General features: G+C 61.0%; 63 protein-coding genes and 1 other RNA gene (2 of these 64 cut by a window edge). 34 read left to right on the top strand and 30 right to left on the bottom strand.

The genetic code is table 11. The features are described from left to right. The 7 genes from AC1RTP_RS21930 to bufB form a co-directional block, all read left to right on the top strand. Window positions 1–336, top strand: partial view of a hypothetical protein gene (locus AC1RTP_RS21930; protein ID WP_498610429.1) — the 3' portion only. The gene continues 138 nt to the left of window position 1, outside the view; the window shows 336 of its 474 coding nt (coding positions 139–474); its start codon lies beyond the left edge, outside the window; the stop codon is at window positions 334–336. Window positions 337–345: 9 nt separating this feature from the next. Beyond that, window positions 346–1,992: an AAA family ATPase gene (locus tag AC1RTP_RS21925; protein WP_498610427.1), complete on the top strand. Its 1,647-nt coding sequence runs from the start codon at window positions 346–348 to the stop codon at window positions 1,990–1,992. A gap of 1 nt (window position 1,993) precedes the next feature. Continuing rightward, window positions 1,994–2,770 (top strand): general secretion pathway protein GspB, encoded by a 777-nt coding sequence (locus AC1RTP_RS21920; RefSeq protein WP_498610426.1) that lies wholly within the window; start codon window positions 1,994–1,996, stop codon window positions 2,768–2,770. Then, window positions 2,767–3,288, top strand: coding sequence for a molybdopterin-guanine dinucleotide biosynthesis protein B (mobB, locus tag AC1RTP_RS21915; protein WP_498610425.1), 522 nt, complete (start codon window positions 2,767–2,769; stop codon window positions 3,286–3,288). Before AC1RTP_RS21920 ends, mobB begins: the two co-directional genes overlap by 4 nt. Window positions 3,289–3,340: 52 nt before the next feature. Further along, complete coding sequence (locus AC1RTP_RS21910) at window positions 3,341–3,541, top strand: YjfB family protein (RefSeq protein WP_498610424.1); 201 nt, start codon at window positions 3,341–3,343, stop codon at window positions 3,539–3,541. A 76-nt stretch (window positions 3,542–3,617) separates the two neighbouring features. Further along, on the top strand, window positions 3,618–3,872 hold the full coding sequence (locus AC1RTP_RS21905; RefSeq protein ID WP_498610422.1) for a BufA1 family periplasmic bufferin-type metallophore: 255 nt from the start codon (window positions 3,618–3,620) through the stop codon (window positions 3,870–3,872). Between the two features lie 3 nt (window positions 3,873–3,875). Next, window positions 3,876–5,474, top strand: a complete 1,599-nt coding sequence (bufB, locus tag AC1RTP_RS21900; RefSeq protein ID WP_498610420.1) for an MNIO family bufferin maturase — start codon at window positions 3,876–3,878, stop codon at window positions 5,472–5,474. On the opposite strand, the gene AC1RTP_RS21895 is transcribed toward bufB, so the two are convergent. Genes AC1RTP_RS21895 through fumC form a run of 3 tightly spaced genes read right to left on the bottom strand, consistent with a single transcriptional unit; the run spans window position 5,454 to window position 7,444 of the window. Beyond that, complete coding sequence (locus AC1RTP_RS21895; RefSeq protein WP_498610418.1) at window positions 5,454–5,735, bottom strand: DUF883 family protein; 282 nt, start codon at window positions 5,733–5,735, stop codon at window positions 5,454–5,456. The genes bufB and AC1RTP_RS21895 overlap by 21 nt on opposite strands. Window positions 5,736–5,761: 26 nt before the next feature. Further along, entirely contained in the window at window positions 5,762–5,992 is a 231-nt protein-coding gene (locus AC1RTP_RS21890; RefSeq protein WP_498610416.1) for an RNA-binding S4 domain-containing protein, read from the bottom strand. Between the two features lie 54 nt (window positions 5,993–6,046). Beyond that, on the bottom strand, window positions 6,047–7,444 hold the full coding sequence (gene fumC / locus AC1RTP_RS21885; RefSeq protein ID WP_498610415.1) for a class II fumarate hydratase: 1,398 nt from the start codon (window positions 7,442–7,444) through the stop codon (window positions 6,047–6,049). A gap of 100 nt (window positions 7,445–7,544) precedes the next feature. Here fumC and AC1RTP_RS21880 point away from each other — a divergent pair, with 100 nt between their 5' ends. Continuing rightward, on the top strand, window positions 7,545–8,792 hold the full coding sequence (locus AC1RTP_RS21880; RefSeq protein WP_498610413.1) for a FimV/HubP-related protein: 1,248 nt from the start codon (window positions 7,545–7,547) through the stop codon (window positions 8,790–8,792). Between the two features lie 404 nt (window positions 8,793–9,196). Here AC1RTP_RS21880 and AC1RTP_RS21875 read toward each other — a convergent pair whose 3' ends face one another. After that, a complete protein-coding gene (locus AC1RTP_RS21875) occupies window positions 9,197–9,463 on the bottom strand; it encodes a flagellar protein FliT (protein ID WP_498610412.1) in 267 nt (88 codons plus the stop codon). Between the two features lie 165 nt (window positions 9,464–9,628). Further along, on the bottom strand, window positions 9,629–10,444 hold the full coding sequence (locus tag AC1RTP_RS21870) for an HDOD domain-containing protein (RefSeq protein ID WP_498610410.1): 816 nt from the start codon (window positions 10,442–10,444) through the stop codon (window positions 9,629–9,631). A gap of 232 nt (window positions 10,445–10,676) precedes the next feature. Here AC1RTP_RS21870 and AC1RTP_RS21865 point away from each other — a divergent pair, with 232 nt between their 5' ends. From AC1RTP_RS21865 to AC1RTP_RS21855, 3 genes are all read left to right on the top strand, one after another. Beyond that, window positions 10,677–12,728, top strand: coding sequence for a M13 family metallopeptidase (locus AC1RTP_RS21865; RefSeq protein WP_498610409.1), 2,052 nt, complete (start codon window positions 10,677–10,679; stop codon window positions 12,726–12,728). Between the two features lie 9 nt (window positions 12,729–12,737). Continuing rightward, complete coding sequence (locus AC1RTP_RS21860) at window positions 12,738–13,352, top strand: class I SAM-dependent methyltransferase (protein WP_498610408.1); 615 nt, start codon at window positions 12,738–12,740, stop codon at window positions 13,350–13,352. A 79-nt stretch (window positions 13,353–13,431) separates the two neighbouring features. After that, window positions 13,432–13,638, top strand: coding sequence for a CsbD family protein (locus AC1RTP_RS21855; RefSeq protein WP_498610406.1), 207 nt, complete (start codon window positions 13,432–13,434; stop codon window positions 13,636–13,638). A gap of 74 nt (window positions 13,639–13,712) precedes the next feature. Here AC1RTP_RS21855 and AC1RTP_RS21850 read toward each other — a convergent pair whose 3' ends face one another. Both AC1RTP_RS21850 and AC1RTP_RS21845 read right to left on the bottom strand, forming a co-directional pair. Continuing rightward, complete coding sequence (locus AC1RTP_RS21850; protein ID WP_498610404.1) at window positions 13,713–14,375, bottom strand: glutathione S-transferase family protein; 663 nt, start codon at window positions 14,373–14,375, stop codon at window positions 13,713–13,715. A 115-nt stretch (window positions 14,376–14,490) separates the two neighbouring features. Beyond that, window positions 14,491–16,710, bottom strand: coding sequence for a S9 family peptidase (locus AC1RTP_RS21845; protein ID WP_498610402.1), 2,220 nt, complete (start codon window positions 16,708–16,710; stop codon window positions 14,491–14,493). Window positions 16,711–16,849: 139 nt separating this feature from the next. Between AC1RTP_RS21845 and AC1RTP_RS21840 the strand changes: the two genes are divergently transcribed. Beyond that, on the top strand, window positions 16,850–18,439 hold the full coding sequence (locus tag AC1RTP_RS21840; RefSeq protein ID WP_498610400.1) for a hypothetical protein: 1,590 nt from the start codon (window positions 16,850–16,852) through the stop codon (window positions 18,437–18,439). On the opposite strand, the gene AC1RTP_RS21835 is transcribed toward AC1RTP_RS21840, so the two are convergent. Continuing rightward, window positions 18,393–19,748, bottom strand: a complete 1,356-nt coding sequence (locus AC1RTP_RS21835; RefSeq protein WP_498610398.1) for an MATE family efflux transporter — start codon at window positions 19,746–19,748, stop codon at window positions 18,393–18,395. The two genes, AC1RTP_RS21840 and AC1RTP_RS21835, sit on opposite strands and share 47 nt — an antisense overlap. 98 nt (window positions 19,749–19,846) lie before the next feature. On the opposite strand from AC1RTP_RS21835, the gene AC1RTP_RS21830 reads away from it, so the two are divergent. Further along, complete coding sequence (locus AC1RTP_RS21830; protein ID WP_498610396.1) at window positions 19,847–20,557, top strand: beta/gamma crystallin-related protein; 711 nt, start codon at window positions 19,847–19,849, stop codon at window positions 20,555–20,557. A gap of 47 nt (window positions 20,558–20,604) precedes the next feature. On the opposite strand, the gene AC1RTP_RS21825 is transcribed toward AC1RTP_RS21830, so the two are convergent. Further along, window positions 20,605–20,844, bottom strand: a complete 240-nt coding sequence (locus AC1RTP_RS21825) for a hypothetical protein (RefSeq protein ID WP_498610453.1) — start codon at window positions 20,842–20,844, stop codon at window positions 20,605–20,607. 143 nt (window positions 20,845–20,987) lie between these two features. Here AC1RTP_RS21825 and AC1RTP_RS21820 point away from each other — a divergent pair, with 143 nt between their 5' ends. The 3 genes from AC1RTP_RS21820 to AC1RTP_RS21810 all read left to right on the top strand — a co-directional run bounded on the left by AC1RTP_RS21820 (window position 20,988) and on the right by AC1RTP_RS21810 (window position 22,775). Continuing rightward, window positions 20,988–21,527 (top strand): hypothetical protein, encoded by a 540-nt coding sequence (locus tag AC1RTP_RS21820; RefSeq protein WP_498610394.1) that lies wholly within the window; start codon window positions 20,988–20,990, stop codon window positions 21,525–21,527. A 63-nt stretch (window positions 21,528–21,590) separates the two neighbouring features. Next, complete coding sequence (locus tag AC1RTP_RS21815; protein ID WP_498610393.1) at window positions 21,591–22,460, top strand: DnaJ C-terminal domain-containing protein; 870 nt, start codon at window positions 21,591–21,593, stop codon at window positions 22,458–22,460. Between the two features lie 3 nt (window positions 22,461–22,463). Beyond that, window positions 22,464–22,775 carry a chaperone modulator CbpM gene (locus AC1RTP_RS21810; protein WP_498610391.1) on the top strand — a complete coding sequence of 104 codons (312 nt, stop codon included), beginning with the start codon at window positions 22,464–22,466 and terminating at the stop codon, window positions 22,773–22,775. On the opposite strand, the gene AC1RTP_RS21805 is transcribed toward AC1RTP_RS21810, so the two are convergent. Together AC1RTP_RS21805 and AC1RTP_RS21800 are read right to left on the bottom strand one after the other, a co-directional pair. Next, on the bottom strand, window positions 22,772–23,032 hold the full coding sequence (locus AC1RTP_RS21805; RefSeq protein ID WP_498610389.1) for a hypothetical protein: 261 nt from the start codon (window positions 23,030–23,032) through the stop codon (window positions 22,772–22,774). The two genes, AC1RTP_RS21810 and AC1RTP_RS21805, sit on opposite strands and share 4 nt — an antisense overlap. A gap of 93 nt (window positions 23,033–23,125) precedes the next feature. After that, on the bottom strand, window positions 23,126–24,043 hold the full coding sequence (locus AC1RTP_RS21800) for a LysR family transcriptional regulator (protein ID WP_498610387.1): 918 nt from the start codon (window positions 24,041–24,043) through the stop codon (window positions 23,126–23,128). Between the two features lie 103 nt (window positions 24,044–24,146). Between AC1RTP_RS21800 and AC1RTP_RS21795 the strand changes: the two genes are divergently transcribed. The 3 genes from AC1RTP_RS21795 to pncB all read left to right on the top strand — a co-directional run bounded on the left by AC1RTP_RS21795 (window position 24,147) and on the right by pncB (window position 26,864). Beyond that, window positions 24,147–24,761 carry an FMN-dependent NADH-azoreductase gene (locus AC1RTP_RS21795; RefSeq protein ID WP_498610385.1) on the top strand — a complete coding sequence of 205 codons (615 nt, stop codon included), beginning with the start codon at window positions 24,147–24,149 and terminating at the stop codon, window positions 24,759–24,761. A gap of 81 nt (window positions 24,762–24,842) precedes the next feature. Further along, a complete protein-coding gene (locus AC1RTP_RS21790; protein WP_498610383.1) occupies window positions 24,843–25,670 on the top strand; it encodes a cysteine hydrolase family protein in 828 nt (275 codons plus the stop codon). 3 nt (window positions 25,671–25,673) lie between these two features. Then, the gene (gene pncB / locus AC1RTP_RS21785; RefSeq protein WP_498610381.1) at window positions 25,674–26,864 is read left to right on the top strand and encodes a nicotinate phosphoribosyltransferase; all 1,191 of its coding nucleotides are present in this window, start codon (window positions 25,674–25,676) and stop codon (window positions 26,862–26,864) included. On the opposite strand, the gene AC1RTP_RS21780 is transcribed toward pncB, so the two are convergent. Both AC1RTP_RS21780 and AC1RTP_RS21775 read right to left on the bottom strand, forming a co-directional pair. Further along, window positions 26,852–27,814: a GlxA family transcriptional regulator gene (locus tag AC1RTP_RS21780; RefSeq protein WP_498610379.1), complete on the bottom strand. Its 963-nt coding sequence runs from the start codon at window positions 27,812–27,814 to the stop codon at window positions 26,852–26,854. The two genes, pncB and AC1RTP_RS21780, sit on opposite strands and share 13 nt — an antisense overlap. Before the next feature lie 2 nt (window positions 27,815–27,816). Continuing rightward, complete coding sequence (locus AC1RTP_RS21775) at window positions 27,817–28,788, bottom strand: SLAC1 anion channel family protein (protein ID WP_498610378.1); 972 nt, start codon at window positions 28,786–28,788, stop codon at window positions 27,817–27,819. A 172-nt stretch (window positions 28,789–28,960) separates the two neighbouring features. Between AC1RTP_RS21775 and AC1RTP_RS21770 the strand changes: the two genes are divergently transcribed. Then, window positions 28,961–29,278: a DMT family transporter gene (locus tag AC1RTP_RS21770; protein ID WP_498610376.1), complete on the top strand. Its 318-nt coding sequence runs from the start codon at window positions 28,961–28,963 to the stop codon at window positions 29,276–29,278. Here AC1RTP_RS21770 and AC1RTP_RS21765 read toward each other — a convergent pair. The 5 genes from AC1RTP_RS21765 to AC1RTP_RS21745 all read right to left on the bottom strand — a co-directional run bounded on the left by AC1RTP_RS21765 (window position 29,275) and on the right by AC1RTP_RS21745 (window position 32,878). Continuing rightward, complete coding sequence (locus AC1RTP_RS21765) at window positions 29,275–29,574, bottom strand: hypothetical protein (RefSeq protein WP_498610374.1); 300 nt, start codon at window positions 29,572–29,574, stop codon at window positions 29,275–29,277. The two genes, AC1RTP_RS21770 and AC1RTP_RS21765, sit on opposite strands and share 4 nt — an antisense overlap. Before the next feature lie 56 nt (window positions 29,575–29,630). Next, window positions 29,631–30,062, bottom strand: a complete 432-nt coding sequence (locus tag AC1RTP_RS21760) for a nuclear transport factor 2 family protein (RefSeq protein WP_498610372.1) — start codon at window positions 30,060–30,062, stop codon at window positions 29,631–29,633. Continuing rightward, window positions 30,062–30,361 (bottom strand): antibiotic biosynthesis monooxygenase family protein, encoded by a 300-nt coding sequence (locus tag AC1RTP_RS21755; protein ID WP_498610370.1) that lies wholly within the window; start codon window positions 30,359–30,361, stop codon window positions 30,062–30,064. The genes AC1RTP_RS21760 and AC1RTP_RS21755 overlap by 1 nt, the downstream gene beginning before the upstream one ends. A gap of 39 nt (window positions 30,362–30,400) precedes the next feature. Next, window positions 30,401–32,497: a TonB-dependent receptor gene (locus tag AC1RTP_RS21750; RefSeq protein WP_498610368.1), complete on the bottom strand. Its 2,097-nt coding sequence runs from the start codon at window positions 32,495–32,497 to the stop codon at window positions 30,401–30,403. A gap of 102 nt (window positions 32,498–32,599) precedes the next feature. Then, entirely contained in the window at window positions 32,600–32,878 is a 279-nt protein-coding gene (locus AC1RTP_RS21745) for a hypothetical protein (RefSeq protein WP_498610366.1), read from the bottom strand. Between the two features lie 144 nt (window positions 32,879–33,022). On the opposite strand from AC1RTP_RS21745, the gene AC1RTP_RS21740 reads away from it, so the two are divergent. After that, window positions 33,023–33,280, top strand: coding sequence for a HigA family addiction module antitoxin (locus AC1RTP_RS21740; RefSeq protein WP_498610364.1), 258 nt, complete (start codon window positions 33,023–33,025; stop codon window positions 33,278–33,280). Here the strand turns inward: AC1RTP_RS21740 and AC1RTP_RS21735 are convergent. Further along, complete coding sequence (locus AC1RTP_RS21735; RefSeq protein WP_498610363.1) at window positions 33,260–33,505, bottom strand: hypothetical protein; 246 nt, start codon at window positions 33,503–33,505, stop codon at window positions 33,260–33,262. The two genes, AC1RTP_RS21740 and AC1RTP_RS21735, sit on opposite strands and share 21 nt — an antisense overlap. A gap of 231 nt (window positions 33,506–33,736) precedes the next feature. Between AC1RTP_RS21735 and AC1RTP_RS21730 the strand changes: the two genes are divergently transcribed. Genes AC1RTP_RS21730 through AC1RTP_RS21720 form a run of 3 tightly spaced genes read left to right on the top strand, consistent with a single transcriptional unit; the run spans window position 33,737 to window position 35,711 of the window. Continuing rightward, window positions 33,737–34,297 (top strand): toprim domain-containing protein, encoded by a 561-nt coding sequence (locus AC1RTP_RS21730; protein WP_498610361.1) that lies wholly within the window; start codon window positions 33,737–33,739, stop codon window positions 34,295–34,297. 14 nt (window positions 34,298–34,311) lie between these two features. Beyond that, a complete protein-coding gene (locus AC1RTP_RS21725) occupies window positions 34,312–34,887 on the top strand; it encodes an exonuclease (protein ID WP_498610360.1) in 576 nt (191 codons plus the stop codon). 2 nt (window positions 34,888–34,889) lie between these two features. Next, window positions 34,890–35,711, top strand: coding sequence for a radical SAM protein (locus tag AC1RTP_RS21720; RefSeq protein WP_498610358.1), 822 nt, complete (start codon window positions 34,890–34,892; stop codon window positions 35,709–35,711). Window positions 35,712–35,717: 6 nt separating this feature from the next. Here AC1RTP_RS21720 and AC1RTP_RS21715 read toward each other — a convergent pair whose 3' ends face one another. The 6 genes from AC1RTP_RS21715 to AC1RTP_RS21690 all read right to left on the bottom strand — a co-directional run bounded on the left by AC1RTP_RS21715 (window position 35,718) and on the right by AC1RTP_RS21690 (window position 39,676). Then, on the bottom strand, window positions 35,718–36,095 hold the full coding sequence (locus AC1RTP_RS21715; RefSeq protein WP_498610356.1) for a hypothetical protein: 378 nt from the start codon (window positions 36,093–36,095) through the stop codon (window positions 35,718–35,720). A gap of 323 nt (window positions 36,096–36,418) precedes the next feature. Next, window positions 36,419–37,132, bottom strand: a complete 714-nt coding sequence (arsH, locus tag AC1RTP_RS21710) for an arsenical resistance protein ArsH (RefSeq protein ID WP_498610354.1) — start codon at window positions 37,130–37,132, stop codon at window positions 36,419–36,421. Then, window positions 37,129–37,848 (bottom strand): aquaporin, encoded by a 720-nt coding sequence (locus AC1RTP_RS21705; RefSeq protein WP_498610352.1) that lies wholly within the window; start codon window positions 37,846–37,848, stop codon window positions 37,129–37,131. Before AC1RTP_RS21705 ends, arsH begins: the two co-directional genes overlap by 4 nt. Next, window positions 37,845–38,324 carry an arsenate reductase ArsC gene (locus AC1RTP_RS21700; RefSeq protein WP_498610350.1) on the bottom strand — a complete coding sequence of 160 codons (480 nt, stop codon included), beginning with the start codon at window positions 38,322–38,324 and terminating at the stop codon, window positions 37,845–37,847. The genes AC1RTP_RS21705 and AC1RTP_RS21700 overlap by 4 nt, the downstream gene beginning before the upstream one ends. Beyond that, the gene (locus AC1RTP_RS21695; RefSeq protein ID WP_498610348.1) at window positions 38,321–38,647 is read right to left on the bottom strand and encodes an ArsR/SmtB family transcription factor; all 327 of its coding nucleotides are present in this window, start codon (window positions 38,645–38,647) and stop codon (window positions 38,321–38,323) included. The genes AC1RTP_RS21700 and AC1RTP_RS21695 overlap by 4 nt, the downstream gene beginning before the upstream one ends. 99 nt (window positions 38,648–38,746) lie before the next feature. Then, window positions 38,747–39,676 carry a M20/M25/M40 family metallo-hydrolase gene (locus tag AC1RTP_RS21690; protein WP_498610346.1) on the bottom strand — a complete coding sequence of 310 codons (930 nt, stop codon included), beginning with the start codon at window positions 39,674–39,676 and terminating at the stop codon, window positions 38,747–38,749. A gap of 287 nt (window positions 39,677–39,963) precedes the next feature. Between AC1RTP_RS21690 and AC1RTP_RS21685 the strand changes: the two genes are divergently transcribed. Together AC1RTP_RS21685 and AC1RTP_RS21680 are read left to right on the top strand one after the other, a co-directional pair. After that, the gene (locus AC1RTP_RS21685; RefSeq protein WP_498610344.1) at window positions 39,964–40,320 is read left to right on the top strand and encodes a hypothetical protein; all 357 of its coding nucleotides are present in this window, start codon (window positions 39,964–39,966) and stop codon (window positions 40,318–40,320) included. An 83-nt stretch (window positions 40,321–40,403) separates the two neighbouring features. Then, window positions 40,404–40,643 (top strand): hypothetical protein, encoded by a 240-nt coding sequence (locus tag AC1RTP_RS21680; RefSeq protein WP_498610342.1) that lies wholly within the window; start codon window positions 40,404–40,406, stop codon window positions 40,641–40,643. A gap of 245 nt (window positions 40,644–40,888) precedes the next feature. On the opposite strand, the gene ssrA is transcribed toward AC1RTP_RS21680, so the two are convergent. The 5 genes from ssrA to ompA all read right to left on the bottom strand — a co-directional run bounded on the left by ssrA (window position 40,889) and on the right by ompA (window position 44,621). After that, window positions 40,889–41,251, bottom strand: a transfer-messenger RNA (tmRNA) gene (gene ssrA / locus AC1RTP_RS21675). 41 nt (window positions 41,252–41,292) lie between these two features. Beyond that, window positions 41,293–42,267, bottom strand: coding sequence for a hypothetical protein (locus AC1RTP_RS21670; RefSeq protein WP_498610341.1), 975 nt, complete (start codon window positions 42,265–42,267; stop codon window positions 41,293–41,295). A 73-nt stretch (window positions 42,268–42,340) separates the two neighbouring features. Next, window positions 42,341–43,033 (bottom strand): HAD family hydrolase, encoded by a 693-nt coding sequence (locus AC1RTP_RS21665; RefSeq protein ID WP_498610339.1) that lies wholly within the window; start codon window positions 43,031–43,033, stop codon window positions 42,341–42,343. Window positions 43,034–43,044: 11 nt separating this feature from the next. Beyond that, window positions 43,045–43,740: a bifunctional 2-polyprenyl-6-hydroxyphenol methylase/3-demethylubiquinol 3-O-methyltransferase UbiG gene (gene ubiG / locus AC1RTP_RS21660; RefSeq protein WP_498610338.1), complete on the bottom strand. Its 696-nt coding sequence runs from the start codon at window positions 43,738–43,740 to the stop codon at window positions 43,045–43,047. Window positions 43,741–43,898: 158 nt separating this feature from the next. After that, window positions 43,899–44,621 (bottom strand): outer membrane protein OmpA, encoded by a 723-nt coding sequence (gene ompA / locus AC1RTP_RS21655; protein ID WP_498610336.1) that lies wholly within the window; start codon window positions 44,619–44,621, stop codon window positions 43,899–43,901. Window positions 44,622–44,883: 262 nt separating this feature from the next. Here ompA and gyrA point away from each other — a divergent pair, with 262 nt between their 5' ends. The 8 genes from gyrA to AC1RTP_RS21615 all read left to right on the top strand — a co-directional run. After that, complete coding sequence (gene gyrA / locus AC1RTP_RS21650; RefSeq protein WP_498610334.1) at window positions 44,884–47,517, top strand: DNA gyrase subunit A; 2,634 nt, start codon at window positions 44,884–44,886, stop codon at window positions 47,515–47,517. Between the two features lie 85 nt (window positions 47,518–47,602). Continuing rightward, entirely contained in the window at window positions 47,603–48,136 is a 534-nt protein-coding gene (locus AC1RTP_RS21645) for a DUF2059 domain-containing protein (RefSeq protein ID WP_498610332.1), read from the top strand. Between the two features lie 9 nt (window positions 48,137–48,145). Next, entirely contained in the window at window positions 48,146–48,652 is a 507-nt protein-coding gene (locus tag AC1RTP_RS21640) for a DUF2059 domain-containing protein (protein WP_498610330.1), read from the top strand. Between the two features lie 13 nt (window positions 48,653–48,665). Then, window positions 48,666–49,211, top strand: a complete 546-nt coding sequence (locus AC1RTP_RS21635; protein WP_498610328.1) for a DUF2059 domain-containing protein — start codon at window positions 48,666–48,668, stop codon at window positions 49,209–49,211. Window positions 49,212–49,231: 20 nt separating this feature from the next. Further along, complete coding sequence (gene serC / locus AC1RTP_RS21630) at window positions 49,232–50,314, top strand: 3-phosphoserine/phosphohydroxythreonine transaminase (RefSeq protein WP_498610326.1); 1,083 nt, start codon at window positions 49,232–49,234, stop codon at window positions 50,312–50,314. A gap of 77 nt (window positions 50,315–50,391) precedes the next feature. Next, window positions 50,392–51,465 carry a prephenate dehydratase gene (gene pheA, locus AC1RTP_RS21625; protein ID WP_498610324.1) on the top strand — a complete coding sequence of 358 codons (1,074 nt, stop codon included), beginning with the start codon at window positions 50,392–50,394 and terminating at the stop codon, window positions 51,463–51,465. Window positions 51,466–51,485: 20 nt separating this feature from the next. Then, window positions 51,486–52,604 carry a histidinol-phosphate transaminase gene (hisC, locus tag AC1RTP_RS21620; RefSeq protein WP_498610322.1) on the top strand — a complete coding sequence of 373 codons (1,119 nt, stop codon included), beginning with the start codon at window positions 51,486–51,488 and terminating at the stop codon, window positions 52,602–52,604. After that, window positions 52,597–52,817: the start of a prephenate dehydrogenase gene (locus tag AC1RTP_RS21615; protein WP_498610320.1), read on the top strand. 778 nt of this gene lie beyond the right edge of the window; only the first 221 of its 999 coding nucleotides appear in the window; it begins with the start codon at window positions 52,597–52,599; its stop codon lies beyond the right edge, outside the window. The genes hisC and AC1RTP_RS21615 overlap by 8 nt, the downstream gene beginning before the upstream one ends.

The following is a 52,817-nucleotide window of genomic DNA, read 5'->3' as shown; positions in this document are numbered from 1 at the left end:
GACTACCTGAGCCAGTATTTCGGCCGCCCATATAAGAAGGAGGGCGGGGCGTACTGGTTCCGCACCAATGACGCCATCTTATGGGGCTTCCCCGTGCTGGAGGTGATCATCAGCGACGAAAGCTATCCTTACAGCTTTGTCGGCGCCGTCACCGATACCACACCGGAGGAGCTGGAAAAGGCCATCCTTCGCCAGGACGGCCTGGCCTATGCGAAAATCGACACTTCGCGCTATCCGGTGCGGGAGGCCAAACCAGGCAGCCGCATTGTCTATTTCAACACGCGCTCCAAGATATACTGCGCCAAATTCAAGCCATTGCCGCCCGCGCTGCGCTAAGCGCCGACCATGTACACGCAATACTTCAACCTCAAACAGCAGCCGTTTTCGATTGCCCCCGACCCGCGATACCTGTTCATGAGCGAACGGCACCGCGAGGCGCTGGCGCACCTGCTGTATGGCGTCGGCAGCGGCGGCGGCTTCGTCCTGCTGACAGGTGAAATCGGCGCCGGCAAGACCACGGTGTGCCGCTGCTTCATGGAGCAGATCCCTCCTGATTGCCGCCTGGCCTATATCTTCAACCCCAAACTGACGGTCGAAGAGCTGCTGCAGACCGTGTGCGATGAATTCGGCGTCGCGCCGGAAGGGGCTAGCGTCAAGTCTTATGTCGATGCGGTGAACAGCTATCTGCTGGAGTCGCACGCGGCGGGTTTGAATAATGTGTTGGTGATCGACGAGGCGCAGAACCTGTCGGCCGACGTGCTGGAACAACTGCGTTTGCTGACCAACCTGGAGACCAGCGAGCGTAAGCTGCTGCAGATTATCCTGATCGGGCAGCCGGAGCTGCGCCAGATGCTGGCCCGGCCCGAACTCGAACAACTGGCGCAGCGTGTAATCGCGCGTTATCACCTGGGGCCTTTGTCCGAGGTGGAAGTTGGCAGTTATATCCAGCACCGCTTAGCCGTTGCCGGCGCTGGGGCGATGGAGCTGTTCCCGCGCGGCCTGGTGCGCCGCATCCATCAGTTAAGCAAGGGCGTGCCGCGACGTATCAATTTGCTGTGCGATCGCGCGCTGCTTGGCACGTATGTTGAGAACCGCGCGCAGGTGAATGCGCTTATCCTGCGACGGGCGGCGGAAGAGGTGTTTGCGGGCGAAGCTGCTCCGGCCCGTGCGCGTCCATGGCGTTTTGTCGCTGCCGGCTTGCTGGCTGGCGCTGCGCTTACTGCTGCAGCCGCGTGGCAGATGATGCCGGTGTCGCACGCGCCGACGTCCGGCGTCGCTTCCGCCACCGCTTCCGCCGCCACTAAGGCGTCGGTTGCCGCACCATCCGCAGGGGCGCACGCGTCCACGCCGTCGCCTTCGGCCGCCGTTCCTGCTGCCGCCGCCGTTGTAGCGGACGTCCCCGCGCCAACCCGCCTGACGATGGACGCCGCCTTGATCCAGTTGGCAGCAAAGTGGGAAATCCAATTAGCTGAAGGCGAGGGCTGCGCCGAAGCCGCCAAGCGCAACCTGCACTGCCTGCAAACCAAAGGCGGCCTGGAAGAAATTCTCAAGCTTGACCGCCCCGTGATCATTAAACTGCGCGACGGTGAATCGCTGCCGCGCAACGTCCTGCTGACTGCCATCAACGGCAAGAAGGCCACGCTGGTCGGCATCGGCGGCAAAGAGACCGTCTCGGTGGACGCCCTGGATGACCGCTTCGACGGCAGCTTCACCACGTTCTGGCGCGCCCCGCGCAGCTGGCGCGAAGAGGTTACCGCCGGCGAGAAGGGCCCGGACGTCGATTGGCTCGCCCGCCGCCTGGCACAAGTGAACGGGGTCAAGAAACCGCGAGATAACCAGCCACTGGCAGGCGAAACCTTGCGATACTTGCGTGAGTTCCAGATTGCCCAAGGCCTGAAGGCCGACGGCGTAGCCGGACCAAAAACCTTCATCCGCCTGATGCAGCCGGGCGCGGAAACCGAACCGCGCCTGTTGGCCGAGGCGGGGAAATAATATGTCCTATATTCTCGAAGCCCTGAAAAAAGCACAGGCCGAACGCCAGATCGGCAACACGCCCACCATCCATGCCCCCACACTGGCCAGCACGCCGGCCGGGCAGGGTGCTCGCAATAAACGCACGCCCGTCATCGTGGCGATGGCGTTGATGGCCGCCGCAATCGCCGGCCTGGCGATGATGCTCTTGCGTCAGCCGCAAGCCGCCAGCGAGTCGCCGGCCGCCGCCGGCCCCGCACCTGCCGTCCAGCCGCCGGTCGTAGTCCAGTCGTCGGCCGCCGCACCTGTCAGCGCCGTCGCTGCGCAGACCGCTTCCGCGCAAGCTGCTGTCGTTGCAAATACTGACGCCGTTTTGCCCGCATCAGCCAATCCTGCTTCGCCCGCCGTCAGAAAAGAGCGCGCGGTCGCACAGGTCTCAGCGCCGCTGCATGGCGCGCCAAAATCGCCGGCGATGGCTGCCGCTGCCCCGGTCACGACGCCAGCGGCGACCTCGCCGCCTGCTGCGACACCGGCGCCAGTCGCTGTTCCCGTTCCTGCGCCAGTCGAAGAACAAGTGCAATCCCTGCGCGACCTCCCTGAGCCAATCCAACGCGCCATCCCCCAGATCGCCCTTGGCGGCTATATGTATTCGAAAAACCCCGCCGACCGCCTGCTGCTGATCGACAAAGTCCTGCGCCGGGAAGGGGAGGAAGTCGCCCCCGGCCTGATCCTCGAAAAACTCCAGCCCAAGCAAGCGATCTTCGGCTTCCGCGGCTACCGCTACCGGGTCGCGCTATGACGAATCAACAAAACGTCCTCGGCGTCACCGGTCCATCGGGCAGCGGCAAGACCACCCTGATCGAATACCTGGTCAAGGAACTGGCGGCCCACGGATGGAAAGTCAACGTCATCAAGCACAGTCACCACGACTTCGAGCTTGAGCCGCCAAAGAAAGACAGCGCCCGCTTCCGCCATGCCGGCGCTGCGGAAGTGATGATCGTCTCGCCATACCGCTTCGCCATCATCCACGAACTGCGCGGCGCGAACGAACCAGGCGCCGACGAGCAACTGGCCCGCCTGCAGCCCGCCGACCTGACCCTGGTCGAAGGCTTCCACTCATGGCAAATCGATAAGCTTGAGGTCTACCGTGCGATCGAAGGCAAGCCGCCGCGCTACCTGGACGATCACACCATTGTCGCCGTCGCCTCCGACCAGCCCGCCCCGCATGGCCTTCCGCCTCGTCTGCAATGGTTGGACCTGAACCAGCCCGGCCAGGTCATGGAATGGCTGATTAAAAAAATTCCCCGCCAAGCCTAAAGTTCGGCAAATCTGAACCGTAAATCTGGTTAAGACAAAGTGGGAGGTTCAAATGGATGCAGTAAGCATTGCAAAATTAGCATCGACGATTGCCGACACCAGCAACCGTACCGAACTCGGTTACGCAGTGTTGAAAAAAGCGCAAGACGTGCAAGCATCCAGCGCCCAGGCCCTGATCGAAGCGATCCCGCCAGCGCCTGCCGCCAGCAACCTGCCATCGCACCTCGGCCAGAATATCAATACCTCCGCCTGAGCGCCCAAGCGCCCAGCAGCAAACAACCCGCAGCACCGTGCCGGTGCCAGCGGGTTTTTTTATAAAGGAAGACTGCATGAAGAATCGCCAAGCCCTGATCGCCGCCGCCCTGGCAACCGTTTGCGCCACCGCCTCCGCCGCTGACAAGCCTGCGGAACAGGAAAAATGCTACGGCATCGCCAAGGCCGGCCAGAACGACTGCGCCACCGGCACTCATGGCTGCTCGAACCAGGCCAAGACCGACAATATGGCCGGCGAATGGAAATTTGTCGCCAAAGGCACTTGCGAAAAAGCCGGCGGCAAGACTGCCGCGCCAGCCAAGACCAAGTAAGCAATGACCGCGCTCGCCGGTGCCGGTATCGGACTGCGGGCGCCGCACTACCGCCAATTCCTCGAACAGCGGCCAAAGGCAGCATGGCTCGAGGTCCACACCGAAAACTACCTTGACCAGGCCGGCGGCGATTTCCACGTGCTGCAGGAACTTCGGCGCGATTACGCCATCAGCCTGCACGGCGTAGGGCTTGGACTGGGTTCCGCGCGCGGCTTCAGCGAGCAGCACCTCGCGCGCGTCGTCAGCCTCGCACAACGCATTGAGCCATCGCTGGTTTCCGAGCACTTGTGCTGGGGCGCCGTCTTCGACCGCCACCTGAATGACCTGCTGCCGCTCGCGTTGAACCACGCCGCACTGGCCTTGCTGGAAGAACGGGTAGGGCGCATGCAGGATGTGCTAGGCCGCACCATCCTGCTCGAAAACGTCTCCAGCTTCGTACGTTTTGCCGACGACGCGATGAGCGAGGCCGAATTCCTCGCCGCCCTCGCAAGCCGTACTGGCTGTGGCCTGCTGCTGGACGTGAACAACCTCTACGTCAACCAGTGCAACCACGAAGAAGATGCCCTGGCCGCATTGGCGTCCATCGCACCCGGCACAGTCGGTGAAATCCACCTCGCCGGCCACCTGGTCACCCCGCAAGCCGTAGTCGACCACCACGGCGCCAAAGTCGACGATCCCGTCTGGCGCCTGTACGAAGCAGCGCTAGCCCGCTTCGGCGCCGTTCCCACGCTGATTGAATGGGACACCGACATCCCGCCATTGGAAGTATTGCTAGCCGAAGCCGCCAAAGCCGCCACCATCGCCGCCGCATTCCCACCCGCAAATGTCCACTTCGGTGCCAGGAACCGAGGTGGACATTTTTCGCCGGAAAGCACTGCTTTGGCCGCGCAGCAGCAAGCTTTTGCCGATGCCTTATTCTCGCCCGACGCCGAAAGGGCCTTGCGGCTCAAGCACCCCGAGCGCTTCGCCCTCTACCGCGGCAACCTGAGTTCGACCTGGCGGAAATCCCTGGCCGCCGCATATCCCGTCATCGAGCAACTGGTCGGGGAAGAATTCTTCACCGCGCTGGCCCGCGAGTACGGACGCTCCCACCCATCGGACTGCGGCGACTTGAACCGCTTCGGCGCCCACTTCGAGCAATTCCTGCGCAGCTTCAGGCATGTGCAGGACTTGCCCTACCTGCCCGACATGGCCCGCCTTGAATGGCAGCTGCACCGCATCCACTACGCCCCACACGAGCCTCCCCTGCAAGCGCAGGATATCAACCCGCAAACGCTGGAGCAAAGCGCCTTCCCCTGGCAAACCACCGCGCAACTGTTCGAATCGGAATGGGTAGTCGTACCGCTCTGGCTCGCGCACCAAGGCGCCGGCTTCCCGCAAGAAATGGCGCAGCCAAGCCGCGCACTGCTAAGCCGCCCACAATGGACGGCCCAGGTCACGCCGCTTCAGTCGCCTGAATACGCCGCGCTAAACGCTTTAAGAAGAGGAGAAACAGTCGGCGCCGCACTGGACGCCGCCTTCGCGCTGGATGAGAGCTTCGATGTCGCCGCCAGCCTCCAGCAATGGCTGCAGCAGCAAATCCTAGTGAAACGCCCGCATTAACTTCTCCTCGCCGGACAAGTCGCGGTACAGCAGGTTGGCGCGGTGCGTCGCCTCGATCATGCGCAGCAGCTGCGCATCCTCGCAACGCTCCAGCTCCTCAGTGGCCGCCAGCAGGGCCTGGGCCAGTTTCGCCCGAGCCGCCTGATACATCAGGCTCGTATAGTGGTCGGTATTTTTCAGCAGCTCTTCGGCATTCTCGATGACCTGTCGCAGGTCACCGATCAGTTGCTCCTGGCTCTGCTTGTGGTCGGGATCATCCATGGAGCTCACCCTCTGCGCGTGGTCAATCAGGCAGCACTGCCCTCGGCATGGACGTCGATCTGCACGTCGCCCAGGCGCACCTTCTGGCCCGCCCGGATCTTCGCCGTCTTGCGCAACTCCTGTTTGCCGTCGACTTTAACGTCACCGCTCGCAACGATCTGCTTGCCGGCGCCGCCGCTATCGCACAGGCCGACCACTTTCAGGAGCTGGTTCAGCTCGATGTACTCGCCTGTCAATTCGAAATCTACTGTCTGCATTTTAGTCCTCTTTCTGATGGGCTGGCGCGGCCGGTGTTGTATTTCCTGCGAGAATTAACCCTTGCCTCCTGGCTTAGTCATCTCCAGCGGAACAATCCACTCGTTGAACTGGCTTTCGTTCACAAAACCGAGTGAAAGGGCTGCCTCTTTTAGTGTAGTGCCCTCGTGCTGCGCCTTCTTCGCAATTTGTGCGGCGCGATCATAACCGATATGCGGAGCCAGCGCGGTAACCAGCATCAGCGAGCGTTCCATCAGCTCTTCGATGCGGGCGAGGTTAGGCTCTATGCCATGCGCGCAATGCTCGTCGAAGCTGCGCATGCCGTCGGCCAGCAGGCGCGCGCTTTGCAGGAAGTTGTGGGCGATCAGGGGCTTGAACACGTTCAGCTCAAAATTGCCGGAAGCGCCGCCGACCGTGATCGCCACGTCGTTGCCGAACACCTGGCAACACAGCATGGTCAGCGCTTCGCTTTGGGTCGGGTTCACCTTGCCCGGCATGATCGAGCTGCCAGGCTCGTTCTCGGGGATGCTGATTTCGCCCAGGCCGGAGCGCGGGCCGGATGCCATCCAGCGCACGTCATTGGCCAGCTTCATCAAGGCGGTGGCCAGGGTTTTCAAAGCGCCATGCGCGGATACCAGGGCGTCGTGCCCGGCCAGCGCGGCGAATTTGTTGTCGGCGGTGCGGAAGGGGAGCTTAAGCCGCGCTGCCAGTTCGGCTGCAATGCGGGTGGCGTATTCCGGATGCGAATTCAGGCCGGTGCCGACTGCAGTACCGCCGGCCGCCAGTTCCAGCACGGCGGGCAGGGTAGCGTCGATGGCCTTTTCCGCGTAATCCAGCTGCGCCACATAGCCCGAGAATTCCTGGCCCAGGGTCAGCGGGGTCGCGTCCTGCAGGTGGGTGCGGCCGATCTTGACGATGCCTTCAAACGCCTGCGCCTTGGCTTGCAGCGTGGCGCGCAGCTGGCGCAGGGCTGGTTTGACGTTGTTCGCGACCGCCAGCGCCGCCGCCACGTGCATCGCGGTGGGGAAGATGTCGTTCGAGGACTGGCCTTTGTTGACATCGTCATTAGGGTGCAGCTTGCGGCCCTCGCCGCGCTCGCCGCCCAGGATTTCGGAAGCGCGGTTGGCCAGCACTTCATTCATATTCATATTGGACTGCGTGCCGGAACCGGTCTGCCAAACCGCCAGCGGGAACTCGCCCGGGTGCTTGCCTTCGAGGACTTCATCGGCAGCCTGCATAATGGCGTTGGCCTTGGTGCTATCGAGCACGCCCAGGTCCACGTTGACCTTGGCTGCCGCGCGTTTTACGCTGGCGAGCGCGGCGATCAGCTCGGTCGGCATGCGTTCGCTCGAAATGCGGAAGTGTTCGAGCGAGCGTTGCGTCTGGGCGCCCCAAAGCTGGCTGGCCGGGACTTCGATCGGCCCAAAACTGTCGCGCTCGGTTCTGCTGTTCATCGCTTGCTCCATGAGTGAAAAGTGATGTCTGAATTGTAACTCCAATGTCGCAGCGCCCGCTGGGGCTACAAAATCGGAATTTTCTGCCGTTAATGAAAACATGTCTTCCACGCTAAGCAAACGATTGACCTTACGCACTTCCGCGCTAGCGCTGCTGGTGTTTGCCTTGGGCAGCCCATCGCAGGCGGCCGAGCTGGGGGAGGTGAAGGTCAATTCGCACGTCGGCCAGCAGCTGTCGGCGGATATCGAGCTGGTCGATCTGACTGCGGCCGACCTGGCGGAGATCCAGGCGCGCCTTGCGAGTCCGGATGTGTTCAAAGGCGCTGGCCTGGAAGTGCCGCCGGCGCTGGGCGGATTGAATATCGCGATCGCGCGGCGGGACAATAAGCGTTTCCTTCATCTGACAACGCTGCAGCCGGTGAATGCGGATGTCCTGCACATTTTCCTTGAACTGAGTAGTGCGGGGCGGCAGACGATTCGTGTCGCCTCGCTTTGGCTGACGCCGGAGCCGCCAACGCAACGTGCGGCGCGCATCGCTGCGGTCGCCGCTCCAGCCGCATCCGCCCCAGGCCAAGCTCCCGCCGTCGTGGCAGCCACAGCCACCGCGCCGAGCCCGCTGCCCGTCACGGCGAAGACTTCAACGCCACAAAGTGCTGAAGCGGCAATGAATGAGGCCGCACAACGCGCATTCGCATATCGCAGGCAGAAGGCCCTTGAGCAGGCCCAGTCTCGCGCTGCAGGGGAGGCCCCGCCGCCCGTCGCCGCGCCGACGGGGCAATCATCCGCAGCACCTGCCGCGCCAGTCGTTGCGCCTAAAACTTCGCTCGCCGTTTCGTCGCCCGCCCGCGCCGCCATGCATCAGGCGTCGGCACCGCCACAGTCGTGCGCGTCTGCAAAGCAAGTGGACGCCCAGCTCCAGCAATGCCAGGCCATGACCAGCAAGCTGGCCGATATCGAAGGCAAAGTTCACCGCCTTCAAACCACCATTGCCGCACCAGTTGCGGGCGCTGCCGCAGTCGCCGCGCCTGCCTCACCGTCATCCGCCGCGCCGAAGGTCGAGGCAGTCAGCAAGCCAGCGGGAAAGCCAGCCTCCGCGCCAAGCAAACCCGGCGCCACCCCGGTCAAGCCCGGCGTCGCCGCCGACCTGGCGGGCAATTCCCGCAAACGGCTGATAATGATCGTCGGCGGAGTACTGGCCGGCCTGGCAGCGCTTGGCGGAACGATCTTCTTCCTGCGCAAACGCCAAGCCAAGGGCCCGCTGAAGATCTGGCAATCCTTCCGCAAGAAGGGGGATGCTGAAGCACAGGAATCGGCGCAGGAGGAGGCCGAGCAGCTTGCTGCACAATAGCAACCACCGTTGCCTTTCAGTGCTAGACAAGAATTTTTCACCTGAGTTATACTGGGCTCACACGGACCGGGTTCTGTCGCAATCACCACCGATAGCGTGATGCGAACCACACAGAGCGACGTTGAAGAAACGACCCCTTCCGGAAGCTGTTCATAGCCGACTGAGGCGATATGAACGCCGGGTGCAACCGGCGCTGAGGCGACACCAGGAGATACCTGGTGCTCGCCCCTCCGAATTCCAAGGCGCCCCAAGCGGGCGCCTTTTTCATTCCCGCAAAAAATGTCCACCGTGGGGTCAGGAACGAAAGTGGACATTTTCCTGCGGAAATGTCCACTTTCGTTCCTGACCCCACGGTGGACAAAATAAAAAAAGCGCCCGGAGGCGCTTTGTTTGGGTTCGCTGGATCAGCCGTGCAGGTGATTCTGCCAGGGTTCGGTCACTTCGCGGATGGCGCGGTCGTTGGCCATGATTTGTTTCAGCAGTTCGATCTTGCGTTTGCGGGCATCGCCTTGCAGGGGAGCGGCGCCGCCCATCAGGGCTACCGAAGCCGCCGCGCACTGGTTTTCCATGCTGTCGAGCGAAGTCCAGTCGCAGGCTTGCGCGGCGCTGACCATCTGGGTGGTCAAACCGGCAATTTTTTCATACGTAGCGAGAACTTGGGTCGAGGTCATTTTGAGCCTTGGATTCTGTGCGCGGATTACCGCATGTCAGGATTAACGTCAGGCTCGGAAGTAACTTTAGGGTCTTTTTGAAAAATATTTGAAAAAATCCAAAAAAATTGCCGTTGCGCCCCCATCCCAAAGGGCAGCAACGGCACGAGTTAAGCAAAAAGTTGTTTAGCTTATCAGTTCTTCCAGGCCTGCGCTCAGTTCATCCAGCGATGGCATCTGATCGATTAGGGCGTTTTCCTCGAGGCCCAGGCTTTCGGCGACCTCGGTCGGGTAGCAGGCGGCGATCTCATCCGGAGTCAGTTTGTTTTCGTCAACTCGGGCACGCCAGGCGGCCAGGTGGATCACCGCAGCCAGTTCGTTGTCGCCTGGATGGGGAATGGTGGAAATGGTGTCGGAGAAGGTAGGCGGGAATTTCCAGCGGCGGGCCAGTTCGGCGCCGACGTCGGCATAGGTATAGCCCAACGAGGCCATTTCGGTGTCCAGGCGGCGCGCATCGAGCGGGCCGGCGACTTTATCGAGGGCCAGCGCCTGCTCAGGCATGCCGGCGTGGATCACCAGTTGGCCAATCGCATGCATCATGCCGATGGTGAAGGCGAGGTCGGTGTTCTGTTTGCAGGCCTTGGCGATGAACTTGGCGCCCACTGCGGTGCGCAGGCTGTAGCGCCAGAACTGGCGCAGGTCCAGGCCCGGCACGGTCTTGAAGCCGCTCACCAGGCCGGAGCTGATCACGAGCGTGCGCACGGTGACGAAGCCCAGCATCAGCACAGCGTCTTCGACGGTGCCGATCGAGCGGGAAACATGGTAATAGGCCGAGTTGGCCAGGCGCAGCAGTTTGGCGCTCAGCACCGGGTCAGCCGACAGTTTCTTGGCGATTTCTTCGGTGGAGACACTGGCCTTGTCGAAGCTGCTGATCAATTCGTCTACAACCTTCGGCGCAGTCGGCAGCGCGGTTGGATTCTGGAACAGGGCTTCGAGCTTCATATAGTTCTCCTTTTTGTTGGGCGTTGCTGAAGGTGAACTATATAGCCATTCCTGAGGGGTGTGCAGCAAGTTTTTCAGTCCTGTTGGCATCGCTGCACAGCATTCCCAGCTTTTTGCAGCTTGTCCCCGAAATTTGCAGTCTGTCGCATTTGCCCCATGTCACAGCCGTGTTGCCGTTACAGTGCAGCCTGGCTTATTCCGCCATTTAAAACGACTAGATAGGGATACAAACATGCAAGCAACTATTCGCGTCACGCCGCTCAAGCTGGCCCTTACCCTGGCCTTCTGTGGAGCTGCCTTCGGCCTGGCTCCTGCGATTGCCCAACAGGCAGCCCCGGCTCCAGCCGCGCAAGTCCAGGCTGAAGTGCCAGCCGCCGGCGACGATTTCTTTGGCCACGTGAACGCCGAATGGCTGGCCAAAACCCAGATCCCGGCCGACAAAGGCAGCTGGGGCGCCGGCTCCGCCCTGGGCGACGCGACAAATGAACGCATCGTCAAGCTGATCGAAGAAACCGCGGCCAAGGCCCCAAGCGGCGATGTCCGTCGCGTGACCGACTACTACCACGCCTTCATGGACGAAGCGGGCATCGAAGCTCGCGGCCTGAAGTCGCTCAAGCCGGAACTGGAAAAAATCGACGGCATCAAGGACAAGGCAGGCCTGGTGCGCGCCCTGGCCGGTTCCGTGCGTGCCGACGTCGACCCGCTGAATTCCACCAATTTCTACACCGAGAACCTGTTCGGCATCTGGATCGCTCAAGGCCTGAAAGACCCTAACCACTACGTCCCATACATCCTGCAGGGCGGCCTGGGCTTGCCTGACCGGGCCTACTACCTCGACGACAACCAGCGCATGCAGCAGCTGCGCACCGCCTACCAGGCCCACATCGCCGCCATGCTGAAGCTGGCCGGCTACAGCGAACCGGAAGCCCGCGCCGCGCGCGTCTTCGAACTGGAACGCAAGCTGGCGCAAGCCCATGGCTCCCGCGAAGATTCCGCCGACATCCAGAAAGCCAATAACAACTGGACCCTGCGCGATTTCGCCGCCAAGGCGCCTGGCATGGACTGGCGCGCCTTCTTCCGCGCAGCAGGCCTGGGCAAGCAGGATAAATTCATCGTCTACCACCCAAGCGCCATCATCGGCAGCGCGGCCCTGGTGAACGAGATGCCGCTGCAGGCATGGAAAGACTTCATGGCCTTCCACACCGTCAACCACTTCGGCGGCACGCTGCCTAAGGCCTTCGTCGACCAGCGCTTCGAATTCTATGGCCGCACCATGAACGGCACCCCGCAACTGTCGCCACGCTGGAAGCGCGGCCTGGCTTCGGTCAACGGCGCAGTGCCGGATGCGGCAGGCAAGATGTACGTCGACCGCTACTTCCCAGCCGAATCCAAGGTTCGCCTGCAAGCGATGGTGACCAAGATCGTTGACGCCTTCCATAAGCGCGTCGAGGCGCTGGACTGGATGGCGCCTGCTACCAAGAAGGAAGCCCAGGAAAAACTGCGCACCCTGTACGTTGGTGTGGGTTACCCGGACAAATGGACGACCTACGATGGCCTGGAAATCAAGCCTGACGATGCGATGGGCAACGCCCTGCGCGCCGAGCAGTTCCACTACAAGCAGCAGCTGGCGAAGCTGGGCAAGAAGGTCGATCCAACTGAATGGTGCATGCCGCCGCACGTCGTGAACGCGGTGAACATGCCGATGCAGAATGCGCTGAACTTCCCGGCCGCCATCCTGCAGCCGCCATTCTTTGACGCCAAGGCCAGCGATGCGCTGAACTACGGCGCCATCGGCGCAGTGATCGGCCACGAAATCAGCCACAGCTTCGACGACCAGGGCGCCCAGTTCGACTCCAAGGGTCGCCTGCGCGACTGGTGGACCAAGGAAGACGGCGAGCATTTCCAGAAAGCCGCGGCGGCACTGGTGACCCAGTACAACGCGTACGAAGCCTTCCCTGACCTGAAGCTGAACGGCACCCTGACCCTGAGCGAAAACCTGGCCGACCTGGCCGGTCTGGCTGCTGCGCTGGATGCTTATCACGTTTCGATCGGCGGCAAGTTCACCCCAGCGCAAGACCGCGAGTTCTTCAACGGTTACGCCGCAAGCTGGGCCAACAAGTCGCGCGACGCGTCGCTGCGCAACCAGGTCATGACCGACGGCCACTCGCCGGCCAAGTGGCGCACCTACACCGTTCGTAACCTGGACGCCTGGTACCAGGCCTACGACGTGAAGCCGGGCCAGAAGCTGTACCTGGCGCCGGAACAGCGGGTGCGCGTCTGGTAAAGTAGGGGGATGGACGACATCGAGCAGATCACCCGGCGTACGCTGGAACATTACGAACGCAACGCGCAAGCCTTCCTCGAGGGCACGCGCGACCACGACGTAAGCCAGAATATTGCGGCACTGCTCGATGCGATTGAAGGAACGGCTCCGTTCCGTATCCTCGATTTGGGTTGCGGCCCTGGCCGCGACCTGCGTACGTTCAAGTCCCTTGGGCATGAGCCGGTCGGTCTCGACGGCTCGGCCCATTTCGTTGAGATGGCGCAAAGCTGGAGTGGCTGCACCGTGTGGCAGCAAGACTTCGTCGCGCTTGACCTGCCGCCCGAATCATTCGACGGCATTTTCGCCAACGCCTCCCTGTTCCACGTTCCCAGCGCGGTGCTGCCCGATGTGCTGTCGCGCCTGCACGCGGCGCTGAAGCCGCGCGGCGTTCTGTTCAGCTCCAACCCGCGCGGCAATAACGAAGAAGGCTGGAACGGCCCGCGCTACGGTTGCTATTACGATTTCGAAACATGGTCGGCCGTGGCGACTGCCGCTGGCTTCGAACCGGTAACCCACTATTACCGACCAGCAGGCTTGCCGCGCGAACAGCAGCCATGGCTGGCTTCAGTCTGGCGTAAAGCTTAGTTCTGTTAGCTCGCGAACAGTGGCCGCCGGTGCCTGTTCGTATGATTTGCTCGTCGTACTTTTTTACGAGGAGCGCATCATGAACAAGGACCAAGTGAAGGGCAAGGCCAAGGAAATCGGCGGCAAAATCCAGGAAGAAGCCGGTGAACTGGTTGGCAGCTCGAAGCAGCAGGTGAAGGGTGTTGCCAAACAGGTGGAAGGCAAGCTGCAGAAACAGCGCGGCGACCTGCGTGAGGCCGTGGACGACGCCACCGATGAACTGATCGACCGCGGCAACCGCCAGTAAGATCATTCGGCCGAACGCACAATCTGCGCTCGGCCTATTTCAGAAAAAGCACCGAGCTTATTGCGGCCAATAAACTATTCCTCGCCAGCAGGTACACCTAGCGGGAACATGTGCCGATAAGGCTTGGCCTCGGCCCAGGCTCGGGCGAATGATGGGCGGGCGCGCAGGCGGCCCAGGTAGGCCAACACATGTTCATGCCTGGCAGGAATCGGGTGCGACCAGTGCGCATACAGCAGGAAGGGCGCGGCGGCGCAGTCGGCCATGCTGAATTCTTCTCCCGCCGCCCATGTGCGATGCGCCATCACCTTGTCCAGCCAGGCGTAAGCCGTATCGAGCTTGCGCCGCGCCTCCGCCACGCCATACGCATCGCGTTCGGCCGCCGGCCGCAGGACGTCGGCCACCAGTTTCTGTTGAGGCGTGGCGATGTGGTTGTCAAAGAAGCGGTCCATCATCCGTACCTCCAGCGCCACCTTGGGATCCGCCGGCAGCAGCCGCACCGGTCCCGGATAGTAGAGAGCCAGGTGCTCGACCACAATGCTGGCCTCCACCACCACACGATCTCCATCGAGCAGGATCGGGAATTTCTGTATTGGCCACAAGTCGGCAAACTGCGCGCAATTCTCGGGATGCTCCGGCGACAGCATGCGGTACTCGACCGGCGTGCCGTTCTCGTACAGCGCAACCAGCGCCTTCATGGAATACGAAGAAAGTGGATGGTAGAAAAGTTGCAGGGACATAGCGCCTCCGTCAGTTTTGTTGATCGTACCAGTACGACGTTTGATGTACTTAAAAATCGACAAAGAAAAAGCCCGCCGGCTTGCGCGGGCGGGCTGGGTGGCGCGGGGAGGGCGCTTAGTTCGATTCCGGATGCAGGTTCTTGCGGAAGAACGCGTCGATGTAAGTCTGCACGTGGCGCTTGGCCAGGCGGTTCGACACGCCGTGCTTGGCGCCCGGATAGGTCATCAGCTCGAACTGCACGCCGCGGTTCACCAGTGCGTCGATCATCTTGGTGGTGTTGGTGAACAGGACGTTATCATCCGCCATGCCGTGGATCAGCAGCAGCTTCGACTTCAGGCCGTCGACGTGGTAGAACACGTTCGACTGCTTGTAGCCATCCACGTTGTCCGATGGACGGTCCATGAATTGCTCGGTGTAGTGGGTGTCGTACAAGCCCCAGTCGGTCACCGGCGCGCCGGACACGCCGGCGGCGATCTTGTCCGAACCTTGCGACAGCAGGCGCAGGGTCATAAAGCCGCCGTAGCTCCAGCCGTACACGCCGACACGTTTGGCGTCCACGAAGGACTGCTTGCCCAGCCAGTCGATACCGGTCAGCTGGTCTTCCACTTCCACCTTGCCCAGATTGCGGTAGATGGCGTCGGTGAATACGCGCTCGCGGCGCGAGGAGCCGCGGTTATCCAGGCGGAAGACCACATAGCCTTGCTGCGCCATGTACTGGTCGAACTGGCCGCCATCCCAACGGCGCGTCACGTGCTGCGAGTGTGGGCCGCCGTAGGTGGACAGGTAGACCGGGTACTTCTTGTTGGCGTCAAACTTGTACGGCTTGATCATCGAGTAGTACAGGGTCTGGCCATCCTTCGCCTTCATGTTGCCGAATTCGACCGGCAGCAGGTCTGGCTTGTACTTGAAGTATGGGTGGGATTCATTGACCTTGTTTTCATCCAGCCAGCTCACCAGCGAGCCGTCCGGACGGCGGATCGCCACTTGCGGCGGATTGGCCGGATCGGACCAGGTATCCACGAACACTTCGCCATGCTTGGAGAAGGAAGCTTCGTGCCAACCGTCAGCCTGGGTGATGCGTTTTGGCTTGTCGGCAGTGGAGCCGTCCAGTTTCAGTTCATAGACTTGCTTGTCGTAGACCGCATCCTTGTTGGAGGAAACGTAGACCTTGCCGGCCTTTTCGTCCACTGCCAGCACGTCGTCAAAGCCCCACTCGCCCTTGGAGATGGCGTGTTTCAGCTTGCCGTCCATGCCGTACATGTACAGGTGGTTGCGGCCAGTGTGCTCGGAGGCCCAGATGAAGCCCTTGCCGCTTTCCAGGAAGCGCAGGTCGTCGCTGATGGTGGTCCAGGTCTTGGAGGTCTCGGTCAGGACCGGACGCTGGGCCAGGCTGGCTGCATCGACTGCCACCAGTTCCAGGGTCTTTTGGTCGCGCGACTGGCGCTGGAAGAACAGCGACTTGGAATCCTTGCTCCAGTCGGCACGCACCAGGTAGATGTCTTTGTTGGCGCCCAAGTCCACGTCGCGGATATCGCCGCCGCCTGGCGACACGATCTTCAGGCCGACGATGGCGTTCTTGTCGCCGGCGGCAGGGTAGCGCTGCTCCACCACGTCGGTGCGGTCAGCGTAGATTTCGAAGCGGCGCGCCACAGGCACTTGCGCTTCGTCGTACCAGCGGAAGGCGATGGCGGAATCGTCCGGCGCCCAGTAGTAGCCGGTGAACTGGTGCATTTCTTCCTGTGCCACGAATTCGGCTTCGCCGTTATGCACGGTGCCCTTGCCGTCGGTGGTCAGCTGGCGCTCCTTGCCGGTGGCCAGGTCGATCACGAACAGGTTCTGGTTGCGCACGAAGGAAACGTATTTGCCCTTTGGCGAAATCTTCGGATCGATCACGCTGCCCGAGGCGACCAGGCGTGCGCTGTCAGGCTTGGACAGGTCGACCAGGTACAGGTTGCCCGCGATCGGCACCAGAAGCTGCTTGCCATCCGGCGACCAGCTGTAGGAAATGATGCCTTTCAGTGCGGCGGTACGGGCGCGCTCGCGCAGCGCTTTTTCAGCGTCGGACAGGTTTTCAACCGGGACCAGGACTTTGGAGTCGACCAGGCGGCGCGTGGTCTTGTCCTTCATATTGTATTCCCACAGGTCCATCTGGTACTGGTCGTCCGGGCGGGCGCGCAGGAAGGTGACGCGGGCGCCATCCGGCGAAACTTTGAGGGCGCGCACGCCGGGGCCGGACAGGGCCGGGTCGGCGTACAGGCGTTCCAGGGTGAGGCGTTCTGCAGACGCGGTACCGGCAGCCAGCAGGGCAGCTACCAGGGTGAGAATCAAGCGCATGTATGTCCCGTATGATTTATTAATGAACTGCAAGACAATACCAGAACACGCTCCCCTTGATATTCGGAATCGATTGCCATTCGCCGATTTTCCTTCGGCAAGAATGGGCGCATACTGTCGGCTCACCGGAGGAGAGGCCATGATGACAAGAAATCTGGCGGTACGCGTTGTGCTTGCACTAATGCTGCTTTGCGGCGCCGGGACGGCGGGGGCCGTACCGGGCAAGGTCGGCGTGGTGAGCTTCGAGAATTCTGGCGCCAAGGTGGCGCAGGCCGATTTCCTTTACGGCCTGGCGCAGCTGCATAATTTTGAGTACGCCTCCGCAGCGGAAGCTTTCCGCCGCGCGCAAAAAGCCGATCCCGGTTTCGCCATGGCTTACTGGGGCGAGGCGATGACATACAACCACCCGGTCTGGTTCCAGCAGGACCTGAACGCGGCCCGTGCGGCGTTGAGCCGTCTGGCTGCGACGCCTGAAGCGCGCCAGGCCAAGGCCCGCTCGGCGCGCGAGAAGGATTACTTGCACGCCGTTGAAATCCTGTACGGCGAAGGCAGCAAGCATGAACGCGACCGCCGTTATGCGCAGGCGATGGAAGCGCTGCATGCCAAATATCCGGCCGATGTCGATGCCACCTGTTTCTACGCGCTGGCGCTGCTGGGCACTTCGGACGCCGGCCGCCACATCCCGACTTATATGCGTTCCGCAGCGCTGATGCAGGAAGTGTTCGAACATCACCCTCAGCACCCCGGCGCCGCCCACTACCTGATTCACTCTGTCGACGATGCCGTGCACGCGCCGCTCGGCCTGCGCGCCGCCCAGGCCTACGGCAAGATCGCGCCGGAAGCCGACCACGCGCAGCATATGACCGCGCACATCTACCTCGCGCTGGGGATGTGGGAAGAAACCGTGCGCGCCAATGAGATTGCGCTGCAGGTTCGCCATAAACAAATGCTGGCCAAGGACCCCAAGGCCCGCGCACCGGCTTGCGGGCACTACATCATCTGGCTGTCTTACGCCAAAGTGCAGCAGGGCCGCATGGACGATGCGCGCGGCATCATCGAAAACTGCGCCGCACGGCTGCGCGCGGCGAACCTTGCGTCCGCAACGCCGGAGCAGCAACAGAACTTCGACAACAGTCTTATCGGCCTGGCTCAAATGCGCTCGCGCTATCTCATCGACGGCAATGACGCGCAAGATCCAATCGCGGAGCTGGCGCCGCTGGCGGCAAAGCAGAAGAAGGCAGCCCTGGTGTGGGCGGTGACGGATGCGTGGATGGTATTGCGCGCCGCGCCGGCGCAGGCCGGAGCAGCCGATGCTGCAGTCGCGCGGGCACGCGAAGCGGCCAGCGCCGCCAAGTCCTTCAAGCCAAGCGACGCTGAACTCGCGCCTGAACACGCACGCTACCGCATCCCCGGCATAGAAATGGCGATGCTGGATGGCCAGCTGGCGCTGCGCAAGGGCGAGCGCGAAGTCGCACTGGCACTGTTCCGGCAGGCGGCGCAGCAGGAGCAGGCGCTGGAGATGGACTTCGGCCCGCCGGTGCTGGTGCAGCCGGCCAGCGAGCGGTTGGGCGCTGCCTTGCTGGAAATGCAGCAGCCGGCCGATGCACGCAAGGCCTTCGAAGCGGCCAACGCGCTCGCACCAGGCCGCAGGTCAGTGCGCAACGGTCTGGCAACGCTGGACGCTATGCCCGCAGCCGCTCCAGCGACAAGCGTTGCAGGAACCAGGTAAGCAGAACGGCGGCGACGGTCAATCCGAGCACAAGCCCGATCCAGAACCCCGCCGCCGCCATTTCCTTCCACAGCCCAAGCAGGCAGCCCACCGGCAGGGCGAAGCCCCAGAACGCCATCAGCTGGATCAGCATCGGCTGGCGCGTCACCTTGTAGCCGCGAATTGCACAAGAAGCGGCCGCCTGCGTCGCATCCGACAGCTGGAACAGCGCCGCAAACAGCAGCAAGGTAGCGCAAGTCGCCTGCACCGCGCTGTCGTTGGTGTAAGCAGCTGCGATCTGATGCCGGAACAGGGCGATGAACGCCGCCGACACCACTGCAAAGGCCAGCGATATGCCCAAACCAACCCACGAGGCGACGCGCGCACGGTGGGCGTCGCCTTCGCCAATCGCCTGTCCGACGCGCGTCACCAAGGCGATACCCAGGCTAAGCGGCACCATGAACACCAGCGAAGAAAAGTTCAGCGCAATCTGGTGCGCCGACTGCTCGATCACGCCAAAGCGCGCCACCAGCAAAGCCACTGCGCCAAACGCGCTGACTTCCGCGAAATAGGTCACGCCAATCGGCAGGCCCAGATGCAGCATGCTGCGGATCTCCGGCCAGTGCGGCCATTCCCAATGCGTGAACGGATAGGTGGCGCGGTAAGCGGGCGAAATGCGCATCCACACCAGCATGGCGCCCAGCATCAGCCACATGCAGATACCGGTCGACACCGCGCAGCCCACGCCGCCCATGGCCGGCAGGCCGAAATGACCGAAAATCAGCAGCCAGTTCACCAATATATTGAAGGCCAGGCCGAGCAGGGCGATCACCATCACCGGCTTGGTCTGGTTGATGCTGGCGCTGTAGCCGTACAGCGCGCGGTAGCAGGCAAACGGCGGCAAACCGATGCTGATGATGTGCACGAACATGGACGCGCGCTGGTTCACTTCCTGCTCCAGCTGCAAATGGTCGAACAGGAGCGTGCACAGGTTGGCCATCAGGGCCGCAGCCAGGCCCACGCCCACGCCTTTCCACAGACCCTGGCGCACCAGGTGCGGAATGCGCTGATGGTTGCCGGCGCCCACCTCATGCGCCACCAGGGTATTCATCGCCATCATGGTGCCAACGACGGTCACGAGCACGATAGACCAGATGGCGGCCCCGGTCGACACTGCCGCCAGTTCGGAAGCGCGGGTATGTCCAGTCATCGCCACGTCCGCCACCGCCATGCCGACGGTAGCAAGTTGTCCGATCAACACCGGCCAGGCCAATTTCCACAATGCTGTTGCTTCTTTGCGTACGTTGGATGTCGAATTCGTGATCGGCATGTGACTGGTAGTAGGAATTTGTTACAAGGTAAGGTAGGCTAGCGGGCTTTGCGAAGCGTTAAAACGCTAAGAATGCCCGAACCACGGAGATTTTAGTTATGAAGAATACACTGACTGCCGCTTTCCTGCTTGCGGCAACCCTTATCGGCCAGGCCGCCTCGGCCGGCGAATTGCAGCTTTTCACGCGTGAAGGCTTCCGCGGCGAACGCGTGGTGATCGCCGACGGCGCCGCCAACAATTTCGTCGATTTCGGCTTCAACGACCGGGCCTCCAGCCTGATCGTGCGCTCCGGCACATGGGAACTTTGCGAGCACAAGAACTTCGGCGGCCAGTGCGCCGTCTTCGAGCGCGGCGAATACCCGGACCTGCGCCGCTTCAATAACGCCTTCTCCTCCGCCCGTGAAATCCAGGGGCACGGCGACAACCGTGGCCAGGGTTACGGCTATGGCCGCGACGAGCGCGAATATCGTGAAGGGCGCCGCGACGAACGTCGCGAAGAACGCCGTGAAGAGCGTTGGCGCGAAGAGCGTCGCGACGAGCGCCGCAACGACCGCGAACGCGGCGATGCTGTTGAGCTGTTCAACGACGTCGGCTTCCGTGGCCGCCACGTGACCATCAACAACGACATGAGCACCCTGCGCGATGTTGGCTTTAACGATAACGCCAACTCCCTGGTCATCAACTATGGCACCTGGGAAGTCTGCGAACACGCCGATTTCCGCGGCCAATGCCGCACCTACGGCCCAGGCCGCTACCAGGATCTGGGTGATTTCATCGACCGCATCTCGTCGATCCGCCGCGTACGCTGATCTTCAGCAGCGGCAGCATCACAAAAGCGCGCTTCCCAGCGCGCTTTTTATTTGGCCCGATGCGGCAGCAGGCTGGCATCAACCCACTCCCGCCCCCAAGCCTTTGCAAATTGCGCCGCCGATGGCGCCGATTCCCTGATGCAAAGGTTAGGGAAGGAGAACTCGTCCAGGTCCTCGCCGGCTTCGCGGGAAATGGTGACCTGGGCGATAAAACAGGTGTCGTTCCACCTGACAGGCTCACAGTCGAGCGTATAGCCCCGATACTTAATAGCGTTGTGGAATGCCATGACACCCTCCCGCGAGCTGCTGGTCTATTTCAACAGTATAGGGACTAAATCGATTTGAATTTTCCGCGAGATCTGCTTTGCACAACGCCACGGAAAAAGTACACTTGCTCAATTTCCAACAATCGAGTGAACGGCCAAGATTAATGAAGATTCTGTCGTTGAAATGCGTGAACTGTGGGGCGGGGCTCGAAGTAAAACAGGACATTAGCGACTTCGCTTGCGGCTATTGCGGGATCCAGCAACAGGTCGAACGCAGCGGCGGGATTGTCTCATTGCGGCGTGTAGAGGAAGCGCTGGATGACGTAAAGCTGGGCACAAATCGAGCAGCATCCGAGCTTGCCGTTGCCAGGCTACAAAGCGACATTGCAGGAATTTACGCACAAAGGGATAAAGCAGTGAAAGCACTGCAAGCGGCCGACCACAAGAACAACGTTTTCATTGGATGGTGCGCACTTTTCTTATTAGCCTTTTCCATGGGGATATTCGGCCCGGTGTGGGGGCTGCCAGTCTTGGTTGCCGGGGCCGTTTTTGGTTCGCGCTTCATCAAGTCCAAAACTCCAGAAATAAAGGCTGTCAAAGCAAATGCTGAAGCAATGGCCGAACCATTAAGGGCGCAGATAGCGCGTCATAAGGCGATCATCGACTCGTATGACTTCGGCATCCAGGAGTCGGCGCAACGCTGATTCCTAAGCCGCATCTTATGAATTCCTGATACCCTATCCTCTCCTTCAAAGAGAGGGTAGAGCGTGGAATACAAGGACTACTACGCAACGCTGGGAGTCGCCAAAACCGCCAGCGAAGACGAGATCAAGAAGGCATACCGCAAGCTGGTCCGCAAATATCACCCGGACGTCAGCAAGGAAGCCGATGCCGATGCCCGCACCAAGGAGCTGAACGAAGCTTATGGCGTGCTGGGCGATGCGGAAAAACGCGCCGCCTACGATTCGTTGGGCAGCGGCCAATACCGGGCTGGCCAGGAATTCCACCCGCCACCCGACTGGGGGGGAGGCTTCGAAGGCGGCAGTGCGGAGGATTTCTTCGCCGACCTGTTTGCCCATGTGGGCCGCCAGCGCGGCGGCCGCAGCCAAGGCTTCCGCATGCGCGGTGAAGATATCCACGCGGTGCTCGAAATTGGCCTGCAGGATGCCTACAGCGGCGCACAGCGCGAGATCTCACTAGGCCGCGAACGTAACCTCAAGGTCAGCATCCCGCAGGGCGTAACGGCCGGACAGCAGCTGCGCCTGAGCGGGCAGGGCCAACCCGGCATGAATGGCGCTGAGGCAGGCGACCTCTACCTCGAAATCGCTTTCCAGGCAGACGAGCGCTACCGGATTGAAGGCCGCGATGTCTACGAAAAAGTGGCAATCCCGCCTTGGTCCGCGGCGCTGGGCGGCGAGCGCGAAGTGGCCACGCCTTCCGGACGCGTGACTGTGACTGTGCCGCCCAATTCGCAGGGCGGCCGCAAGCTGCGCCTGAAGGGGCGCGGCATTCCCGCCTCCGGCAATGCCGCCACGGCGGGCGACCTGTACCTGATTCTGGAAATCTTCGCTCCGCCGGCCGATACGCCCGAGCGGCGCGCACTCTACGAACAAATGCAACGCGAAATGGGAGGATGAGCGATGCCCAAGGAAGAGATTGTTGAAGGCGTGCCGCTGGAACTCCAGGCGCTGACCCTGGATGAACTCGCGCGTGCCTGCGCCGTCGAGCCGGAGTGGGTAGTGCACCGTGTGCGGCGCGGCATCCTGATCGGCGCGGAAGGGACGACGGTCGAAACCCTGCAATTCACCAGCGTGGACCTGGGGAGGGCGCGTCGCCTGGCCCAGCTGGAAAGGGACTTCGATGCGGACGAAGACTTGGCGGCGCTGGTAGTGGATCTGTGCGACGAAGTTCGCCGCCTTAAAACCCGTCTGCGCGCCGCCGGAGTGGCTTAGCGTTGCTGGTCGCTGCCGCCGCGATTGCCGCGGTTGCCGCTTTCCTCATCCTGCAGGTCGTCGCGGCTGCCCTGGCGTTCGCCCTGGCCAACGTCGCTCTGCTTGTTGCCGCGCTCCTGGTCCGATTGCTTGTTGCCCTGCTGGCCGCCTTGCTGACGGTCGCCCTGGCCTGGCTGGTTGGCTTGGCCTGGCTGGTCAGCCTGGCCGGCTTGGTTGCGCCAATCATCCGACTTTTCGGTGTCCTTGCGTTGTGTCATGATCGCTCTCCTTTGTAATTGAAGCGAAGTCCATGCTAGGCCGATGCTGCAAGCGCGCCTGTAGGTGCACGCGCCGTTGGACTGTAGGAGACGTTAGAAAGCGTCGTCGGGCAAAGTGTGGTCGAGGCCGATGAACTTTTGACGCAGCCATTTGCCTGCCGGCCCCAGTTCATCATCGGCACGATGAATGACGAAGAGCGGATACTCGAGTTCGCTGCCTTCCTGAGCGTGCAGGCGCACCAGCCGGCCTTCCGACAGGTCGCGCATGACCATGTGCTCTGGCATATTGCCCCAGCCAAGGCCGCCCACCAGCAGGGCGTGTTTGGAGCTGACGTCGCCCAGCCGCCAGTCGCGCAAGCCCAGCACGCCGAAGTCGCGGCCCGCCGTTAAAGGGCTGCGGTCGGTCACCACCAGCTGCAAATGTTCGCGCAGCACGGCGCTCGGGATCGGCGTTTCCTCGCGCGCGAGCGGATGCAAGGGCGAGCACACCGGCATCATCTTCACGAAGCCGGCCGCGTGCCGTTCGAAGTTGACCGGCGCGGTTGCCGCCATGCCAGCCACGCCGAGCTGGCAGCGGCGGTCGGCCACCATCTGGGCCACGGCGCCCAGCGCTTCGGTATGCAGGCGCAGCGAAACGGTGGGGAACTCGCGCTGGAAATGCTCCAACGCGCGCACCAGGTGACAGGCGGGGAACATCACATCCACGACCACCGACAATTCCGCTTCCAGACCCATGCCCAATGCCTTGGCGCGCGAACGCATGCTGTCCACGCGGGTGGCCACGGCGCGCGCATCGGCCAGCAGGGCCTTGCCGGCTTCGGTCAGCGTGGGCTTGCGCGTGCTGCGGTCGAGCAGCTCGATATCGAGCTGTTCTTCCAGGTTGGCGATGGTGTAGCTGATCACCGACTGGGTACGGTGCAGGGCGCGTGCGGCGTGGGCGAAGCCGCCGTGGTCGACGACGGCGATAAACACGCGCAGCTGGTCAAGGGTGGGAAGGCCGGGGTCTCGCATGATCAATTAAATCGATAATTTCTATCGTGATAAAACCTATTTCATCGATATTAAACCCGATCTAAGATGGCCGCAATCACCAACCAATTCCAGGAGTAACAATATGGCAAGCGTCCTCTACATCAATAGCAGCGTGCGTAACGCAGGTTCCCTGTCCCGCCAGCTGTCGTCCGAATTCATCGCCAAGTGGAAGGCCGCCAACCCGGCCGACACCGTGGTTGAGCGCGACCTGGCCACCAAGCCGGTGCCGCACCTGACCGAAGAAATGATGGGCGCCTTCTTCACCCCGGCCGAGGCACGCAACGCCGAGCAAGCGCATATCGTGAAGGTCTCCGATACCCTGGTGGACGAACTGCTTGCCGCCGACGTGATCGTGATCGGCGCGCCAATGTACAACTTCTCCGTGCCGTCCTCGCTGAAGGCCTGGATCGACCACGTGGCCCGCGTTGGCCGCACCTTCCAGTACACCGCCAACGGCCCGGAAGGCCTGTTGAAGGGCAAGAAGGTCTATGTATTCACCGCCAGCGGCGGCGTTTACAGCGAAGGCGCAGCCGTGGCCTTCGACCACCTGACCACCTTCCTGCGCACAGTTCTTGGCTTCATCGGCCTGACCGATGTACAGTTCATCCGCGCAGAAGGCGTGGCGATGGGCGAGCAAGCCGTGGCCGATACCGTGGCCAAGGGCCGCAAGTCGATCGATGAACTGATCGCAGCGTAAAACCTTTCATTCCCCGAGTGGACTTGGCAGCACCGGCCCGCCGGCCGTGCTGCCTTTTTTTTCGTTTGCTATGATGGTGGGATGAAACGCCAATATCACCTGCTAATCATCGACCCGCAGAATGATTTCTGCGATTTGCCACCACCAGCAGCGCCGGCCTTGCCGGTACCGGGGGCCCACCAGGACATGCTGCGGCTCGCCAGCCTGATCGAACAGGGCGGAGCGGGACTCTCGGCCATTACCGTCACGCTCGACTCGCACCACCGCTACGACGTGGCGCATCCAACGTTCTGGCATACCGCCGACGGCTCTGCGCCCGGTCCGTTCACACAGATCTCCGCCGCCGATGTGCGCGCCGGCCGTTATAAGCCGCGCGATGCCGCCGCCTTGCCGCGCGTGCTGGCCTACCTCGACGCACTGGAAACCGCGGGCCGCTATCAACTGATGGTGTGGCCGGTGCACTGCGAAATCGGCAGCTGGGGCCACAATGTGCACGACGCCGTGCGCGCGGCGTACAACGCCTGGGAAGAGCAGCGCCACGCCGTTGTCGCAAAAGTCGGCAAGGGTTCCAATCCGTGGACCGAGCATTACTCCGCCGTGATGGCCGAAGTGCCCGATCCCGCCGACCCGGCCTCGCAGCTGAACCGCGAACTGATCGTAAGCCTGTCGCAAGCCGACACTATTGTCATCACCGGCGAAGCAGGCAGCCATTGTGTGAAAGCGACCACCGAGCATATCGCCGACCAGATCGACCCGCGCAAGCTGGTGCTGGTGACCGATTGCATGAGCCCTGTGTCCGGCTTCGAAGCGCAGTACCAGGAATTCGCGCAAGCGATGCAGCGCCGCGGCGCGCGCCTTGCCACGTCGGCCGAAGTGCTGGCGGAACTTCTGGCCAACGCGGAGGAATAAGCCATGGTCCCCGTCGTACGCAGCCTGCTTGAAACCGACCTGTATAAATTCACCATGTGGCAGGCCTTGCTGCATGGCCACCCGAATGCGCACGCCGAATATGAATTCGTCTGCCGCAACCAGACCGCCTTTCCGCTGTCGGAACTGAAGGAAGAAGTCGAAGCCCAGCTCGACCACCTGTGCAGCATGTCCTTCACCGAGGACGAACTGGCTTACCTGCGCTCCCTGCGCTACATCAAGAGCGACTTTGTCGACTTCCTTACGGTGTTCCGCTTCCAGCGCAAATTCATTGAAGTGCGCACGGAAGGCGATACCCTGTTGATCCACGCTGAGGGACCGCAGGTGCACGTGATGGCCTTCGAGATCTTCGTGCTCTACATCGTCAATGAGCTGTATTTCCGCCGCGCCGGTACGCCGGCAGCGCTTGAAGAGGGCCGCAAGCGCCTGGGCGAAAAGATCGCCCAGTTAAAGGCTTTCGGCAAAGAGCCCATGCTGCGCCACCCCTTCGATTTTTCCGACTTTGGCCTGCGCCGCCGCTTTTCGGCCGCATGGCACGATGAAGTCGTCGAGCGCCTGGCACGCGAGGTGCCGGAATTCTTCAAAGGCACGTCCAACGTCTACATCGCCAAAAAATTCGGCCTGATCCCGATCGGCACCATGGCCCATGAGTACATGCAGTCCTTCCAGGCCTTCGGCGTGCGGCTGCGCGACTTCCAGAGCGCGGCGCTGGAAGGCTGGGTGCAGGAATACCGGGGCGACCTGGGTATCGCCCTGACCGACGTGGTGGGCATGGACGCCTTCCTCAACGACTTCGACCTGTACTTCGCCAAGCTGTTCGACGGCTTGCGCCATGACTCGGGCGATCCGATCGTGTGGGGCGACAAGGCCATCGCGCACTACCAGTCCTTGCGCATCGACGCCAATACCAAGCGCCTGGTGTTCTCGGACGGGCTGGATTTCGACACCACCTTTCGCCTGTACCGCCACTTCGCCAACCGCATCATGGTGGGCTTCGGCATCGGCACGTGGCTGACCAACGATGTCGGCATCAAGCCGCTGAATATCGTGATGAAGCTGATTCGCCTGAACGGGCAATCGGTGGCCAAGCTGTCCGATTCGCCCGGCAAGACGCTGTGCAAGGACGAGACTTTCCTCGCCTACCTGCGGCAAGTGTTCGGCCATCACGCCTCCTGACGATGGAAGCGGTTGCGGTAGTCGCCCGGCGTCACACCAAGCCGGCGCACGAAGGCGCGCCGTAAACTGTTCTGGTCGTGGAAGCCGCTGCGCGCCGCCACCCGTTTTAACGGGCTGGCGCTTTCCTCCAGCAAGCGGCGCGCAGCATCCAGGCGCGCCGCTTCAACAAAATCGGCCGGCGTTTCGCCTGTGTCGCTCTTGAAGGCGCGCGAGAAATTGCGCACGCTCATGCCGGCTTGGGCTGCCAGCTGATCGACCGTCAGATCCTGCGCCAGGTTTTCCAGCACCCATTCCTGCACCTGGCGAATCGGGCCGCGCTGCGCGGTCTGCGCCGCAAGATGGGCGCTGAACTGCGCTTGCCCGCCGGGGCGCTTGATGAACATGACGAGCTCGCGCGCGACCGCAAGCGCCACAGGCCGGCCAAGGTCCTCTTCCACCATTGCCAGCGCCAGGTCCATGCCTGCGGTAACTCCGGCCGAGGTGTACAGCTTGCCGTCGCGCAGATGGATCTGGTCCTCTTCGACATGCACGCGTTCAAAGCGCCGCGCCAGGGCGGAGGAAATATTCCAGTGCGTTGTCACGCGCTTGCCGTCCAGCAGGCCGGCGTGAGCCAGCAGCCAGGCGCCGGAACAGACGGAGCCGAGCCGCCGCACAACGCCGGCCTGGCGCTGCATCCACTGCATCAGGCGCGGATTGGCGTCAAAGTCCTGTATCTCATGACTGCCTGTGACCAGCAAGGTATCGACTGCATGGTCCAGCGTGTCGATGGTTGCGGTGGGTTGGAACAGCATGCCATTGTCGGCGCGCACGGGACCGTCCTGCAATGCGACCAGGTCAAACTGGTAGGCATCGGGTTTGCCGGACTGGCGGGCGGCCTCGTGGAAGACATCCATTGGCCCCGCCACGTCCAGCAACTGCACGCCGGGGAAAACAAGTAGTGCGATACGCATGGTCAGCCTGCCAGGAGTTTGCCGGTGTAAAGCGAATATAAGGTACGCAGCAGCAGCACGGCAATGGCAACCGTCAGGAAGGCCAGCAGCACCCCGGCCAGCACCACGACTGCGGCGCTATCGGCAACGGCGGCATATTTCAGCGCAGCGTTCACCAGGGCGGCAATCGGGAAGCTGATGGCCCACCACGATGGAGCAAAGGGCACCGAGCGGCGAAACACAAGCGGGGCCAGCACCAGGAACATGAACAGGCCAAAGTAGAACAGCATGGCAGCAAACATGTCGATGTGCTGCGTGACGTTGACGTAGGCCAGGAAGCCGACTTCGAACGGGGCGATCATCACCATCAGCGAAGGGACCATGCCGGCCGGCAGCGGATCACCGTGCACCAGGCGGCTGAAGATCAGCACATAGAACACGATGGCGATTGCCGTGCCAATGCCAAGTGCCAGCATATTGACTTCATGGCTCCAGCCGCCGCCGGTAACGGCGATGTCGAGCGAGGCCACGCCGGGAATCAGCCAGGCCGGCACCACGTTGGCGGCGGTCACATTCCCCTTCATTACTCGCGACACCACTACGTAAGACAGCGCCAGCGTGGCGACTGCGCCCACGGTCCAGACCAGGTGCTGCAGCGCGGCGCTCCAGGGCGCCACCACGCTCGATAACAGCAAGATGGCGATCGTGATCGTGCCAACGAAGTTACCGGCGACCGGGTGCGAAAACTCGGCCTTCACCGCATCCGGAAAGGCGGCCCATTTGAGCAGGTAAGCAAAGGCCAGCAAGCCAAACACCAGCAGCGAGAGGATGCCGATGCCGTCGGCAATACGGCTGCTACTGCCGAACAGGTGGGCCGCACCGCGCCAGGCCAGGGCCAGGCCGGCAATGCCCATGACGGAGCCGAAAAGGCTGACGGGAAGGTTATTGATTGAGGCGCTGCTGGTGGGCAGGGCCTGGATGGTCGTCGTTTGCATGGTTTGCACCTGATGGATTAGCGATGAATCCATTATCGGACGGCAAGCTTTTGGCCGATAGTGCGCATTTACGTCAATTTCGGCCAACCCGGGACCAGGCTCGGCCAAAGCTCGTCCAGACCGGGTTGACCGGCCCGACAATGGCCGCCCTCACACAAAGAAAGGATGAGAAATGCCCTGGATGTTATTGACTGTCGCCGGCCTGTTGGAAATCGCGTTTGCGCTCGGCATGAAGTGGTCGCAAGGCTTCAGCAGGCCACTGTCCGGCGGTTTGACCGCGCTGGCCGGATTGGCCAGCGTCTACTTGCTGTCGTTAGCATTGCGCACCTTGCCGGTGGGGACGGCCTATGCCGTGTGGACCGGCATCGGCGCAGTTGGTACTGCGCTGGCGGGAGTGCTGTTCATGGGAGATTCAGCGACGCCTGCCAGGCTGGCCTGCGTGGCCGCCATTGTCGGCGGCGTGGCGGGATTAAGGATGGTGCAGAACTAGGCTTCCTGGCCTCCAAAGCGCGACATGATGCGGTCGGCTTGCTCGCGCTGGGCATCGTCGTCCACGTCCACTGAGAGCAGGGCGGCGGGGCGATCGGGCTTGTCTGTGTTGTCTACATCGTCCGGCGTCAGCGAGTCCATGATGTGCTGCACGGCGGAGGTGGTGGTAGACATCGGCCGTGCCTCATGCAGGTTCAGTTGCACGGCCGAATTGGCAAAGCCTTCGGCCAGCAGCGCGCTGCGTGCGCCTTCGGCATCCGCGATCTGACGGAAATTTCGGTAAATGGTATTGGGCATAATGGGTCTCCTGTTTGGCAAAATTGTCGCGCAAGGCGCAATGACGTGGCGCGCGCTTATTTCGCCTTGGCCTTGCGTGACGACCAGTGCAAGTGCACGATCAGCCAGCCGTCTCCATGCTGTTCCAGCACGGCAGTCTCCAGCCCAAAGGTGTGGACCTCGGCATTCTTGTAGCTGCCGCTGGTTTCCGTTTCGCGCATCACGATGGCGGTAGCGCCGTCGCGGCGTTCCTCCTGGCGCAGCAGGCGCGATTGTGTCGCGCGCTGGAATTCGATATCGCCGTCGAGATGGTGGGCTGCATATTCGTCGCGGCTATGTTCGGTATAGCCAGATTCAAATATCTGCACCTTGGGGCTGAGCAGGGCGAGCGCAGCATCGCGCTTGCCCGTTGCCAGTGCACGCTGGAAGGCGTCCATGGTTTCTGCGGGCGTCGCAGCGATCGCCGGCAGGCTGGCCGCAGCGAGCAGCAGGCAGGCGAGGCTTCGCATCAGAAGCCGCTGACGACGTTGGAGGTGTGCTCGACGCGCGGGGTGTTGGCGAAGTATTGGCCAACCATGCCGCGCCAGGTCTGGAAGTCTTCGCTGCCGCGGAAATCAACGGTATGGTTTTCCAGCGTTTCCCACACGATGACCAGCATATAGGTGTTGGCGCGCTCGATCACGCGTTCCAGTCGCATCGACTTGCAGCCTTTGGCGCGCTGGAACAGCGGCACGGCTTTCTGTACTGCGGCTTCAAAATCGGCGCCTTGGCCATCTTTAATCTCAAATTCCGCCAGCTCAAAAATCATCGGGACATTCCTTTCGCTTAGTAATGTCCCGATTTTAGCTCAGAAGCGGTAACGGGCTGTGACGCGGGCATTGCGCGGCGCGCCCGGCACGTTCAGCAGCTTGCTTGAACCGTGGCCGGATACGATGTATTCGCGGTCGAACAGGTTGTTCACGTTCAGCTGCACGTCCCAGGATGCGGCGCGGTAGGCCAGCATCGCATCGACCACGGTGTAGCCGGGCAGGGTGGTGGTGTTGCCCGGGTTGGCGAAGCGGTCACCCTGGTAGTTCACGCCGGCGCCGGTGAACCAGCCGCCGCCCAGAGCCTTGTTCAGCCACAGGTTAGCGCTGTATTTAGGTGTGAGCGTCGGACGCTTGCCCTGTACCTGCTGGCCGTCGTCGCGCGCGATGGACTTGATGATTTCCGCATCCAGCAGCGCCAGGCCGGAAGACACTTGCCAGCCTTGGCCCAGTTCACCGCCAAAGGTAAGTTCCAGGCCGTCGGTGCGCTGGGTGCCGATCGGGATCACGGTGTTGGTGACCGGGTCGGTGCTCTTGATGCCGGTGCGCTCAAGGCGGAACAGGGATGCGCCAATTGTGGCCAGGCCGTTGAACAGGTCCAGCTTTGCGCCGACTTCCTTGTTCGTGGTCTGTTCCGGCTCGATGGCGGCATTGCTGGCGGAGAGCGCAAAGGTTTCGCCGGAAGGCTGGAACGATTTGCTGAACGAGGCGTAGTAGGAGGCGCTGCTGTTTGGCTGGTACACCAGGCCTGCACGCGGGCTCCAGGCGCGGTCGGTGCGTTCAAGGTCCTTCTGGCCCACGCGGCGCTCGCGCGTCTCCTGGCTGAAATCATCGTAGCGCACGCCGGCCAGCAGCTTCCACTGCGGCGTCAGCGTCGCCAGGTCCTGCACGTAGACGCTCTTGTTCTTCAGGATGCCGAGGTTGTCGGTGCCTGGTGCTACGTTCGCCATCAGCTCCAGTACTGGCAGTACTGGATGGAACAGGTTGACCGTGGCGGCATTGGCTTTCGAACGGTTCACCTGGTCCTTGTCCTGCTTGCCGATCTCCAGGCCATACAGCAGCTGGTGCTGCGTGCCGAAGAATTCTGCGCGCTGGGTCAACTCGGTCTGGTTGAAATAGCCGTCCTCTTCGCGGCGCACATTGCCGTGGGTGAGCGAGACCGTTTGCGCCGCTTCATTCACGCTGCCCGGCATGGTGTTATTGCGGTTCAGCGAGTAGTCGTAGCGGCGGAAGGCATTGCGCAGCGACCAGTTGGCGTTGATGCGGTGATCCAGCGCCACTGCGAACGCTTTTACGCGAGACTGAGTGAAGTCGACGTCTTTGGCATTGGCTGCGCCGTAGTATGTGCCAGGGTCTACGTCGACCGGCAAGCCTTTATACGAAGGGATGCCGAAGTCGGTCAGGCGGCGGTCGGACAGGTATTCGCCCTGCACCAGCAGGGTGGTGTCGGCGCCCAGCTTCCACAGCAGGGAAGGGGACAGCGCCTCGCGCTTCAGGAATTGCTGGCTGCGGTAGCTGTCCGCATCTTCCTTGGCGCCCGTGATGCGGAAGGCCAGGCCGCTATCGGTCAGCTTGCGCGCCACGTCGAATTCGCCGCGCTTGCGGTTCCAGCTGCCGAAGGTCACGCTGGCTTCCGTGCGGTCGATGCCCGGCTTCTTGGTGATGCGGTTGATCATGCCGCCCGAGGAGCCGCGGCCGTAAAGTACGGAGGCCGGGCCCTTGATCACTTCCACTTGCTCGATATTGGACAGGTCGCGGAAATACAGCGCGTCGTCGCGCATGCCATCGATGAACTGGTCGGCGATCGCGGTGAAGCCGCGGATGGTGACCTGGTCACGCTGGCCGTCGCCGCTCGACAGGCCAACGCCCGGAATGCCCTTCAACACGTCCTCCATCGAGCTGGCGCCCTGGTCGCGCAGCAACTCCTGCGGCACCACGTTCACGGTTTGCGGCACATCGCGCAGCGGGGCGTCGATCTTGGTGGCGCTGGTGGCGGTGCTCGGGTTGTAGGCGGCTTCGCGGCCGGCGGTCACGGTGACGGTGGAGAGGGTGGTGTCTTCAGCAGGACTGGCGAATGCGGCGGCGTGGGGCAGGGCCAGCGCGACGGCGAGCGCCAGCGGGGAGCGGTTCAACTTCATCGGATTTTCCTAAAGTGACTACGTAATGAGAATTATTATCATTCGCATTATGCGTCACTTAGGAAAATTGTTCAACGGTAAAACTTATCCAGGATCAAGGATTTAGCGTTCGCTGCGCCGGACAGTGTCTGGGCCGGTTTGCCTGACTTCCCCCTGCCGGTATTGCGTGCCGGTCTGGAAACCGTGCTCGCGCTCACCTTCGTCAACGCAGCCCGACAGCAAATCGTCAGTGCGGCCAGCCTCATCGGCCGATTGCAGGTTGCCTTCTTGCGCTTGGGAGAGATTGCGGCGACCAGTGCAGCCGGCGCCCATGGTGCCGATGCTGCTGGTGCCATCGTGGGTTTGCTGCTCCAGGCTGCGTCCCTTGTTGAGTGTGGACATGATTGCCTCCTTGTAGCTAGGCCAATAGTCCATTCTAAGCCCGAAGGGAGGAAACCGCTAATACTCTATGTACTTGCGCAGAAGCAGGTTCAACAGAATAGCGTCCGGCAGCATGGTAGTAGAATGGAAGTAAAGGAGGCGACCATGAGAACCAATACGCGCCCGATCCATCCAGGCGAAGTCCTGCTGGAAGAGTTTATGGACCCGATGGGATTGACGACGAGTACGCTGGCCGGCGTGCTGCACCTTGAGGCCGAGTACCTGAGCGGCATCGTGCACCAACAAGGCAGGATCTCTCCCGCCACCGCGCAGCAGTTCGCCAGCTATTTCGATACGACACCGGAATTCTGGCTCGACCTGCAAGCGGCGTACGATTCACGCTCAATACGCACGCTGCATTGATTCGCTGCGGCGGTCGCTGGAATGCCAGGGCAGGGAAGCCACTGCCCGCACCTGCGTAGGAAAGCGTTCGGCGAACGAGTGGATCAGCATTTGTCCCACGCCGCAAATGGCGAGGTAGCTGTACGCCGCGCCCTGGTCGAAAGCCAGGGCAGTGCGCATGGCCATGTTGAATCGCTCCGCAGTGCCGCTATCGTGACGCCGTTCCTGGTGACTTCGCTGATCCACGTTGCCTCCCTGAGCTAGTGGATATGGTGGGCGTGAAGGTCGTCCCCGTCTGTGCGTCATGTCGCAGATTTGCGAAAAGTGACAATCGGAGAGGATCGATGTCGAGATGGGGAGCACAATGACCAGGTCTTCCCGATATCCCTCCACCGCGATATGGCGCGACTTGCACGCGTTGACCCACTTCATATGCCCGGAACAGGCGAGCTCCCGAGCGAGCGCCTTGCTCGGGCCGTGCCGCTTGCAGGCACGCCAGGTCAAGCATATGTCGAGCGGCGCGGCATTCCTTTGGCGCTGGCCGATCTGGCTGGCATGCGTTTCGATCCGGATTGGAATGGGCGCGCTGCTGTGCTGGTCGGCATGTATGGCCAGGACGACCTGCTGTTGTCGGTTCACGGCCGCTACTTGAACACGGTGCGCGGCCAAAACAAAATGCTGACGGTCGGGATGCCAGGCGGCATCGCCGGCGTCGGCATAAGCTGGCGTGCCGAGCCTCTGATTCTGGTGGAAGGCATATTCGATGCGCTATCCCTTGCCGCATGCGGTTGGGATGCCGCTGCCACCATCGGACGCTGGGCGCCCTGGTTGCCGCAGATTTGCTCCCGGCGCGTCGTGTGGCTGGCTTTTGACGCGAACGCACCCGGCGACCGGGAGGCGCACCACTTTGCGGAACGGCTTTCCATGGCAAACGCGCGGCGCTTGCTCCCCCCGGGCCGCTGCAAGGATTGGAACACCGCTCTTGTGAAGCAAGGTAGCGCCAAGGTGGTACGCTGGCTTCGATCCAACATTACTTAAGAATGTGGCCCCAAATGAGTGATAAGCCGAAGGTCGAAATCTATGTCAGCACGGACGTCGAGGTCGATGGCCCGATCCCCGGTCCGCACTCCATGCTGAGCTTTGCATCGGCTGCCTATCTGGCGGACAAGACCTTGCTTGGCACTTTTTCCGCCAATCTGGAACTCCTGCCAAATGCGGCCGGGCACCCCGACACGCTGAAATGGTGGAGCGAGCATCCCGAAGCCTGGCAGGCGTCGCGCACCAACTTGCAGCCCCCGGAGTCGGCTATGAAAGACTACGTCGCATGGCTGGAAGCGCTGCCCGGACTGCCGGTGTTCGTCGGCTATCCTGCGGCCTTCGATTTCATGTTCGTCTATTGGTACCTGATACGCTTTGCCGGTCACAGCCCGTTCAGCTTCTCGGCCCTCGACATGAAGACGATGGCCATGACGATGCTGCGCAAGGACTATCGTCGCAGCACCAAGAGCGCGATGCCCAAGCGATGGTTCGACGACTTGCCGCATACCCATGTGGCAGTTGACGACGCACTCGAGCAGGGCGCCTTGTTTTGCAATATGCTCAGGGAGAGCCGGAACGGACGGGGGTGATCATGAACCAGGATCTGCCATCAACGGTATGCTTCAGGGTCACGCGTTACTGCAATGCGCGCTGCGGCTTCTGCCTTGCGCCGCCCGATGGCGCGCACCCGCCGGCTGAAATGCTCAAGCGGCGCCTGTCCTGGCTGGAAGAGAAGGGCGTTCGCATCATCCATTTCTGCGGCGGCGAGCCGACCATTCATCCAGCGATGCCGGAGTTGCTGGCGCATGTGCATGCGCAGGGAAGCGGGTCGCGGCTCACGACCAATGGCATCGTCATGACGGAACCCTTGCTGCAAGCGCTGCAGGCCGCAGGCACGCGGGTCAAAGTGAGCATTCATGGAGATCGTGCGCACCACAATGCGATGGTCGGGCGCGCGGCCTTTGACCAGGCAACGGAACATCTTCGCGAGCTGATCGCTGCCGGTATCCCCACGTCGGTACAAACGACGGTGGTGGCGGGTAGTGAGTGGGTCCTGGACTGGATGGCCGATTTCTGTCTTTCGGAGAAGGTCCGAAAACTCAGCATCCTGCCGTTTATCCCACGCGGTAACGGCTATCGCACAAAAGGCGAGTATGGTCTGGCGCCTGAAGAACGGGCGCTTTTGCATAAGCAAGTCCTGCGCAAGCGGCGCGCGCTTCTTGGCCGCCTGGACGTGCGCTGGTTGGACTTTTCGGTCAAGCCGGTGCCAGTGGTCGAGGCTGATGGACGCGTTGTTCTCGAACGCGCCAGTGAAGCGATGGATACTTTGCTGTTTACCATTCCAGAGGAACCCACGCCAAGGAAGCGCATCCCCATTCGGGCGAATGCGGCGCCAGCCTTCGTCGGCGTGTGACTGGATTTAAGACTTACGGCCGTTGTCGATGCCGACCTTGCAGTTGGCCGCGACGCCGCCGTTGATCACAACGATCTCATTCTCAATCACCGTATAGAGTGCATTGTCGGCGCCCGCCAGCGCGCGCAGCTTTTGCGCAGCTTCGGTTTCGCACATTTGTTTGACGTCGGCGACTGTCTGTTCAGGTTTGCCAACATAGGAATGCGCAATCACACTAGCCGTCGCTTTCGGCTTCTTTTTGGCATCCATCTTTTCGGAAATCGACTGGTATGCACTCTTGCTGACATCGGCCGTATCCCGAACCACGTGGTCCAGATTGATGCTGAGGCAGCCGGTCAAAGCGAAGGGGAATACAAGAATGAGCGGCAGTTTAGGTAATTTCATTATTCCTATGAAGTACTGTTAGTTGCGATGCAGATTGTGCATTTTCCATGCAAAGTTAGCAAATTGCAACTATTGGCTTGCGCCTGCAGCCTCATCTTCTATGATGAGTAAGTACCTTCTCGAATGCGTGCCCGATGGAACCGCCAAAGCTGACGCTCGTGCCGCCGCTGCCCGACTTGCCCTGGGATGGATTAACGTCGCGGGTTTTTCCGGACGGGGGCGAAATCCGTGTGACTGAACACGGAATTATGTTGATCGAGCCTCGCGCGCGATACAAAATCAATCACTTGAAACTGGTCGTGTCCAACAAGCCGAAGAAAGAGCTATAGACGTTCGATTTGTCGATTGATCGCTTTGACGGCGCGCTCATTGCGTTCGCTATAGCGGTCGGTCAGATAATCGGTGCGGCCGCGCATCAGCAGGGTAAACTTGAACAGCTCCTCCATCACGTCAACAACGCGGTCGTAATACGCCGAAGGGCGCATGCGTCCCGCGTCATCGAATTCCTTGTAGGCCATCGGCACCGAAGACTGGTTGGGGATCGTGAACATGCGCATCCAGCGGCCCAGCAGGCGCAAGGTATTGACCACATTGAACGACTGGGAGCCGCCGCACACCTGCATCACCGCCAGCGTGCGGCCCTGGCTTGGGCGAACTGCGCCCTGTTCCAGCGGTATCCAGTCGATCTGGTTTTTCATGACGGCGGTGATTGCCCCGTGGCGCTCAGGGCTGCACCAGACCTGGCCTTCCGACCACAGGCACAACTCGCGCAACTCCACCACTTTCGGATGGGTCTCTGGAACGCTGCCGACCATCGGCAATTCCATCGGATCGAAGATTTTCACTTCGGCGCCGAATTGCTCAAGGATGCGCGCAGCCTCGTAGGTCAGGAAGCGGCTGAAGGAGCGCTCGCGCAAGGAGCCATACAGCATCAGGATGCGCGGCGGATGCGCCATGTCGCCTTGCGGCGCCAGCTTGTCGATGGTCGGAACGTCGAGAAGTTCGGCCTTGATGTTCGGAAGGTCAGGGATGCTCATTTTTCTAAAGAACCTGCAAAGTCGCCGGGGGCTACGGTGCCGCCGACAGTTGCATCGGCGGGTGGCGCTGGATACAGCCAGCAGAAAAGGGCAGTCGCCGCGGCCATTCCCGCCAACTGGGCAACAATGAAGCCCGGTGCATCGACAGGGCGGATGCCGGCGAACGTATTGCTCGCCGCACGCGCCAGGGTCACAGCTGGATTCGCAAAGGAAGTCGAGGACGTGAACCAGTAGGCCGAAGTGATGTAGGCCGCCACTGCAAAAGGTGTAATCGCCGGACGGCTGCGCGAGCAGCCAATAATCACGCCGATCAGGCCAAAGGTGGCGACAAACTCGCTCCACCACTGCGCAGGACCGGAACGGACATGCTCGGATGCGAAGAACAGAGGCTCGCCGAACATGCCATGTGCGGCTGCGACGCCTGCAAAGGCGCCAGCGACTTGAACGGCAATGTAGGGCAGCACTTCCGCCGCAGGCACATTGCGCTGCCATGCTTCCGACAGCGTCACCGCGGGATTGAAGTGCGCGCCGGAGATGGTGCCGAACATGAGGATCAGGGCAACCAGGCCGGCGCCGGTGGCGATCGTATTCGCCAGCAGGGCGATGGCTACATTACCGCCCGACAGGCGCTCGGCCATGATGCCGGAACCAACCACCACGGCCAGCAGGATGGCCGTGCCGAGAGCTTCGGCGGTGAGACGTCGGGACAGGGTCATGGCAACACCGTACCGATGCGTTCCAACTCCGCCTTCATACGCGCCGGATCCATTGTCAGTTCTTCCAGCGGCAGCGCGAAGAATGTCTCGATGCGGTGGCGCAGGATGCGATAGGCCTTCATAAATGCCGCGTCGATTTCCTCGTCGGTGCCGGTAGCGTGGGCTGGGTCCTCGACGCCCCAGTGGGCACGCATGACCGGACCAAGGTAAGCCGGGCAGGTTTCGCCGGCGGCGCTGCCGCAGACGGTGATGACGATGTCCGGCGTGACCGGCAGCTTGTCCCACGACTTGCTGTGGTAGCCCGCAGTCGAAATGCCTTCGCGCTCCAGCAGCGCCAGCGAGCGAGGGTGGACGTAACCGGCAGGCTTGCTGCCTGCGCTGATGGCGTGCCAGCCAGCGGGGGCCAGGTGGTTGAAGGTGGCTTCGCCCAGGATGGAGCGGCAGGAGTTGCCGGTGCAGAGAATCAGTACGTTCATGGCTTGCAGGATTTGAAGTTGGAGGATGGTGTGCAGCTTTGGCCGGCGCAGCAGTTATCGGTCAGATAGGAGAGCACCTCGTTCATGGTGTCGAAGTTGGCGCTGTAGTAGATGAATCGGCCTTCCTGGCGGGACTCGATCAGCCCTGCATTGGTCAGCTCTTTCAGGTGGAACGACAGCGAGGACGGCGCCACGTCCAATTCTTCGGCGATCTTGCTAGCAGCAAGCCCCTGTGGTCCCGTTTGAACCAGCAACCGGAAAGCACTGAGGCGCGATTCCTGGGCCAGCGCCGCCAGCGCGGCAATGACAGCTTTGGTTTCCATGCGTATTGCCCCATCAGTTTTCATCGTTGGCCGGATTATGGCATATTAATACGATATTTCGAATAATATCGAAATAATTTGACAGCTTGATGACGCGATCTATGGCCACCATGAACGTTTGGTCTTCACTTCATCGAGGTGCTGGTCCAGCACCGTGGCCGTATCCACGATCAGGCTGGCCGTTTTGGTGAAGAAGGCTTGTGGGATATGCTCGAAAGTATCGCCCGGGTGGTGGTAGTCGGAATGGTCTTCCACGCCGAAGAAGAGGAAGGGAATGCCTGCGTCATGGAAAGGCGCTTGGTCGGAACTATCGGTCCAGTTGTCGCCGTGGGCAAAAAAGGAGTCGTGCCCGTATTTGAGTGAGACGCTGCTGCGCGCTGCAGCCAGTTGCAACAGCGGCTTGAAGTCGGAGCGCTTGCTGGTGCCCGCGACATAAATCTCGTTTTTATCACTGCGGCTGACCATGTCCAGGTTCAGGTTCATTACCACCTGGGCTTTCGGGACGGGCAGCGCGCCGACAAAATATTTTGAGCCTTTCATGCCCCGTTCCTCGGCGTCGAAGGCGACGAACAGAATCGAATGGGCGGGCGGATGCGCCTTGAACCAGGCTGCGACTGCCAGCATCGTCGCTACGCCGGAAGCGTTGTCGTCAGCGCCTGGATAAAGCCTGCCTTTTTGCCAGCCCAAATGGTCGTAGTGCGCGCTAATCACGAGGTAGCTTTTGGGTGAGCGCGTACCGGGGATATATCCCATCAAGTTGACGCCGGTTTCAGTATTCCTCCAAAACCTGCGCTTGAACGTGAAAGCCTGTTCGTAACCGGAGGCGAAAGCCTTGATGCCGACGGCCTCGAAGCGCTTGCGCAGGTAAGCGCGAGCTTTCTGGCTGCCTTCCGTGCCCGTTTCGCGGCCGGCGAAATCGGTCGACGCGAGTATGCGCACATCCTCCATCAGCTGCTTCTGGTCCGGTACGGTCGCCTGCGCCATAGCGCCGCTGGCGACGAAGAGTAAGCTAAGAATGTAGGTTTTCAATTGGCAATTGCAGGTGGAATTGGCGCTGATGATAACCGAATTGTCCGAGACCATTGCAAGAAAAGCATTGCCCTCCAACTCTGCGCAAACGAACAAAGAAAATGGGCCCCAAGCTTGCGCTTGGAGCCCATTTTCTTTGTTCGGTGGTGGCGGCACGATAAATCATCAGGTTCCTGTGGAACATAGGAAAGCCCAATCCCTATTGGTGCGCCACCATGGTATGGTGGCAGTCTCATGCAAATCTTGTTTTCGCCAAGTGACTAGCGCGAAGAAATAAGGAGATAGGCATGCCTCTAGATTTCAAAGATAGACGGACGCTCGTTAATTTGACGGAAGCCATCGATGAGGCGCTTGATCTTGCGGACGAGTGCGGCTGGCGGTACGCATTGGCCTATCTCATTAGTGAGAACGTGCCTTCTGAAATTATCCAGCGATTATTGTCGGGTGGCGGACGTTCGCGCCAGTCATTAAAAAACAGCCCTCCAACTTTTCAGGCCGAAGCATACGGCTGGAAAGGGCGCGATATGGAAGCGATGGGAATGCTGTTTGATTCCTTGCGAGAGCGCCGATTTGAAGAGCCCTGCGCATCAAACCAAACGCCGGTGCCGTCGCGCTCCAGCTTTCGTTCAGGCGATGACGACTGACAATTAACGCGAGTAGACGAAGCCAACCTGTGCGACAAGACAATTTCGTGCGTGTCATACTTCTAAGCAGCAAGGAGGTGACCATGTCCGAAAAAATCACCAGCTATCGCCGATTGGATCGTGTAACCGCTGACCGAGTCCAATACGGCCTGTCCCTGCTATATCTCGCAGGCGCCGCAGAAGCCCGTCAGTTCATGACTCTTAATGGGATTTCTGATCTGATTATTGAAAGAGTGCTCTCTGCTAAATACGTTCGAGGAGCTAAAAGTCCTGTTCGCATCATCGTCAATTCGCGACGCGCAGCAAAGTTGCGTGAGAGCTGATGGCGTTACCTTGCTGAGGTTGGTCAACCAACGCCAGTAACTACCGATCTCTTTTTCGTCGGCCCCTGCGAATGGACCAGACCAAGCCCATCCGCGTTGGCAGCGTAGTCGAGACGAAAAAATGGCCGCGGTGCGCGGCCATTTTCAGGTTGCCATTCTTTTGTCATTCCAGTGCCCAAATAGCCCCAAAATACCCCAATAAATGACAACATCAAAATCATAACCTCATGATTTTAAAGAAATAGTGGTGGAGACGGCGGGAATCGAACCCGCGTCCGCAAGCACTCTACAGACAGTTCTACATACTTAGCACTATCATTTAATTTAACCTGTACGACACGGATGTGCACGTTGCGGACAGGCGATTCACCTTAAGTTTAGGACTTCTCGAAGTGAACCCTCGAAGTCCGATCCCTTCTAAATGACCCAACACGGCCTTGCGGCCACACCCGAAGGGCGAGGTGTTGTCGGGCAGGTCAGCGATTAAGCTGCCAGTGCGTACGAGTTATCGTTTGCAGTTAGTTTGTTTCTGGGTGTATTTACGAGGTAACCAGCCCTCGGTATGCCCTGTTCTGCTTTGCAACCCACGTCGAAACCAGGTCGTCCCCACAGAAGGAAGTTGTATTTTACCTGAATCTTTTCCGATGCGTCACTCTTCGAGCGAGATAAGCGGGCGTGCGTCGTCGGCCAGGCGGGTAGGGAGGATGGCGCCGCCGGGGCCGAAGGCGAATTCGACCAGGTGGCGGCGGGAGACGGGGGCGGTGGCGGACTTGAGGTCGTCGAAGCTGTCGGCTTCCTTGAAGCCCAGGTCGACGGTCAGGCTCTTCAGCTGGTAGGTCTCAACCAGCTGCGCTACGCGGTCGCGGCGGTTGTTGTTGTCGATGGTGCCGTGGTGAGCGGGTTTGTCACCTTCGAAGTAGCGGATCAGTGCTGCTTCCATCACTTCGATATGCGAGCGGTTGGAAGCTTCGCCCATCGGGTCGCTGGCTGCCGTTTCTACCTTCACGTCCATGCGCTTGATCAGCAGGAAGGTGTCGAGCGTGCCGTCATTTTCTTCGATGATGCGGTTGACGGCGGGTAGGCGGGCCTTGGCCAGGCGGGCTTGCGTGTCGCGCGTGACGCCGATGTATTGCACCGTGCTTTCGTACTTCAGCTCATTGGGGAACTGCTGCAGCAGGTCGTGGGCGGAATAGCATTCCGTCAGCGCGCCCCAGTTGAGCGTGATGTATTTGTCGTGCAGGGTGACGATCGGTTTCTTGAACGTGGCTTCGAACGGCATGTCCAGTTCGAGCGTGATCGATTCTTTGCGGTTGTCGATGCCGGCCAGGAGCGGCACGGTCAGCTTCAGGCCGAAAAAGCCCCAGCTGGCGCCTTTCTTGGTGTCGAAGCGCAGTTTTGGGCGCGAGACGACGAAGAACAGCAGGTACTTTTCCATGGTCGCATCGAGCGCGAACTGCATGCGACGCTGGTAGCGGCCAATCGGGTCGCGGAAGTCAGGAACCAGTGGGTCGTTGACCAGCAAGTCGTACCAATAGGAACGGCTTTCGGCAACCGAGGCTTCCCAGCGCTGTGGAGCGCTGCTGCGCGGTGGTAGCGCAGCCTCAATGTTGTCGTCGCCGTTCATACAGTCTCCAGTTTTTGTACTACTGACTATAGTATAGAAACTTATTGCTGTTGGGCAAGTTATAACAGTGATTCTAGGCTGCTAACGGTGTCGGGGATGGGACGGTGGCGCGGATCAGGTCGAGCAATTCTGTGGGGGAGGCCAGCAGGTGGTCGGCGCCCCATTCGGCTGGTTCGATTGCGCCGCAATAGCCCCATTGGCAGGCGATGGTACGCATGCCGGCGGCGTGGCCGGCCTGGATGTCGCGCAGGTCGTCGCCGACGTACCAGCATTCCTCTGGCGAGAGGCCGAGGCGGGCTGCGGCTTCCAGCAGCGGGGCTGGGTGGGGTTTGGCGTGCGGGGTGGTATCGCCGGAAATCACGCAGCTAGCCAGTGCCAGGCCGATTTGCGGTACCAGCGGGTCGGTGAAGCGGGCAGGCTTGTTGGTGACGATGCCCCAGCGCAGGCCGGCGTCGGCAATGCCGGCCAGCAGTTCATTGACGCCTTCGAATAAGGTGCTGTGCACGGCCATGGCGGCTTCGTAGTTGCTGAAGAAGCCGTCGCGCAGCTCGATAAAGCCTTCATCCTGCGGCTTGAGGCCGAAGGAAACGCCAATCATGCCACGCGCTCCATGCGAAGCCTGTGGACGCAGCAACTCATATGGCGTTGGCTCCAGTCCGCGCACGGTGCGCAACAGGTTGAGGGCCGCGGCCAGGTCGGGTGCGGTGTCGGCCAGGGTGCCATCCAGGTCGAACAGGATGGCGCGCGGGGCAGGGTACAGGCTCATGGAAAAACGCTTTATTCGGGGCGGGTGCAGGCAACCAGGTAATTGACGCTGGTGTCGTTGTTCAAGGAATAGACCTTGGTCAGCGGATTGTAGCCCATGCCCTTCAATGCATCCACTTGCAAACCAGCAGTGCGCGCGTATTGCGACAATTCTGCCGGCGTGATGAATTTTTCATAATCATGCGTACCCTTGGGGAGCATGCGCAGCAGGTATTCGGCGCCGATTACCGCGAACAGGTAGGCCTTGGCGTTGCGGTTCAGGGTGGAGAAGAAGACATGGCCGCCCGGTTTCACCAGGGTGGCTGCGGCGCGCACGATGGCGCCTGGATCGGGCACGTGTTCCAGCATTTCCATGCAGGTGACCACGTCGTACTGGCCCGCTTCGGCTGCGGCCATTTCTTCGGCGGCGATCAACTTGTAGCGCACTGGCACGCCGGATTCCAGGCTGTGCAGGTCGGCCACTTTCAGGGCTTTTTCAGAGAGGTCGATGCCGGTCACCTTGGCGCCTTTGCGGGCCATGGATTCAGACAGGATGCCCCCGCCGCAGCCGATGTCGATCACGTTTTTCCCGGCCAGTGGGGCACGGGCGTTGATCCATTCAAGGCGCAGTGGATTGATTTCGTGCAGGGGTTTGAATTCGGAAGTGGGGTCCCACCAGTGATGGGCCAGTTCGCTGAATTTTTGCAGTTCTAATGGGTCGGCGTTCATGGCGCGATGATACTGGAAAAATGTCCACCCTGGGGTCAGGAACAAAGGTGGACATTTCTTGGGTCAAGGAAATGTCCACCTTGGTTCCTGACCCCAAGGTGGACAAAAAAAAGCCCCGCACATTGGCGGGGCTCGTAATAGCGCTGGTGCGCCGGGAATTACTTCTTGGTGCCTACAACTTCGATTTCCACGCGGCGGTTCTTGGCGCGGCCTTCGGCGGTCTTGTTGTCCGCTACTGGCTGTTTTTCGCCTTTGCCTTCGGAGTACACGCGGTTGGCTTCCACGCCTTTGCTGATCAGGTACGCTTTAACAGCGTCTGCACGGCGCAGGGACAGCTTGTCGTTGTACGCGTCGGTGCCCATGGAGTCAGTGTGGCCGACGCCGATGATCACTTCCAGGTTGATTGAGTTCAGCTTGCTGACCATGTCGTCCAGCTTTTCTTTGGCTTCTGGCTTCAGAACAGCCTTGTCGTAGTCGAAGAACGCGTCAGCGGCGAACGACACTTTCTCAGCGGTCACAACCGGGCCAACTGGCTTAACAGGTGCTGGCGGTACGACGGCTGGTGGCGGGGCCACTGGAGCTGGCGGCGCCGGTGGCAGCACGCATTTGCCATCTTTCAGTTCTTCCGGCGGGGTGCACAGCGGCAGGTCGCAACCGACCACGGCATCAGCCGGGGTCCAGTAGCCGGTGCGCCAGCACAGGCCGAATGGGTTGCGGGCGATGATGCCGCGCTGGTCTTGCACGTATGCGCTGTATGGGGTTGGTGCCTGGATATCCTGGGTTACCGGTGCGAACGGTGGCGAAGTCGGCTTTTCTTGAGCCAGGACTGGGCCTGCCAGAACGGAAGACGCTGCGAACAGAGTGGCGAGGAGTTTCTTCATATTGGTCTTTTCCTTATTCGGGTGTGAAGCTACTGAAACTAAGATTTCCATTAATTTCTCGTCCATTTTGCCATATTTTGCAAAAGCACATCAAAAGTCCGAGAAAAGGCCGGTTCCCTTCATCCGACCAAGATGTTGTTTTGTTGCAACGCAGTGGGCATAATAAGGTGCTTTTGTGTCAACCCGATGACTTTCTCCAAGGCCACCGGGCGCCATGCTAAAATCGCAGGCTTGTACGCCTAGACAATACATCGACCCGCCAATGGATCAATTCGCAAAAGAAACAATCCCAATTTCCCTCGAAGAAGAGATGCGCAAGAGCTACCTCGATTACGCCATGAGCGTGATCGTGGGCCGAGCCTTGCCTGACGCTCGCGACGGCCTGAAGCCTGTGCATCGCCGCGTACTTTTCGGGATGCACGAACTGAACAACGTGTGGAACCGTCCTTACGTGAAATGCGCCCGCGTCGTGGGTGAAGTCATGGGTAAGTACCACCCGCACGGTGACGCGTCGATTTACGACACGCTGGTGCGTATGGCGCAGGACTTCTCCCTGCGCTACATGCTGGTCGACGGCCAGGGTAACTTCGGTTCCATCGACGGCGACAATGCAGCGGCGATGCGTTATACCGAGTGCCGCCTGGACAAGATCTCAGCGGAGCTGCTGGCCGACATCGACAAGGAAACCGTCGATTTCGCGCCTAACTACGACGGCAAGGAGAAAGAGCCTACCGTCCTGCCAACCAAGATTCCTAACCTGCTGATCAACGGTTCCTCCGGTATCGCAGTGGGTATGGCCACCAACATCCCTCCGCACAACCTGACGGAAGTGATCAACGGCGCGCTGCACGTGCTGAATAACCCGGATTGCTCGATCGATGAACTGATCGAACTGATCCCGGCGCCGGACTTCCCGACCGGTGGCACGATTTACGGCGTGTCCGGCGTGCGCGATGGTTACCGCACCGGCCGTGGCCGCGTGGTGATGCGCGCCAAGACCCACTTCGAGGAATACGGCAAGGAAGGCGGCCGCACCGCGATCATCGTGGACGAGCTGCCATACCAGGTTAACAAGAAGTCCCTGCTGGAGCGCATCGCCGAAAATGTGCGCGACAAGAAGCTGGAAGGCATTTCCGACATCCGCGACGAATCCGACAAGTCGGGCATGCGCGTGGTGATCGAGCTGAAACGCGGTGAAGTGCCGGAAGTGGTGCTGAACAACCTGTACAAGCAGACCCAGTTGCAGGACACCTTCGGCATGAATATGGTCGCCCTGGTGGACGGCCAGCCGAAGCTGATGAACCTGAAGGACCTGCTGGCGACCTTCTTGTCGCACCGCCGCGAAGTCGTCACCCGCCGTACCGTGTACGAACTGCGCAAGGCGCGCGAACGCGGCCACGTGCTGGAAGGCCTGGCGGTTGCACTGGCCAACATCGACGACTTCATCGCCATCATCAAGGCTGCGCCGACGCCGCCGATCGCGAAGCAGGAACTGATGTCGCGCGGCTGGGATTCGTCCATCGTGCGCGAAATGCTGAAGCGCACCGGCGAAGAAGGCCAGGGCGGTATCGAGGCGTTCCGTCCGGAGCACCTGCCTAAGCATTACGGCCTGCAATCCGATGGCCTGTACAAGCTGTCCGACGAACAAGCAGGCGAAATCCTGCAAATGCGCCTGCAGCGCCTGACCGGCCTGGAACAGGACAAGATCGTCAACGAGTACAAGGACGTGATGTCCCTGATCGCCGACCTGCTGGACATCCTGTCCAAGCCGGCCCGCGTGACCGCCATCATTACCGACGAACTGAACGCGTCGATGCTGGAATTCGGCGACAAGGATCCGCGCCGCTCGAACATCGAGAACAACGCGACCGATCTGGAAACCGAAGACCTGATCACGCCGCAGGACATGGTGGTGACCCTGTCGCACATGGGCTATATGAAGGCCCAGCCGCTGTCCGAATACCGCGCCCAGAAGCGCGGCGGCCGCGGCAAGCAGGCGGCAGCGACTAAAGATGAAGACTGGATCGACCAGCTGTTCATCGCCAACACCCACGACTACATCCTGTGCTTCTCCAACCGTGGCCGCATGTACTGGCTGAAGGTTTGGGAAGTGCCGCAAGGCTCGCGTACTTCGCGCGGCAAGCCGATCGTGAACATGTTCCCGCTGCAGGACAACGAGAAGATCACCGTGGTTCTGCCGCTGTCGGGCGAAAACCGCACCTTCCCGGAAGACCATTACGTCTTCATGTCGACCAGCCTGGGTACCGTGAAGAAGACCCCGCTGAAGGACTTCTCCAACCCACGTAAGGCCGGCATCATCGCGGTCGACCTGGACGAAGGCGACTTCCTGATCGGTGCAGCACTGACCGACGGCAAGCACGACGTGATGCTGTTCTCCGACAACGGCAAGGCAGTGCGCTTCGATGAAAACGATGTGCGTCCGATGGGCCGTACCGCGCGCGGTGTGCGCGGCATGAACCTGGAAGAAGGCCAGGGCGTGATCGCGCTGCTTGTGGCGGAAAACGAAGAGCAGTCGGTGCTGACCGCAACTGAGAACGGTTTCGGCAAGCGTACCCCGATCGCCGAGTACACCCGCCACGGCCGCGGTACCAAGGGCATGATCGCGATCCAGACCTCCGAGCGTAACGGCAAGGTGGTGGCGGCGACCCTGGTCACCAAGACCGACGAGATCATGCTGATCACGACCGGTGGTGTGCTGATCCGCACCCGCGTGTCGGAGATCCGCGAGATGGGTCGTGCGACCCAGGGTGTGACCCTGATTGCGGTGGAGGACGGCACCAAGCTCTCGGGCTTGCAACGTATCGTGGAGGCAGACGCCGACGAGCCGGAGGTAGAGGCTGAGGCAGACGCAGAAGGCGGCGCAGCAGACGAATAAGGCTGACCCGCAACGGGCCCCGTCTGAGTGATCAGGCCGGGCCCGTTAGTTTTTCAACGGCCCAAATTCGAAAAGCGAATAAACAATGAAGAAAATCGTCGTAGCGCTGCTTACTTCCTTCGCCCTGGCACAAGGCGCGTATGCCGCCGATGCCGCCGCGCCGGCGCCAGCCAACACCGCCGCCGTGCGCGAGCTGCTGGATGCGATGAATTACCGCGCCACCTGGAAAGCATCGATGGACCAGATGTCCAAGGCGTTGCCAAACATGATGCGCCAGCAGGGCGAAGCCGCGATCAAGGCCGATCCCAACCTGAGCGATGCGCAGCGCCAGGAAAGACTGAAGCAGATGGAAGCGGAGTTGCCGAAAGTGGCGGACGTGCTGCGCGGCGTGATGAGCGATCCAGCCGTGATGGCGGAGATCGAGACCGAGATGGTTGCCCTGTATTCGCGCCACTTCACCACAGCCGAATTGAAGCAGATCGCCGCCTACTACCGCACTCCGGTGGGCATCAAGAGCCTGCAGGTGATGCCGCAAGTGATGGCGGAATCGATGGCGATCAGCCAGCGCGTGACCGGCCCTCGCATCCAGAAGGCGATGGAACAGTTCCGTAAGAAATAAGGGCCACGCATGAAGAAATTCGCCTTCGCCATTGCTGCTATCGCATTCGCCGCCGCCGCCCACGCGGGGCCGCCTACCGATGCCGCAATCCGCGAACTGATGGACGCGACCAATGCGCGCGTCAATATGACCGTGTCGGTACAGAGCCTGGCGAAGGCGCTGCCGCAGATCTTGCATATGCGTGCGGAAGAGGTGTTGCGCAATAAGCCTAACCTGACCGACGAACAGCGCAAGGCGGAAATGGCAACCGTGGACCGGCGCATGCCGGCCGTCACCGCGGCCTTGCAGAAGGAATTCAGCGATCCCAAGCTGGTTAATGAGTTGTACAACCAGCTGGTGCCGCTCTACGCTAAACACTTCACGGCGGACGAAGTGAAGGCGCTGACGACGTTTTACCGCAGCCCGGCCGGCAAGAAATCGCTGGAAGTCATGCCGGTGCTGATGGGCGAAAGCTCGGAAGTGGCGAAGAAGCTGGTGCAGGAGCGCGCCAAGCGCGTGATTGCGCAAACGAAGTAATTGGAAAGCTAAGATGAAGAAATTTGCTGTAGCCATCGCTGCCACATTGGCATTTGCCAGTGCGCATGCTGCCGATAAACCTGCTGTCGCGGCTCCCAACCCTGCCGTTGTTTCCGCCGTCAGCAAGCTGCTTGATTCGATGAATTACCGCAGCCTGATGGCGCAGACCATGAAGGCCAGCATGGACCAGACAGGGCCGTTCATGGTGAAGTCGATCGAGACTGCGGTCAATGCGAACAAGAAACTGAACGCCGAGCAAAAAGCGCAGGCCCTGGAACTGGCGAAATCCAAAATGCCAGCGGTGCTGGAGAAAATGCGTACCATGTTTGCCGATCCTGCGCTGGTTGACGAAATGCAGGCGGCGATGACCCAAGTCTATGCGCGCCATTACACGCTGGAAGAAATCAACCAGCTGGCGGCCTTCTACCGCACCCCGCTGGGCAAGAAGGTCATGGCGCAAACGCCTGCTATTGCCGCGGAGTCGATGACCATTTCGCAGCAGGTCGTATTGCCGCGCGTGGAAAAGCTGATGGGCGAAGTGATGGCGGTTTTTGAGTAACGGAACAGAGGATAAGTATCGTGGCGAACATCTACAATTTTTCGGCCGGTCCGGCCGTGCTGCCTAAGGAAGTGCTGCAACAGGCGGCCGCGGAAATGCTGGACTGGCACGGCAGCGGTATGTCCGTGATGGAGATGAGCCACCGCGGTCCGGAATTCATTTCGATCTACAAGGCGGCTGAGCGCGACCTGCGCGAGCTGCTGTCCGTGCCGGACAACTACAAGATCCTGTTCATGCAGGGCGGCGGCCTGTCGCAGAACGCCGTGCTGCCGATGAACCTGTGCGGCGGCGCCGACAGCACCATCGATTTCATCCAGACCGGTTCCTGGTCCAGCAAGTCGATCAAGGAAGCGGCGCGCTATGCCCGCGTCAACGTGGCTGCTTCGTCGCAGGCCACCGGTTTCGATCGCGTGCCGGCCCAGTCGGAATGGAAGCTGACGCCTGGCGCGTCCTACCTGCACATCTGCACTAACGAAACGATCGACGGCGTTGAATTCAACTTCGTGCCGACCGTTCAGGGCAATACCGACATCGTGGCCGACATGTCGTCCCACATCCTGTCGCGCCCAGTGGACGTGAGCAAGTACGGCGTGATCTTCGGCGGTGCGCAAAAAAATATCGGCCCGGCCGGCGTGACCGTGGTCATCGTACGCGATGACCTGATCGGCAAGGCGCAGTCGTTCTGCCCGTCCGCGTTTGACTTCAAGAACGTGGCGGAAAACGAATCGATGTACAACACGCCGCCTACCTACGGCATCTATATTGCCGGCCTGGTGTTCCAGTGGCTGAAGAAGCAGGGCGGCGTGGCCGCCATGGAAAGGCGTAATATTGAAAAAGCCGAGCTGCTGTACCAGGCGCTCGACGCCGACGACTTCTACCAGAATCGCGTCGCAAAAGAATACCGTTCGCGCATGAACATCCCGTTCTACCTGCGCGACGAGTCTAAGAATGAAGCATTCCTGGCCGGTGCGAAGGCGCGCGGGCTGTTGCAGCTGAAGGGCCACAAGTCCGTCGGTGGTATGCGGGCATCGATTTATAACGCGATGCCGATCGAGGGCGTGCAAGCGCTGGTCGACTACCTCAACGAATTTGCAGGACGCTAGACCCGGCACACCTGGGTCAGACCCTGGGGTCTGCCCCAGTCTTTCCGGGTTTTGCGGCATAGAGTAAACGCAAACTAATGACAGACAAACTTAAACCCCTCCGCGAGAAGATCGATTCGATCGACGCGCAAATCCTGGCGTTGCTCAATGAGCGCGCCAAAGTGGCGCAGGAAGTAGGGCACGTCAAGGCCGAAACCAATGCACCCGTGTTCCGTCCCGAGCGCGAAGCCCAGGTGCTGCGCGGCGTGGCCGAACGCAATCCGGGCCCGCTGGGCGGCCGCGAAGTGCAGACCATCTTCCGCGAAATCATGTCGGCATGCCGCGCGCTGGAGCGCCGCGTGACCGTGGCCTATCTCGGCCCGGCAGGCACTTTCAGCGAACAGGCGGTGTACGCGCAGTTCGGCACCGCTGTCGATGGCATTCCATGCGCCTCCATTGATGAGGTGTTCCGCGCGGCGGAAGCCGGTACCGCCGATTTCGGCGTGGTCCCGGTCGAAAATTCCTCCGAAGGCGCGGTGAACCGCACCCTGGACCTGATGCTGGCCACGCCTTGCCAGGTCTCCGGCGAAATCGCCATCGCGGTCCATCACAGCCTGATGACCAGGACCGGCGCCATGGATGGCGTGAAGGTGATCTGCGCCCACTCTCAGGCGCTGGCCCAGTGCCAGGTCTGGCTGAACGAACATTACCCGCATATCGAGCGCCGCGCCGTGGCCTCGAATGCCGAAGCCGCGCGTATGGCCGGCGACGACGCGACCATCGCCGCCATCGCCAGCGAGCACGCCGGCGGCCAGTACGGCCTGGGCGTGGTCAATGCCCACATCCAGGACGACCCGCACAACCGCACCCGCTTCGTGGTGATCGGCAGCCTGCAGACCAATCCTTCCGGCCGCGACCACACTTCTGTGATCCTGGCGGTGCCGAACAAGGCCGGCGCGGTGTACCAGCTGCTGGCGCCACTGGCTAAGCACGGCGTATCGATGACGCGTTTTGAATCGCGTCCGGCGCGTGTCGGTACCTGGGAATATTATTTCTATGTAGACGTAGAAGGGCACGTACAAGACCCGTCCGTGGCAAAGGCATTGGCCGAACTCAAGGACAATGCTGCCTTCTTCAAAGTGCTGGGCTCTTACCCGACCAGCCTCACCTGACCTTTAAAGAGATTAGATCCATGTCCAAGAATTACGGCCCAGAATACGTTCGCGCAATCGCCCCTTACCAGGCAGGCAAGCCTATCTCCGAAGTGGCGCGCGAGTTTGGCCTGAAAGAAGAATCCATCGTTAAGCTGGCATCAAACGAAAATCCGTTCGGCGTGCCGGAATCGGCGCAGAAGGCCATGGCCGCTGCCGTCGCGGAACTCGGCCGCTACCCGGATGCCAATGCCTTCGACCTGAAAACTGCGCTGTCCAAGCGCTACGACGTGCCGATGGATTGGATCACCCTGGGTAACGGCTCCAACGACATCCTGGAAATCGCTGCACACGCTTTCGTCGAGCGCGGCCAGTCCGTGGTGTACTCGCAGTACTCTTTCGCCGTGTACGCACTCGCGACCCAGGGCATCGGCGCGCGCCACATCGTGGTGCCGGCCAAGAACCACGGCCACGACCTGGACGCAATGGCTGCCGCGATCGAAGCGGACACCAAGCTGGTGTTCATCGCCAACCCGAACAACCCGACCGGCACCTTCGTCACCGGCGCCGAAATCGAAGCATTCCTGCAGAAGGTGCCGGCCAACGTTGTTGTCGTGCTGGACGAGGCTTACAACGAATTCCTGAAGAAGGAAGACCAGTACGAGTCCGCAGCATGGGTCAAGAAATACCCGAACCTGCTGGTGTCGCGCACCTTCTCCAAGGCCTACGGCCTGGCCGGCCTGCGCGTGGGCTTCGCGCTGGCGCAGCCGGAAGTGACTGACCTGATGAACCGTATCCGCCAGCCGTTCAACGTGAACTCGCTGGCGCAGGCTGCTGCGATTGCGGCGCTGAACGATAAGGAATTCCTGGACAAGTCGGCTGCCAACAATACTGCGGGTTACGAGCAGTTTGTTGAGGCGTTCAAGGATATGGGGCTGGAATATGTGCCTTCGTACGGTAACTTCGTGCTGGTGCGCGTGGGTAAGGATGATGCTGCTGGTTCGCGTATCAACCTGGCGCTGCTGAAGCAGGGGGTGATTGTACGTCCGGTGGGTAACTACGGCCTGCCGCAGTGGCTGCGTGTTTCCATCGGCCTGCCGCAAGAGAATGCGGTGCTGATTACTGCGCTGCGCAAGGCGCTGGCGGAGGACCGTGCTTAATAAGGTTGTTATCTTTGGCGTTGGCCTGATCGGCGGCTCGTTTGCACGGGCGCTGAAGCAGGCTGGCGTTGTTCAGCATATTGTTGGTGTTGACCGGTCTGAAGCGTTTTTGGCTCGGGCTCTCGAGCTGGGCATCATCGACTCCGCCGCCCAAACCGGTACCCCGGTGTCTGACCCGCAGGGTCAGACACCGATCAGCGGCAGTCGCGTACC

Source organism: Pseudoduganella sp. GW821-FHT11H04, from assembly GCF_058807935.1.
Note: the sequence above shows the minus strand (reverse complement) of the source record. Positions and strands in the feature narration are given on the sequence as shown.

Coding starts and splice junctions, on each gene's coding strand:
- AC1RTP_RS21925 (WP_498610427.1), top strand. CDS start 346: ATGTACACGCAATACTTCAACCTCAAACAGCAGCCGTTTTCGATTGCC.
- AC1RTP_RS21920 (WP_498610426.1), top strand. CDS start 1,994: ATGTCCTATATTCTCGAAGCCCTGAAAAAAGCACAGGCCGAACGCCAG.
- mobB (WP_498610425.1), top strand. CDS start 2,767: ATGACGAATCAACAAAACGTCCTCGGCGTCACCGGTCCATCGGGCAGC.
- AC1RTP_RS21910 (WP_498610424.1), top strand. CDS start 3,341: ATGGATGCAGTAAGCATTGCAAAATTAGCATCGACGATTGCCGACACC.
- AC1RTP_RS21905 (WP_498610422.1), top strand. CDS start 3,618: ATGAAGAATCGCCAAGCCCTGATCGCCGCCGCCCTGGCAACCGTTTGC.
- bufB (WP_498610420.1), top strand. CDS start 3,876: ATGACCGCGCTCGCCGGTGCCGGTATCGGACTGCGGGCGCCGCACTAC.
- AC1RTP_RS21895 (WP_498610418.1), bottom strand. CDS start 5,735: ATGGATGATCCCGACCACAAGCAGAGCCAGGAGCAACTGATCGGTGAC.
- AC1RTP_RS21890 (WP_498610416.1), bottom strand. CDS start 5,992: ATGCAGACAGTAGATTTCGAATTGACAGGCGAGTACATCGAGCTGAAC.
- fumC (WP_498610415.1), bottom strand. CDS start 7,444: ATGAACAGCAGAACCGAGCGCGACAGTTTTGGGCCGATCGAAGTCCCG.
- AC1RTP_RS21880 (WP_498610413.1), top strand. CDS start 7,545: ATGTCTTCCACGCTAAGCAAACGATTGACCTTACGCACTTCCGCGCTA.
- AC1RTP_RS21875 (WP_498610412.1), bottom strand. CDS start 9,463: ATGACCTCGACCCAAGTTCTCGCTACGTATGAAAAAATTGCCGGTTTG.
- AC1RTP_RS21870 (WP_498610410.1), bottom strand. CDS start 10,444: ATGAAGCTCGAAGCCCTGTTCCAGAATCCAACCGCGCTGCCGACTGCG.
- AC1RTP_RS21865 (WP_498610409.1), top strand. CDS start 10,677: ATGCAAGCAACTATTCGCGTCACGCCGCTCAAGCTGGCCCTTACCCTG.
- AC1RTP_RS21860 (WP_498610408.1), top strand. CDS start 12,738: ATGGACGACATCGAGCAGATCACCCGGCGTACGCTGGAACATTACGAA.
- AC1RTP_RS21855 (WP_498610406.1), top strand. CDS start 13,432: ATGAACAAGGACCAAGTGAAGGGCAAGGCCAAGGAAATCGGCGGCAAA.
- AC1RTP_RS21850 (WP_498610404.1), bottom strand. CDS start 14,375: ATGTCCCTGCAACTTTTCTACCATCCACTTTCTTCGTATTCCATGAAG.
- AC1RTP_RS21845 (WP_498610402.1), bottom strand. CDS start 16,710: ATGCGCTTGATTCTCACCCTGGTAGCTGCCCTGCTGGCTGCCGGTACC.
- AC1RTP_RS21840 (WP_498610400.1), top strand. CDS start 16,850: ATGATGACAAGAAATCTGGCGGTACGCGTTGTGCTTGCACTAATGCTG.
- AC1RTP_RS21835 (WP_498610398.1), bottom strand. CDS start 19,748: ATGCCGATCACGAATTCGACATCCAACGTACGCAAAGAAGCAACAGCA.
- AC1RTP_RS21830 (WP_498610396.1), top strand. CDS start 19,847: ATGAAGAATACACTGACTGCCGCTTTCCTGCTTGCGGCAACCCTTATC.
- AC1RTP_RS21825 (WP_498610453.1), bottom strand. CDS start 20,844: ATGGCATTCCACAACGCTATTAAGTATCGGGGCTATACGCTCGACTGT.
- AC1RTP_RS21820 (WP_498610394.1), top strand. CDS start 20,988: ATGAAGATTCTGTCGTTGAAATGCGTGAACTGTGGGGCGGGGCTCGAA.
- AC1RTP_RS21810 (WP_498610391.1), top strand. CDS start 22,464: ATGCCCAAGGAAGAGATTGTTGAAGGCGTGCCGCTGGAACTCCAGGCG.
- AC1RTP_RS21805 (WP_498610389.1), bottom strand. CDS start 23,032: ATGACACAACGCAAGGACACCGAAAAGTCGGATGATTGGCGCAACCAA.
- AC1RTP_RS21800 (WP_498610387.1), bottom strand. CDS start 24,043: ATGCGAGACCCCGGCCTTCCCACCCTTGACCAGCTGCGCGTGTTTATC.
- AC1RTP_RS21795 (WP_498610385.1), top strand. CDS start 24,147: ATGGCAAGCGTCCTCTACATCAATAGCAGCGTGCGTAACGCAGGTTCC.
- AC1RTP_RS21790 (WP_498610383.1), top strand. CDS start 24,843: ATGAAACGCCAATATCACCTGCTAATCATCGACCCGCAGAATGATTTC.
- pncB (WP_498610381.1), top strand. CDS start 25,674: ATGGTCCCCGTCGTACGCAGCCTGCTTGAAACCGACCTGTATAAATTC.
- AC1RTP_RS21780 (WP_498610379.1), bottom strand. CDS start 27,814: ATGCGTATCGCACTACTTGTTTTCCCCGGCGTGCAGTTGCTGGACGTG.
- AC1RTP_RS21775 (WP_498610378.1), bottom strand. CDS start 28,788: ATGCAAACGACGACCATCCAGGCCCTGCCCACCAGCAGCGCCTCAATC.
- AC1RTP_RS21770 (WP_498610376.1), top strand. CDS start 28,961: ATGCCCTGGATGTTATTGACTGTCGCCGGCCTGTTGGAAATCGCGTTT.
- AC1RTP_RS21765 (WP_498610374.1), bottom strand. CDS start 29,574: ATGCCCAATACCATTTACCGAAATTTCCGTCAGATCGCGGATGCCGAA.
- AC1RTP_RS21760 (WP_498610372.1), bottom strand. CDS start 30,062: ATGCGAAGCCTCGCCTGCCTGCTGCTCGCTGCGGCCAGCCTGCCGGCG.
- AC1RTP_RS21755 (WP_498610370.1), bottom strand. CDS start 30,361: ATGATTTTTGAGCTGGCGGAATTTGAGATTAAAGATGGCCAAGGCGCC.
- AC1RTP_RS21750 (WP_498610368.1), bottom strand. CDS start 32,497: ATGAAGTTGAACCGCTCCCCGCTGGCGCTCGCCGTCGCGCTGGCCCTG.
- AC1RTP_RS21745 (WP_498610366.1), bottom strand. CDS start 32,878: ATGTCCACACTCAACAAGGGACGCAGCCTGGAGCAGCAAACCCACGAT.
- AC1RTP_RS21740 (WP_498610364.1), top strand. CDS start 33,023: ATGAGAACCAATACGCGCCCGATCCATCCAGGCGAAGTCCTGCTGGAA.
- AC1RTP_RS21725 (WP_498610360.1), top strand. CDS start 34,312: ATGAGTGATAAGCCGAAGGTCGAAATCTATGTCAGCACGGACGTCGAG.
- AC1RTP_RS21720 (WP_498610358.1), top strand. CDS start 34,890: ATGAACCAGGATCTGCCATCAACGGTATGCTTCAGGGTCACGCGTTAC.
- AC1RTP_RS21715 (WP_498610356.1), bottom strand. CDS start 36,095: ATGAAATTACCTAAACTGCCGCTCATTCTTGTATTCCCCTTCGCTTTG.
- arsH (WP_498610354.1), bottom strand. CDS start 37,132: ATGAGCATCCCTGACCTTCCGAACATCAAGGCCGAACTTCTCGACGTT.
- AC1RTP_RS21705 (WP_498610352.1), bottom strand. CDS start 37,848: ATGACCCTGTCCCGACGTCTCACCGCCGAAGCTCTCGGCACGGCCATC.
- AC1RTP_RS21700 (WP_498610350.1), bottom strand. CDS start 38,324: ATGAACGTACTGATTCTCTGCACCGGCAACTCCTGCCGCTCCATCCTG.
- AC1RTP_RS21695 (WP_498610348.1), bottom strand. CDS start 38,647: ATGGAAACCAAAGCTGTCATTGCCGCGCTGGCGGCGCTGGCCCAGGAA.
- AC1RTP_RS21685 (WP_498610344.1), top strand. CDS start 39,964: ATGCCTCTAGATTTCAAAGATAGACGGACGCTCGTTAATTTGACGGAA.
- AC1RTP_RS21680 (WP_498610342.1), top strand. CDS start 40,404: ATGTCCGAAAAAATCACCAGCTATCGCCGATTGGATCGTGTAACCGCT.
- AC1RTP_RS21670 (WP_498610341.1), bottom strand. CDS start 42,267: ATGAACGGCGACGACAACATTGAGGCTGCGCTACCACCGCGCAGCAGC.
- AC1RTP_RS21665 (WP_498610339.1), bottom strand. CDS start 43,033: ATGAGCCTGTACCCTGCCCCGCGCGCCATCCTGTTCGACCTGGATGGC.
- ubiG (WP_498610338.1), bottom strand. CDS start 43,740: ATGAACGCCGACCCATTAGAACTGCAAAAATTCAGCGAACTGGCCCAT.
- ompA (WP_498610336.1), bottom strand. CDS start 44,621: ATGAAGAAACTCCTCGCCACTCTGTTCGCAGCGTCTTCCGTTCTGGCA.
- gyrA (WP_498610334.1), top strand. CDS start 44,884: ATGGATCAATTCGCAAAAGAAACAATCCCAATTTCCCTCGAAGAAGAG.
- AC1RTP_RS21645 (WP_498610332.1), top strand. CDS start 47,603: ATGAAGAAAATCGTCGTAGCGCTGCTTACTTCCTTCGCCCTGGCACAA.
- AC1RTP_RS21640 (WP_498610330.1), top strand. CDS start 48,146: ATGAAGAAATTCGCCTTCGCCATTGCTGCTATCGCATTCGCCGCCGCC.
- AC1RTP_RS21635 (WP_498610328.1), top strand. CDS start 48,666: ATGAAGAAATTTGCTGTAGCCATCGCTGCCACATTGGCATTTGCCAGT.
- pheA (WP_498610324.1), top strand. CDS start 50,392: ATGACAGACAAACTTAAACCCCTCCGCGAGAAGATCGATTCGATCGAC.
- hisC (WP_498610322.1), top strand. CDS start 51,486: ATGTCCAAGAATTACGGCCCAGAATACGTTCGCGCAATCGCCCCTTAC.